This window comes from Niastella populi (assembly GCF_002078015.1).
Taxonomy (GTDB): domain Bacteria; phylum Bacteroidota; class Bacteroidia; order Chitinophagales; family Chitinophagaceae; genus Niastella; species Niastella populi.
In genome coordinates this window covers 1-49,921 of record NZ_LWBP01000216.1, presented here as the reverse complement: position 1 = coordinate 49,921, position 49,921 = coordinate 1, and the positions used below count along the sequence as shown (strand labels likewise).

Here is a 49,921-nt window from a genome sequence, read left to right as displayed (position 1 = left end):
CTGCCACTAAAGAACCACAAACAACAAACCACAAACTTAAAATAGCGAGCCCTGCAAATAATTATGAGTTTCAAATAAAAGAACTACAAGCTAAAGAATACCAATATCAAGAATATTCCTCCGTAGTTCCTCCGCAAAAGAAGCATCCTCCACATCAACGACCGTCAACGCTTTCTCCGTCACCGTCAACGCTTCATGGCTTTTATTGCGGGTATATAAAACATGGGCCAGCACCGACAGGTTATTATACGAAGGGTCTTGCGCCGCCAGCGTGCGCATCAGCGTTTCGGCACGCGACAACACCTCCTCCTCCACATCCGTCTGCATCGTAATATTATATACATACATGGGCGCATGCACCGCTGCCACCGTTCCATGCTCCAGCAATTGCAGCATCTTGGTATGCTGGTGCGAATTCAGGTAGAACGTCTGTAAATGCTTCGCCAGCTCCGGTTCCGCATCCGCCGGTTCAAAATATTGTTTAACGAGACCCATCACATACTGCAGCTCTTTCTCATTGGCGGTTTTGGCGGCGGCCAGGATCTTTTCATTGCAAACGGCCGACAATTTCTTTCTTACCGGCGCCCAGCCATACAGCGCCGCATACTTTTCTATTTTACTTAGAAAATGATCATTGTAAGCCGGCGTAAGCCTGCAAACGGCCATGATAACCCAGTTGGCTTCGCTGAAAAGATCGCGCTGCGTATTGAGATACGCCGCCACTTCTTCCGCGCAATAATGTTTTTTACCGGCATCATACATCTCGCGGTAGAACGGCTGATACGAATCGGGCGAGAGTTGATTTGAATAGCCTTTTATGGCCTGATGGCCGGCCGCTTTGCGGGCTTCAAGTATAAGGGACAGAAAATCCTCTTTCTTTTTAAACCCAAACGCCTGCATCACCAGGTAGCCCCTGCTGTTCAAAACAACATAAGCGGGGAACGACCGGATGGCATACTTTATGGCAAGCTCCCGCCCCAGCGTGGTGCTGTCTACATCGGCAGCGGCGGTTATAAAGTATTGCGAAAGGCGTGCCTGAACATCCGGGTCGGAAAAGGTTGCTGTATCCATCCGGGCGCAAAAGCCGCACCATTGCGCGCTCACATGGATCAGGATGGGTTTATTATTGTCGGCCGCACGTTTCAATAAACTGTTCCAGGAGGTTGCCGGCGGAAGCCCCTTAGCCTCCTGCGCCAGCGAACGGGTAGCACAACAAGTCAACAACCATAACAATACAACAAGGCGGTTCATATCATTCACAGGTAAGCGGTTAAATAAACCCACCCGGCGATTCAGCCGTGGTGGGTCAGTGCATAGGGGTCACATGAAAAACTGTTTATCGCTCGCGATAGGTCAGGCTAACGATCCTGCCCATGCCAGAATAGGATTGTACGAGTACAGGTGTGCCCACCAGTCCGGGTACGGTATACTGCGAAAGCGTTCCGCAGCTTTCAGCAGGCAATCCCGGGTCATAACTGCCAATCAGCAGGCATTTACCCAATGGCAGGTACTTTGCACCGGAATACGCCCTGAACTGGTGAAATTTCAGCAACGAGATCTTTTTACTGCCAAGGTCAACCGCCAGTTTACTTAGCGTCGGGTTATCATAATCCACTTCATACACCTTGCTGCCCACACTGTAAAACAGGTAGCCATATTCGGGGTTCACGGCAAAGAATTCCGCTTTGTCTATATCCGTGCCCGATAACTCCCGCGCAAAATTTTGCGCCAGCGAAGAGGATGTGAGCGTAAAACTATACACCCAGGTTTTCCCCGTTGCCGGGTCTTTCAACACCGCATAGGTAATACTGTTGGCCTGGTTGGTGGTGATATACAACAGGTCCATATTCGGTTTATAACTAAACAAAGGATTGCTGGTTGGCTCGGGCAGTTCCACACAGGTACTGGCGCCATCATTCATTCGCAGGAAACGCTTTTTAACGCGGTCGAATAAAATGCCGGGGTTTGAAGAGTTGATCGCTTTACCAATAAGTGGCGATGCATCAAAGTCGGCCGTTTCCCCAGCAACCCGGTTCACCGGAATACCATAACCTGCAGCCGTTATCTGGTTCTGGTAATAAAAATTGCTGCCATAGTTCAACAGGTAACCGCCACCGCCCGATCCGCTATTGCGTACATAATTGGGCGAAAAATTGGCGCCATAATCGAACAGGCATTCGTATTTCAGGTTGTAGGAAGCCTGCCAGTAAAAAACATCCGCATCCAGTTTGTGCCCGCCATCGGCAGCAGTAACATATACATAATTTCCCTGGTTGGCCTGGGTATAGGCAATATCCCGCGGCCCATGCATGGCCGGTACGCCGTAATTTTTCAGCAGATCGGTAAGGATAAACGTATCGGTGAGCGGCGCCGGCATAAAGGAAACCATATCAAGCCGCGCCGTATTGTTTACATCGGTCCACAACAGCCAGCCCTCATGCGTGGTGGTGGTTACCGTTAGGGTGGATTGCATGTTGTACATATTGCCGGTATAATTATCGGTTACCTTCAGGTAAAGCGTATATTTCTCCGGGCGCATGGTAAGTTTTATGCGCAGCTCTTTGTTCCGGCCCAATGTGATCAGCGGCACATCGCCTTTCGACGCAACGCGGTTCACAATGGCTGCGGTCCACAGGTACGACCAGCGGCCCGTGTCGTCTAATATTTTATTATCAAGATTGGTGTTGAAGGCTGGTTTAACGATCAGCGAATCGAGGTACAGGGCCGCCTTGTTCCCAAATGAATCAATATACAATTGGTGTATGTCGGTATAGTCGTAATTGCCTTTATCCTTAAAGCAGCCGGCTGCGGTTATACAAAACAGCGCGCCCAGGATATAAACGGAGATATATTTTAAACGATGGTGCATGTCAGTAATTTTTTGCGGTGATAACTATTGTGAACCGGGGCCCATTTTCATCGGCGTTCCATCTTCATCGAGGATAATATTTCCATTGGCAGCCTCATCGTTCAGGTAACGCTGGAATACTTTTCCGTACGTGATCATCATTACAGCCGAAATACCGCCGGCGCCGGTTATATTCCAAACGGGCAATTCTATTTCGAAGAATTCACTAAGCGCAATTAGTTTTTTACGCGAGAAGGTGCCAAAAGAACTGCTCAGCCAGGTTTTCGGCTGCGCCAGCACATCATCAAAGCGGATGGTGTACCGCATCAACTGCTTCACCGTACTGTTCTTCAGGTTCACCCATTCCCAGGTATAATTGGTAGTGAAATTATCATTCGGTTCCAGCACCATATTGATGTAATAGGTTGTCGTTATCATTTCGGGCAGCCGGTTCAGTTTGAACGCCAGGTTCACAAAGGGCTGGCCGGCCTTTACTACCAGCTCATTATTCAGCAGCGTGTAGTGTACACCGGCCTGCGCATTGGTAATGCTGTCGATGATGGTGAGTTCGAATGGTCGGTCTACATCGGCCAGCGGCCCGGTTGTATATACCCGCACCAGAACCGTACTGTCTTTTTTATCTTCCTTATCATAAGCGAAGGTTATTTTCGCCGAATCGGATGTATTGCTGAAATAAATATTGTTCTCCCCCGAATAGGTGGCTAACTTTTTTTCGCAGGAAAACAACAGCAGGGCGCCTGCCGCTATAAACAGATGAGATATTAATTTCTTCATTGCAGGTAGTTTTTAGTTTCGGGCAGATGTTTCTATATCGGGCAGCGGCAACACGTATTTATCATTGTTCATGCTAATGTTTCCCGAAGCGCTTCCGTTCTCTATGGCCGTTGTATAGTTGCGTTTGTAATAAAAGAACAATTGTCCCTCCCCGTAAAACTCTTTCTGGTATTCCTTTCTCAGCTCCGTACTGAAATTGGCGGTGAGCGGCAGGGGCGTTGTGAGGTTGCGCGCTGACCGAATAGCATTCAGGTACTGGAATTTATCGGCGGTAAGGGTCGACGCTTCGGCAGCGATAAAATACGCTTCCGATACGCGCATCAAAGGAATATTGAACTGGCGCGCGGCCGTATCGGCCGGGGGTGCGTATTTATAAAAACATTTGAATGATTTGGTGCCGTCATTGGGTATCGCCCATGTGTATGATAAATACCGGTAATCATTGGTGCTGGCTTCATACACTTTATCGAGTTTCGTTTGCACCGGGGCGAGAATACCCGAGTCGGGCAGGTTCGGGATAAAATATCTTCCATAACTATTGGCTATCCCAAAATGCTGTACCGCAAAAACCAGTTCATTCGAAAAGATGCGATCGGGATTCCTGGGATTGGTCACTTCGCCGATGGTCACAAAAGGGAACCAGGCCGCCTGTTTATCAATAACCACCTTCGCCGCAGCCAGCGCATCTTCATGCCTGTTGGCGTGTAACAGCACCCGCGCCTGCAACAGTTTTACCGCATAGTAGTTCATACGCAGGTGGCGGCCGGTTGTAAAGATGGCCGGTCCCGTCCCAGCCTTTCCATTGGTAATAATGGGGTCCGCTTTCTCAAGGTATTTTTCTGCTTCTTCGAGGTCGGTCAGCACTTTTTCAATCACCTCTTTACCGGTAAGCAGTTCTCCGGGCGTACTTGTTCGCACCGTGTAATACGGCACCCGTTTTGAAACAACGGAATCATTTTTATAAACGGCGCCGAACAACCTGAATACATCGTAATGCAGGAAAGCCCGCAATGCCAGCGCCTCCCCTTTCATCAGTTCATAGTTGATGCCGGTGAATACCGCCTTGCGTTCTTCCATTTCAGGAAGCATGGTGTTTATGTTGGCGATAAGCTCGTACATATTGAACCAGGTATTGGCCAGTTGGGGCACCACCCTGGCGTTGGCATAATCGTAAGAAGCCAGTGCATTGTACTTGTTGCCGGGATTTGTGCCGAGGCAATTATACCGTTGGGCCAGGATCTCTACCATCTCCATGGTCATCGATCCGCCGTACAGCGATGGGTCGGTAAGCCCCATGTATACGCCATTCAGGGCGCTCTGAAAACCGGTCTCTTTACTGTACAGATCATCTTCCAGTATACTGTCTTCCGGTTTTACATCGAGGAATTTTTTACAGGAACCCAGTCCCGCAAAAAGCGCTATCAATATGATGTATGATGCTTGTTTCATTTTTTAGGTGCTGTTTTGGTTAGAAGTTCGCTCTCAGGGAAAATGACACGCTGCGTGCAAACGGGTAATCGATGCCGCGTTCATCTTTGATAGATGCAATGCGGAAAATATCGTTCATATACCCGCTTACCGACAGGTTGCTCAACCCTAACTTCGATACCCATTCGTTATTGAACTGGTAGCTTACATTGATCGATTCACCGGTAATGAAATTGTTCTTTTGTACAAAACGCGAAGAAGGTTCCGTTGGGTCGGCGGCGCCCTGGCCAAGCGCTACCCAGCCGTCGTTAAGTTGTATTCTTTTGAAAGAAGAAATATCGCCGGCTTTTCTCCAGCGGTCGTACAGCGCACGTTTATCCTGGTTCTTCAACAAACCCGGCGTGGTGATGTTCTCCACCTTATTGAACAACGCTTCATTGAACTGATCGCCGCCGAGGCTGTACCGCATATTCAGGTTTACGGTAAGGCCTTTGAACTGGATACTGGTTCCCACCACGCCGATCACATCGGGTCTTGAATTGCCCACCACCACCACATCACGCGAATTATAGGTAAAGCTGGGCTCGCCGGTTTTGGTAAGAAATACTTCCCTGCCGGTGGCAGGGTCTATGCCCAGTGAGTGCACCGCCCACAGGTCGTCGGGACTGCGGCCATCGTAATACCGTTGCAGGTTCTTGTTGTTTTGGTTTTGTTTGTTCAGCGATTCCAGGGCGGCGCCAAAATTGTCGAATTTCGCCCTGATGGTAGCGCCCTGTACATTGAAGCGCCAATAGATGCGTTGTTGTGGCTTGCTGATAACGGTTGTGGACGCCTGAAATTCAAACCCCTTCGTTATTTGTGTGCCTACATTGGTAGTATATTGTCTTTCACCGGTTGAAGCGGCATTGTCAACCGTTACCACCAGCGGGTCGGTTTCCTTATTGTAATAACTTACCCGCAGGCTTAAGCGGTTTTTGAACATATTGATATCTGCGCCGATGTTCTTCTCCAGCGTTTGCTGCCATTGCAGATCGGGATTGCCGTAGCGGTCAACCAACGCTCCCTGTCCGTATTGATTTATTACGCCGAGAATGTAATCGTAGGTGGTGTAGGAATTATAAGCGCTGAAATTCTGGTTACCGGGATTGCCGATGCTGGCCCTTAGTTTAAACTGGTTGAACCAGGGATATTGTTTGAAGAAGTTCTCATTGTGCAGGTTCCAGGCCAGGCCTACCGTCCAGGTATCGGTAAAGCGGCGGTTCGAACCAAAGACCGAAGAACCGTCCTTACGGTAATTGAAATCGGCCAGGTATTTCGACCGGTAACCATAATGTGCGTTGAAGAAAGCGCTCATCTCACGGTTGATGGCCCTTGTATAGGAAGGTTTGCCGGTAGAGGGATAAGAAGAGCCGAATGCCGGCGAGGTAACCACGCCCTCGGGAAAACCAACAACGGTATATTCATCGCTGGTGGTTTTTCTGCCGGCGATCTTGAAACCGGGCACAATGTTCAGTTCATGAACCGAATTAAATATTTTACCATAACTGGCCTGCAGGTAACCTTCGTAAAAAAAGTAATCGAGCCGCGCATGTTTGAAGGAACCCCGTTCGTAAATAGACACCGTATCGAAATAAGCGCTTAAAGGCGATCTGAAGATCTCGGTTTCGGTTTGGTCTTTGGTAACCGCACCCCGCGCTTCGAGTTTCAGCGAAGGCGTAGGCATAAAATTGATCACCAGTTGTTCGCGCAGGCTGATCTGTTTTTCTTTATTGGTGTTGCCAAGCGATGCCTCGTACAGGGGGTTAATGGCTATGTTATCGGGGCCGCCCTGGCTGTCGGAGAGCTCCAGGTATTTGAGACTGGTTTTCTCGTAATACGGATTGGCCCTTGAAAAACCGGAGAAGGAACCATAGGGCGACTCATCGGCCGAATAGGTCGACAAAAAGAATTTGCTCGCAATATTCCATTTTGCATTCCGGTAAGCGAGGTCGATATTGGCGTTGCCGATAGAACGGCCCGAACCCTTCATAACCCCGTTCACTTTGCCGTATTTGGCGCCGAGGCCATAGGTGACGTTTTTGTCGCCCCCATCAACATACAACGAGTAGTTGTTGTTCATGCCCACGCGTAAAGGTTCGCTCATCCAGTAGGTATTGACGCCGCGCAGCACATTGTTCAGTTTGGCATTGTATTGCTGATCGAGCTCCACCTGGATCTGGGGGTTGAATAAATTGTTAGGCAGCGAAGTGTATTTGCCCGACAACCGTTCGAACTCGAGCTTCTCAGCAGCGTTCATCAGGTTATAGTCGGTAAGGTCGGGCATGGAGATGGTATTATCATAATTGAAGGCCAGGTTCAGTTTGCCTACTTTGGGACGTTTTGTTTCAATGACCACTACCCCGTTCGAGGCGCGCGAACCGTACAGGGCGGTAGAAGCCGCGTCTTTCAGAATGGTGACACTGGCCACGCGGTTCATATCGAGGTCCATTACCGTGCGCAGGTTGGTTTCGAAACCATCGAGAATGAACAGCGGCTGGTTGGGGTCCTGCGTATTGCCATCGCGAATGCCGATGATACTGGTTTTACCTCTGATCTCGAGGTTGGGCAATGCGTTGGGGTTCGAACCCAGTAAATTGTTATCGATGACGAGGAAGGCCGGGTCGAGCGTTTTCAGGCTCTGGATCACGTTCTGGTTACCGATGGTTTTCAGTTGCGTGCCGGAGAAAACGGTAGCGGCGCCGGTAAAACTTTCCACTTTACGGGTATAGAGCCCCGTAACGATCACATCTTCCATGGCCTTGTTCAACAGGGCCATTTTTATGGTCAAAGCGTTGTTCCTGTCTATGGGCACTTCCGTGTTTTTATAACCAACGTGATCTATCACCAGCGTTTTTGCACTGGCCGGCACCTTCAGGGTGAACATCCCGAATTTATCGGTAGTGGTGCCGAGTTTGGTGCCCTTTATCATTACAGTGGTGGCGGCCAGCGGTTCGCCTTTTTCATCGAGAATGCGGCCCCTGATGATGGTGTCGGCAGCAGGTGAAGCGGTTTGGTAACTGGTATAGGAAGCAGCGGGAGAAACGATGTTGGCTGTGGGTAAAGAGCGCGGCAGATTATCGGCCGGCAAAATGGTAGCGGTTGTTTTACGAAGAGAGATGATACTGAAGTTTTTGTCGTCGAGTTTTACCACATCGAGCTCAAGCGGCGCCAGCAGGGTGCGTAATAATTTTTCGGGGTCTTTTTCTTTCTGCATTTGCCGGGTAAGCTGTGTGTACCTGCCAGTCACCACCTTTTCTTCGTACAAACAATTGATGTTGTACAGCTGATGGATCTTTTTCAGCACGGTGATAAGTGGTTCGGGGTTACGGCTTACAGGCACTTTTGAAGTGGTGCTGCCCGCGCCGGTCTGGGCAACGAGCCCGTTACAGCACAGCCATGCCGCCACAAATAACAGGAGTAATTTTCTCATTTAGATCAGATTAACTGAGTTAGTTGGTTATATGTCGTGAACCGGCAATCGGCAATCGTGAATGGACTCGCGAGTTTTATGTTTATTTCCGACGCTTGCGCCGCGTCCGAATCCCTGATTCCCAATTCCTAATTACTATTCCGTATTGAATAACGAAGCCCACACAAGCTTTACCCCATACCAATGAAACTTTTTTCCCAAAAAAGTCGCTCCCCCCTACCTTTGCCCTCCTTATGGCAACATCACTTATCGAAAGAGATAAACAGGTAGTGTGGCACCCGTATACGCCACAGAAATCGATGCCGGTGCAAATACCGGTGGTGAAGGGAGATGGAACCTATATTATAGCTGCTGATGGCAAGGCCTACATAGATGCCATCAGCAGCTGGTGGGTAACCATCCATGGACATGCCAATGCCTATATCGCCGAAAAGATCTACGAACAGGCGAAAATGTTGGAGCAGGTGATCTTTGCGGGCTTCACGCATGAGCCGGCGGTACGGCTGGCCGAGCGGCTGCTGGAGATACTGCCCGGGAATTTTGCAAAAGCATTTTATTCAGATAATGGTTCCACCGCGGTAGAAGTGGGTATAAAGATGGCGCTGCAATACTGGTGGAACAAAGGCGATAAAAAAAGAAACAAGATCCTTGCGCTTAATCATAGCTACCATGGCGATACGTTTGGCACCATGAGCCTGAGCGAGCGCGGGGTATTTAACCTGGCCTTTCACGACAAACTGTTTGAAGTGATCTTTATCGATCCGCCTGTTGCGGGTACCGCATCATATGCCGGACCGTGGGATGAGATCGCCTGTATAATTTATGAGCCGTTGTTACAGGGTGCGGGCGGCATGAATATGTATGAAGCTGCCGCGTTGAATGAGTTACTAAAGACATGCCATGCACATGGCGTGTTGTGTATAGCCGATGAGGTGATGACGGGTTTTGGCAGAACCGGAAAATTGTTTGCGGGCATGTATGTAGAAGAAAAGGCGGATATTATTTGTTTGTCGAAGGGGTTGACCGGCGGCACCATGGCGCTGGGCGTTACTGCTTGTACTGACAAAATACATAGTGCCTATGTAGATGACGACCGGCAGAAGACATTTTTTCATGGGCATTCCTTTACTGCGAATCCCCTCGGCTGCGCGGCAGCCCTCGCGAGTATGGACCTGTTGCTGCGACCCGAATGCCAGGCGGGCATCGATAGAATAAGTAGACAGCATAAACATTTTATAGAAAAACTGAAAGCTGATACGCGATTTTCAGGAAAGATAAAGCACCTTCGGTCACTCGGCACCATTATGGCCTTTGAAATTGAAACCGGCCGCGATGGCTATTTGAATGCGGTTGGACTGGAGATCACCCGAAAAGCATTGGAGCATGGCGTGTACCTGCGACCGTTGGGTAATACGGTATATATCATGCCGCCGTATTGTATTACGGAGGAGGAGTTACAAAAGGTGTATGATGTTATTGAGGAAGTGCTTTAACGTGAAACGTGAAACGGCAAACCTGAAATGGCTCGCGAACCTTGAGCCTTCAGCTGTATTTGTATTTGCTTGCGGCTTAGCTGGCAAAAGGACTGGAAATAATTAAAAAATTCTTCAACAATACACCATCTCTTAACTCATTTAAGACATTTGCTTCAACCAGCTAACACCCTATTAAAAATTCCAGACAGAAGGGATTACGACGAGTATTTTGGAATTGAAATTAAAAATGTTTTGGAAGATGGCTTAATCACTATGTATCAAAAATCTTACGATCGGGCCAGGGCAACAAAAACGAAATATATTAAGTTAATGAAAGCGAAAAAATAATTTTAAAGAAAGTAAGAGATTGCATACTTGTGTAACAAACACACCAATCAACATGGCGATTTATTTTTCCAACATCCTCCATTTCCACTACCTTTACCTCCTACAATTAATCCTCCCTACCCGGTAAAAGGCCACCCTGATTAGAAATCTGTAAAATCTCTATCAATCATTGTTAAATTAATTATTGTATGAAGGACGACAGATATACAAAATACAAGGAAAAAATGGATTTCGATCTTTCTACCATTGTGATCGTGTGCCTGATAATTCTTTTCCTGTCGTTTTTAATAACGGGCTGACTTATCTCCCTTTTTTCAACTCCCAGGCAATCGATTAATTCTGAACAGTTATTATATCTGTTTTAGGATGAAATCTCATTTTCATTCCTTCTGTGTTACCACCATTCTTATACTTATAAAAGTTAAACAGGATTAACCCACATTAATGTACCTAATGACAATAGCTCCTATCCACATACTCCTTATTCCCATGCGAGTTAATAAAATACAGGCTGTGTCATGGTATGTCGGCTGATATTTTATTTGAATCAGACGAGGCGGCGGATACCACGGAACGTATAACAATTGGACACCTGTGCATGCTCTACTACAACAAGGCGTTAGCGATGGGCGGAGTGAAATGCGATACAATTCTATCCCCACCCAACCTCAATGTAACATTTTCCCCAATAACCGCTACTTACCACAGCCTTTCAAAACGTTCTCTTATGCAAAATGACGGAAAAATATTACCTTATTCCCACCAATTTGCTATTTTTAAAAAAATGCAACCATACATGCCCAACCGTCAATATGAAAATTCCCCGGGAGATTTTTATGTAGAGTGTGGAGTTTGTACTTCTTGTGGCGCCCCAGAGGCAGAAGCACCTGACCTGATAGACCATTCCCAGGCAGACTACGGCCACTGCTACTTTAAAAAACAACCGGAAACGGAGGAGGAAATTGAAAGAGCGATCAACGCCATTGCTGTTTCCTGTATAGGCGGACTAAGATATGGCGGAACCAATGAAAAAATACTGAAACGGCTGTACGAAATGGGCGCAGGCGACCAATGCGACCACAAGCCAATATGCATATAGGTGCCTATTCACCATCTCATTTAAGCTCGTATCTACCGAAACAAGTTCAGTCAACTGTGTAAGCTTACTTCATTGGATATAGCTGGTCCAGGAAATAGCATCTTCACCATTGTCTTTATCAAATCTGGCCCGGGCTGTATATAAGTAGGTCATTGCTTCTAAATAAAAGAGGTTTAGGTAATTGCACAAGCCGTCCAACACGCTACCGCACAAGTAGTAAGATGGCTGAAGAAACTTCTGATTTGTGCCAGGACACTGAAAGGCTAAGTTTCCTGCCCTTTGATGTTCATAATTACCAACCGAAGATCTCTTCATCCGGGCTATCTGTCTAATCCTGCCGAATGCCGTAGGGTACACCGTTGCTGGTATAACCGCAATAAATTCGAATTCTCCGTCGCTTGAATCATCCGGGAAAATAGCTGCGCGAGCCTCCCCTTTTTCTTCTTTTGCAGGAGGCGGTCAGCAATGGAACATTTATTAGCCAACTCGTATTCCTCCGAAATATGATGCCCTAGCATGCGCAGTTCGATTATGGCACAAATAAGATCAACGGAAAAATGACGTGCATAACCGCGAACGAGGCTTTTGCCGTTATAGGTGCTGATCCATTGCGACGCCAGTTCCAGGCGTCTTTTCGTAATATAATTTTCCAACAACACATTTTTACCAAAATAACATGAAAGACATATTGATTTATTGTTTATTACCGGTATGGCTAATTCTGTAACGTCACTAATAATAACGCCTTCTCGGCGTCACCAATCCAATTAAACCTAAGATTACACAAGCAGTTACTCCCACCACTTTCAGGGTACCTATCGAAATGCTACTGATCTTCTCATTCCTTCTTGCATTTTCACAATCCGTATATCTCCGTTCCTGTTCTATGGGATCACTATGTGGATTAAATCCTAGGACCTTATAACATGGGCTATTTACAAATCTGTCTGCATTGCTTTTTTCCCAATCGAAATATACCGGCCCAGGCATATTTTGTCCCTGGCAACAAAAAGAAAATGTAACAGAAAATAACAAAATAGTTAGTAGTTCCTTCATAAGATAACAGTTTTTACAAAATGGGATTTAATACGCTTTATATACTAGTGTTATGTATTGTTTGCAATGGCTTTCGGAAAAGTAAAACCAGCCCTTTACGTGGTTAAACTTGTGATTTTGGTGCCAGCTCTAAGATCATTAATTTTCTTTTCCATTCCGATCTCATCCATGTATTTCCAAAACGTCCAACCATTTTCAGATGGGTTATCAGTTGCCCCATTGTCAATTTTTACCGCTAGTGCAGCGGCGCTTGGACTATCATATAATTTCCCGTTGTAAAATATTTTCGTTGTTGCAGGATTGAATGTTGCTTCAGCTTTATTTCCTTTATATGAGCAATATATGTTAATATTTGCGGTATCCTCATACTTTATCTCTTCGTAAAACTTTTCACGGATTGCCTCTTTAGGTTGTATCAATCTTCTGCTCACAATCTCAAATATTGAATTTACTCTCGAATCAAGAAAGAAGCTAAATTCTCTATCATATTCACCATTCAAAAGTTCCCTTGTAATTAAATGGTTTTCTAAAGATTTTTGTATCTCAGGATTTACTTTTCTGATCTCATTTAGATACTCAGAGGGAGTTTGGTCACTTATTTTAATGTTTTGAATTTTCGGAATTAATGTGCGGTTTGCCACACAATCAATTAAACCTTTTTCGCTTTCTGTTCCCAAAGCCTGGCTTAAATAATTCTTTGGATAGATATGATGATCTTCCAACGTTGAATTCAATGAAAGCCTGGAATCATTATTCCAATTGATCAGTCCGGATTTCTCATAATTTATCAAATTAAGTATCCCTTTATAAACAGCATTGGCCTTTTTATTAAATGAATAAATATCATCTGCTGAAAGAATCTGTATTTTAGATAGTTTATTGAAATAGCTTGCAGAATTTATTTTCTTACCTTTTGCGATCTGAATTAAAATGTTAGAATCTTCTATAATTCTTTCATTAGATGATCCTGAATACCTAAGTGAAAAAACTGAATTCCAATACCAATATTCGATAAATCGCTTCTGGTCAGTATTCATTTGATGAAAATCTCCACCAATTTCCTTTAAGAAGTTGATAAGAGGGATTATCATATTGTCATAAGGCATCCAGTCTTGAGATATTATGAAATTATTTTCATACAAGAAATCAATTGTCACCTTATACAGCTTACAAACTTTATCCCACCAATCTTTAAAATCACCAGCGTTTAATGATGTGAGTATATAATTCCTGTTGATCTCTTTTGGCGAGCTTTTTATAAATGCTATCGATCTTACAATAATTTCGGGAATAAATACAATGTTCGAATTTTGGATTTCAAACTCTTTTATCTTTTCTTTAAGATTGAAGTTACCGGTATAAAGTTTTGCTGCTAAAATGTCAATAAAGTTCAATTGCACTCCTCTTGTATTGCTTCTTTCAAAGAACACTACAAATTTTTCAAGATTCATATCTAATAGATAGTATGAAAGAAGCTTTTCAGACTTGAATAAATCTGCAATTTTTTTTCTTAGGTTGCGAAACTTTTTGAATTCAGCTTTTACGTCAAATCCTTCGTCAGCACAACAGTTTTTATAATAATCTGTGGCATAAAATAACTTTTCTTTGATTTCATCTTCATCGTAATCGTTTTCTTCAACATCCCAGACGTCAGACAGTTTAATAGAAAGCCTTTCAGCGTCCTGTTCACCAGATATTTCATGAAGTAGCGCTTCAAGTTTTGCATTTTCGAAATTACCAGTTTCTATTTCCTCTTCATTTTTTGCTATGAACCAAACTTCATCGGTGCCTTTTAAAGCTCTATATATTGATGTAGTTCTCTGCTGCCCATCCAAAATTAATCTGAAATTTCCTCCTACCTTATTAATTTGTTCTATCTCTCTTTTTGTTATGGTTCTAACTCCAAGCGATGGTCTTTTTTTGCCTTTGACAATTTTTTTTCTATTATCGATTTCACGTATTGCAATATCAAAAGAAGGAACGCCAAATATTATAGCGCCAATAAATATATCCTTTATTAATGAATCAAATAAATCGTATGTTTTAGATATTTCCCAAACAAAATCCCTTTGAAATTCAGGGAGGTATACCTTTTTTTCATCGATATCAATTATAAGATCCTTTATTGATTGTGTTTGCTCCATAATTCAATAAGTTTAAATATTTAAAGTACAACAAATAGTCAAACGTTAATTTGTGCTAAAACTCAACCCTCTCCATAAAAGGTGTAATGTATTCACTATGCATCTTTTCACAGGATGCAAACAGGCCGCCACAAGCCTCAATCATCTGGCATTTTTCACATTTAGATAAGTAAATATTCTTCCAGTCGGAAATTGATTTCTTATTATACTTCCAAAGATGCCTTGGCATAACGCATAGTTGAGAATTATAAATTGAAACGTTCATACCCATTTGCGATAAATACTCTACAGCTTCTCCCAACTCATTCATATACATGGCGGGGTCTATCCATAAATTGTTAATGTTGTGCGGAGTATACCCCTGAAACTCCAGCCCCATAAACGCTATATGCTCAACAAATGGAAGATTCTTATAGATAAATTTTGATAGTTTTACCAGGCGGGGAAGAGATTGCTTATGCAGCACTATTCTTACTTCTATGCGTTGATTACTTAATGCCAGATTGTATATTCCCTCGACAGTTTGATAAAAAGCTCCTTGCGCCTGCACGATATAATCATGTATTTGGTAATAATCAGAATACAATGGTATTCCAAGCATCAGCCGTTGCAAATCTAATTTTTCCAATTGTTCTGAGAAATGGCGAGAGGCGAAAGACCGTCCATTAGTGAGACAATGAATTTCCGTATCGGGAAGATGGCATTTGATTTGTTCCAGCAACGAAAAATACCGGGCGCCTAAAAGCGTTGGCTCCCCGCCGGTAATTCCAAGTTCAATGCAATCCTTCGGAATTAAAGGAATTAATTGATTGTATATATCAAACAGATAACCGGTATCATCTCTATCTTTAGGAGGTTGTGAGCACATCAAACAATTACTATTACATCTCTCAGTAAAAAGAAGAAAGTTTTGATATGAATTGATACGATATAAAGTGTTTATTGTTCCATCGGTGTTTATCACAACGATATCGCCTTCCACCAAATGATCAAAAGTTCCAACTGAATAAACTGAAGGTTTATCAACCTGGTGCGTATTTATTGGAAGTGCCGTCAATATAGCGCGAAAGTCAGCAATACTAACCGATGGCAATGTGTATTCAGCTATTAAAATACGGCCAGAACCGGCATCGTAAGGATTTCGGGTAACAGAAGACACTATTGGCTTTTCAATAAGAAATGGGGTACCTCTTGTTTTTAATAGCATATCAGTTATTTCCTGTTATCCAGGTTCTAAAAATGGTTTTTATTCTCGCATCTTTTTCCATTAAGAGGAATAAATGTTTAATTATTGCCATATTTCGTTCGCAAAAGGAACTGGTGGGCCTATGGCCAATAAAAGTGCCCTGTGTCGCATAATTGAAAACAGGATCTGCACCACAATATGATTGCAAAGCGCATTCTGAGCACCCGGGCAAGCTTTCATTTGTCCAGGCATCGGAAAAGAATCTTGCCTTATCCCCATAAAACAATTCTTCATAACTATGTGTGTCTAATGAACCAAGTTCAAACGTATAATCTTTCGTTTCAGCTAACATTCGTGCTTCATCGGTGGCGTAAACTTTCCCATCATAATTAAATACGATAACACTATTTATCATGCCTGCAGGAGATTGTAAATCAACATAACCAACCGGAAAAGGCGTAAGTATTTTTCTAAGAATTATAGCAGCGTAATCTTCACGGAAAAATTCCCCCCTTAAATTGAGTTCAATTATTTTGTCTAATGCTTTCTTATAGAAGTCCAAAAATTCACTCGTTTTGTAGTGGTTCTTTCTTTCGTTATAATTTGCAAAACCATAGGGACTAATTGGCCGAAGAAAGATGTTTCGAAATCCGAGCTTGTAATATTCGTCTACGATCTCATGTGGGTATAGTAAGGACAAGTTGGTGGTAGTCAATAATGCAGATACGCGGTCAAAACCCAATACTTGTCGCGACTCTTCTATACCTTTTACGGCTAACTCATAGCTATTGTTTCCATTCCGATGACGGTTTTTGTTATGAATAAATGAAGGTCCATCCAGAGAACTGGAGATGAGGATCTCATGTTCCTTACAAAACTTGAGCATTTCATCTGTTATAACAGCTAAATTTGTACAAATAACAAATGAAATCTTTTTATTCAATAACATGGCCTTTTCTTTAGCCTGTATTACCGCATACGTTATGTTTTCAAAAGCAAGCAACGCCTCACCACCCTGAAACTCCATAGTTATGTGCGGATTGGGAGACTTCATCATTAAGTCAATGCCTTTGTCAATATGGTGCCGTTGCATATCAAAGGCTTTTTTATTCTCACTAACCCTGGATACCTGGCAATAATGGCATGTATGCTCACAACGCAAAGAAATAACGAAAATGTGCAGCGCTGTAAAATGGTCCAGAAACGACTTTTTAGTTCTATACCTGGTAGATATAACGTCTAAAAGTGCTGGTATCGGAGTTTCGCTAATAAAAAAAGCTGCAATTAAATCTGCGTACAGCTCTTCGTCTGATATTTTATCTAACTTTTTGTTAACGATCCTTTCAACCGTCCCCGAAGAAACTATTAAAAAGTCTCCCACTTCATTAACTAATAGTTCATTTTGCTCATCCAACCGAATGAACCGGAATGGAAGTAAATAATAATTATTTGACTGGAGGTTGTAGGAATTGTATTCCTTAAATTTTCTTGTTTTTTTGTCTAAGGCTGGTTTCAACGGATTATTCATACATTGTCTGGATTAAACCCTACCGGATCAGAAATATCGAAATCATACTGAGGATCAATCTGAAAATTTGCAAATGCTTTTGCCACAATTAACTCACGCACTGTTTGAGTTTCCTTGGTTATGATATCCCGAAGTTTAAAATCAATCAGATCGCGTAATATCTGCTCATTTAATTGCTTTGCAGTTTCTTCGTTAACACTTAAATCATTGGCTAATTTAATTGATACAGAATAGTAGTGATCATCCTTAGTTTCAATGAAAACAGTGTATTTGTTGGTATACCAGTATAAGCACTTATACAACACATCCTCAGAATAAATATTTTTGTCAACCTTTATTATAAGCGATCCGTTATTTAAATCGTAGTTCATTGTATTTTTTTTGAATTAACTCAAACGTTCTGACGTCTACCTTTCCATCCTGCGTAAGTTGATTGTCTTTTTGAAACTGAACTACAGCCTGTTTTGTCATTTCAGTGAAGTAACCCGTAGGGTAAACATCATACTTGAGCTTCCTTAATAAAACCTGGACAGAATCGACATCCTTTCCTTCACAGCCTACTTCTAAAACTCTGTTCGGAAATGTAGAGGCTGAGACCTTTCTCTGAATCATCTTATACGTACTGATATATACCTTTCCATCTGCTGTAAGTTTGTTGTCTTTTTGATACTGAAGTACTGCCAGCCTTGTCTTTTGAGTGTAATAACCAGAAGGAAAAACATCATACTTTAACTTCCCCAATAACACCTGGAGGGCTTCTACATCCTTTCCTTCACAACCTACATCAAGTGTTCTGTATGGAACTGCGGATGTCGATTGTTTGCTGGAAACCACAGTATTCCTGTCATAAGATCCTGAACTTGTAGTTGATGGAGCTGTGTATGGCACAGAATTGCTGGGAGAATAAGACGGAACAGATGAATAGTGCGAAGCATGGGATGAATGCGAAGCATGCGAATAATGGCGCGAAGAAGATGATGAAACGTGAGAACTGTGGGACCTGTGGGAACTATGTGATCGATGAGACGTATGCATTGACAGAAAAGGCTCCGATAAATTATTCGGATTTTGCTTTAAGACCAATTGCGGTTTTAAGACTTTAAGCCGAAATTTCTCTATGTCCTCTTCTTTAACCGAGCTAAAATTAGCATCACTTATTATTGGACTACCGTTAGCTGTAAGTAATGAGCTTACAGACGCTGTTATCACCGCCAAAGCCTTCTTTGCAAGACTTAGCAGACCTTTTTCAATTTTAGGGGGCATGGGTTTAGGTTAGTTGACAGTAAAAGATTAGTCGGACAGGTTAATGCTTTAAAATATAAATTTTTTATATTAAAGTGAAAGATTTTAAGGATTCTTAAAATAAATTGATTCTGATTAATTCTTGTATACTGGTTTTAGCCCTAAAGACACACCGGTATACAGGCATTTTTGTACCGCTCCCTCACAGTTACTTAGTATCCCCCAAAACTGTAACATTCCCCCGAAAGCCGGCTATTTCCTGGTCTTTTATACTCACGCTGGCAGCTATCTTTTCGCGCGTTTCAACCCACCACCCAACGCAACAAAAGGCCTCCCGAAATTTCCAGAGGCCTTCTTCTATACTTTGATGATCACCTCGTCAATTAAGCAGTTTGAGCTAATTTATCAACCACCTGCCCCACATTATAGTCTTCTACAGGAGTCTCAAACGCGATATTAAGGCGATTGGCAACATTAATAAATCCGACGGCCATCGTCAGGTCTATCAGTTCCTTTTCCGTAAAATGCCTGGCCGCTTCTTCATAGGTATCGTCGGGCACACTCCTCTCATCCAATACGGTCACGCGGCAGCAGCCATACAGGCAGCACCTCCAAAAAATTATTGCACAAATACGTCGATGTCATTAAAAGCGGGGATGTGAAGAAGCTTGAAAAAATGTTGTCAGACAATATTATAACCCACGCCGGCGGCGGCGGAAAAGCCGGTAAGGCGGTGGAAATTACGGTGGGTAGTAACGCCGTCGCGCAGCTGCTTGTTCGTTCTTATGAACGCTACCTGAATAAATTGGATATAGCATTTAAAGACGTGAACAATTCGCCGGCAGCCCTTTTCTATAAGGGCGGCAAACTGGTAGGTTGCCAGGTCTTTGATATTAACCCGCACACTGATGCAATCACGAACATTTATTTCATTGCCGGCCGGAAAAAACTGCAGGGATTACAAAACGATGGTTTCCGGGGCACATAGTCTGGCGTTCTGTAAAACCCCGTTTCGTAGTAATTATCAACGATGTTCCTAGTGTATCTTACCCATTTCAATCGCCCTTTTAATCAATAAAACACCCATCAACAGGATCGACAAAACAAAATATACCGGTAACACTATCTTTGCCCGGTTGATGCTTTTTTCACTCACCTCTATAGCATCGATCTTTTTCCTGTTGAATACTAAATGGCCCATAATAAATAAGATCCCAAAATATACACCTCCATTCAACCATTGAATAGTTTTTGTACTTTCTGAACTCCACGGAAACACCCAATAGGAAGGAATATCGAATATCAATCCAATATGGGTTAAGTGTAACATCAAAAGGAATATCACGGTCGCTATCATTCTAAAATGGGGTATCCCTGTTCTCTGTTTTTCATAGAGCCGGTAAATTGTTGCCGCTGCATAAAGGAGCCTTTTCATAATAAATCACACAATTTTTCGAAGTTACCATTTTAAATATCGCATCTATATTATGATTATTGCCTTTCTCGTGTACCTTTGTACCACCTTATGAAATATTGCACACTATATTTATCACTGCTGATGGGATTCAGCAGCTTTGCGCAGGTAAAATCTCTCAAAGTACAGGTAACTACCGCCCCCAAACAAAGGTTAGATAGTATCATCCAAACCGAAACCCTGTTTTATAAAGAACTGGGACAGGAATCTGTTGTCAATCATATTGATAAAACATTTTATTTGTACGATTCCTTAAATGCCCCGATAGAGAGTATACTCTATGACAATGGCTATGAAAAAGTAGAAGAATGGCGGGGTACTAAGTACTTAAAAGAGCACGATGCCTTAGGCCGCGATACCGTTATATACGAATATGAATTCAGAAATAAAATGTTCGACTGGCGCCTTAAAGGTAAGACCGTATATTCCTATCTGAAAAACACGGGAAAATATGCTGCCTATACTAGTTATAGCAGAAATAATAGTTGGGAAGAAGAGAAAACTAATGAGTGGAATGAAAGAAGTATGGTCGAATTCAAATATGATCAACATGATAGTTTGATCGAAAAAACATCCTACAGCTGGTCATACGGTTCACAGGAAAAGAGGCCAAATAACAGGGATGTATATCAATACGATCATAAAAACAAGGTCTTGCATAGCGTTTTTTATTTCTGGGACCGGGTAGCCAAAGACTGGCAACCCAATTTTAAAAAAGATATATATTTCAATCAGAAATGGCACGAGATCAACGGTATTCAGCATACCTGGGATGCGAAAAGCAAGACCTGGGAGAAAAATCAAAAGCATGAATATCTTTATAATACTTCCGGCAAAAGAACAGAAGAAAAATACTACTTCTTCGATTCCAAAACGGCTGCATATTTCACAACCGGTAACAATTCGTATGTATATGATAAGGCAGGCAATGTGACCGCGGAAATAAGTACAAACTATAGCTGGACAACGAAAGAGCTGACCAGTAAATCAAAACATGAATGTGTATACGACAGCCTGCATAATATGATCACGAGTAATTATTACAACTGGAACCTGTCGAAAAACGTGTGGGAACTCAGCTCTGAATCCCATTCAGCATATGATCCCACTATGCGCGGGAACCTTGTTATAATGCCATTTCACTCAAACTACAAATTGTTATCAAGTCATAGTGTAAGCTATAGCAATGGCGTAAAAAAATCAGCGTCTGAATATAAGTACTACTATTCCAATCTCTGAAAACAGCAACATCCTACTGGATCCGCTCAGCCTCCTCGCTCCTGCTGTTCCTGGTGGCCGTTCGGATACTGCTTTTACCGAAACTTCGGGTATAAGTTAGCTTAATTACACGGTAAAAGGCGGTTTCATCCCGCCACGTAGCGTGCGTATCGATGTTAAATGCAATAGCGGTCATGCCGCCAATATGTGTGTGCACCCGGAAAGAGCGAAACAGATCGGGCAGCGACAGCTGAAAGCTGCCTTTGTCGTTCTTCAGTTTTTTAGCCAGCGCAAAATTAACTACCCCAAATCCATTGATGATATTGGTGCCTTCATAGAAACGAAAATTATACCAGCCGTTCAACTCCGCCTCCATCCCCCACGGCAATTGAAATTGCTGATTACCATTCAGGCGCTGGAACACAAATGTTTTTTCCGCAGGTTGTAAACTGTAACTCACCCTGTAATGGCGCAGCGCGGTAGTACTGCCCGCTGCTATTTTCCACCAACGGACCGGCTGCAGGGAATAATTAACGGCCAGGTTGACATTCTTTTGATAGTCGAGGTTTTGGGGAGAAGAGATCCCTATTTCCTTCGTGTCATTGCTCGTGATCTGGTAACGTAACACCGGGTGCCGGTCATCCTGGTACGACAGGGAAACGTTCAGCCGCTGCCGGTTGAATTCGGCTTTAACAATGTTTGAGATGGTGGGTTTCAGTAAGGGATTCCCGGAAAACACAAACGTAGGGTCATTGTAAAAAAGATTCGACACCAGGTCGGTATACGCCGGCCGGCTCACCCGGCGGTTATAGCCTACCGACAGGGTACTGCCATTGGTGAATGTCTGCTTATATAAAACATTAGGAAAGAGTTTTCCAATAACAAATGGCTCCTTGTACTGGTCTATCTCCCGGCGCCAGTATTCATATCGCAAACCGATTTGTACGCTTGCTTTCGCATTCAATAAATACCGGAACTGGCTATATAATGCGCCTATAATTTCATTGCTGTTCACTACCGACTGCGACCGCGGATCTATCACCCATTGACCGTTCACCAGCCGCTCTACCCTGCTGTCGTTGCTGTTTTCCGCCATACTGCCTTTGCCGCCAAATTCAGCTTCCACTTTTTTCCCCCATTTGTTGGTTAGGTCCACTGTAAAGGTCAACGCTTCTATACCGGAAAAACTCTCACCCCGGTTGCCGCTGGTAAAATTTGGATTGCCCGGCACAGTAAGATTTCCGTCCCGGTCAAAATATTGTCCGTTTATTATTGCCGGGTTATCGTTATCATAGTAGAGATAGCTGGCATCGAAATTCAATTGCGAATTAGCCGAAAGCTTATGCTTCGTATAAACGGAAGCGTTAAGATTGTGCCGCCGGTTATTCCCTTCCGAAAGCGCCGCATACCGCAGGTAATCACCGCTATCATATTCCCAGGTATCACCGGTATTCGTGAGGTTATCGCTTTTGTTCGCCGAGAATGCCAGGTCTGCGCCAACCGTGGTTTTGGCACCAGCCCGTACATCCCCGGCCAACCTCACATTATGCGTATGCTGGAACCGGCGCGAGATGCCGGAAAAGATGGCAAAAGCACTTCCATCATAGAGCAGGTCTTCATTGGTTCCACTTCCCATAAATCCCGACCGAACGCCATCGTGCAGCCAGGAATAAGAACCATACAAACTGGCATTTTTAAAGCCATGCGATACCGCAACCGACGTAACTGCTTTGCCGCGATACCCATACCCTGCAGTAGCCGAAGTATTCACCCTGGTGCCTTCCTGTTCGCTTTTCTTAAATATGATATTGATGATGCCGCCGCTTCCGTCCGCATCGTATTTGGCATCCGGCGCGGTGATAAGTTCAATTCTATCGATATTATCCGCCACCGTGCTCTCCAGTAAATTCATTAATTCTTCCATCGAAAGGTTTACTCTTCTTCCGTTGAATAACACCGTAACACCCGCCTGCCCGTTCAGGCTGAATTGATTATTTCTTCTGTCGGTCATTATACCCGGTAACCGCTCCAGCACCTGCAGGGCATTGCTTCCTTTTGTTAAAAGGCTGGCCTGTACATTGAAGACCTTACCGCCGGGCGTATGCTTTATCAACTCCTGTTTAGCCGTCACCACTACTTCGCCCATTACTGCTACCCGCTTGCCTTTACTGGTGTCTGCTTTGCCGCTCAACTGCGCCGCGGCGGATGTTACGTCAAAAACGAATATGATCATCAGGAAATGCTTCATGGTTGGTATTTCCCAAATAAAACCCTCTTTTTCTGCTCTACACCGGGTAATTGACCACCTGTACCGGCAGCATGACGATCTGTAATAACGGGCGCCCCTCCCATTCGTCACCCCATTTTTACAGAACATCAATTTCAGGTGCACTTTGATCCATTTTCCGGTTATTTTCAGGGAGCAAAGGACAGATTCAATTTTATGCGCAACTGGATAATCAAATACCGACTGTACCACATTCCTTTCTGGATCGCCTATCATCTACTGTGGATGTTCCTGAATGTAGGTAGTTTTAAAGACATGTTCTTTTACCTGTTCCAGAATGAGACGCCGGTAAAATTCATCGGGTATATTATTTTCCAGGCGGCCGGCGCTTATTTCAATCTCTATTACCTCATTCCGAAGTTTCTCTATCCCGGCCGGTACAAAACCTATATCTTTCTTGTAATAATCACCGTACTGGTTTGCGCCGCACTCATTACGCTGGGTTATTATTTAAACGCATATACCTCACACAAAACATTCACCGAATTATTCGGGAAACGCCCCGATCAGTTTCTGACCATATTTTCAATCATGTGTTTGCCATCGACCGCCGCAGCCATGACACTGGCCATGAGCGTAAAACTGGGCAAGAACTGGCTGAACACAGAAAAGAAAAGACTGGTGCTGGAAAAAGAAAACCTGGAAACGGAATTGAAATACCTGAAATCACAGATCAATCCGCACTTCCTGTTCAATACCATCAATTCGATCTTTGTGCTCATTCACAAAAACCCCGACCTGGCATCGGAATCACTGGCCTCGTTTTCTGAAATGCTTCGTTACCAGTTGTATGAGTGTAACGAAAAGGAAATTCCATTGAACAAAGAGCTCACGTTCCTCGAAAATTTTATTGAACTGGAATCGCTCCGGCTGCATGAAAACCAAACGGATCTTTCTTTCGAGATCAATCATTCAACGGTGCATAATAGTTATATTGCCCCTTTTATGCTGCTTCCCTTTGTAGAGAATGCATTCAAACATTTGTCGAAAGGCAGAACAAGACAACACTTTATCAAAATGCATCTGTCTGTAACAGACCAACGGATGCTGGTAATGAATATAGAGAACAGCATAAATGGAGGCGTAGACGATCTGCCGGCTGTATCGGGGATCGGCCTTGCGAATGTGCGGCGCCGGTTGAACCTGGTATACCCGGGTAAACATGAGCTCTGTATCGGACAGGAACCTTCCAGTTTTAAAGTAGCATTGAAAATTGATTTGGCATGAAACTGAAATGTATCATAACGGATGACGAACCCCTCTCTGCGGAAGGGTTGGCAAAGTATGTGGGGGTGATCGATTACCTCGAGCTGGTGGCTGTTGCCCAAAACCCGCTTGAACTGAACAACCTGCTGGAAAGCCAACCCGTTGACCTTATTTTCCTCGACATCCAGATGCCGTTCATGACGGGCCTCGATTTTTTGAAAATAAGGACCAGTCTGCCCATGGTCATTCTCACCACCGCTTATTCCGATTATGCCATTGAAGGTTTTCAGTTAGACGTAATAGATTACCTGTTAAAACCGATCACCTTTACCCGGTTTGTAAAAGCTACCAACAAAGCAAAAGACTACTATATATTAAAGAATCAAAAGATCGAAAGCGCGGTAACGCCCGCACCGGATTATGTATTTATCAAATGTGAAAACAAGTATGAGAAGATCCAGATCGGGGAAATTTTGTTTGTGCAGGCATTGCAGAATTATGTAATGATCTATACCGGCCATACTAAATTCATGACGCTGCTGCCACTGAAAACCGTGGAAACCTACCTCGACAATGGACAATTTTTAAGGGTGCACAAATCTTACCTGGTGGCTATTGCAAAGATCGACAGCATCGATGGCAACGATATCCGCATTCAACAGCATAACATTCCCATTAGCCGGAACCTGCGCGATGAAGTGATAGAGGTGGTTGTGAAGAGTAAGTTGATGGGGAGGTGAATGGATAGAAAAATTCCGCCCGCCTGAAAAAACGATCCTGCTAAACAGTTAACTTCCATGAACATAAAATAGTTGGCAAAAGCCAACGATAAACCTTATACTATGTTCAAAACAAATACCTTATCCAATGTAAAGGCAGCGATGCTATTGCCGCTGCTGACCCTGTTCTTTACCATCGCCAATGCCCGGGACAATATTATCAAAATCTGCAGAACAATGTGAAATCGCACTTCAATGCCTACTTCTGGAACAGCGCTGCCAGCGCTTACGTTTTTCACAACAACAATGGCGTACAGTCGTCGGTGACAGACGACAGAAGCAATGCCTGGGCGGTATTGGCCGGCTTTCTGGCAACGATGCGGATTCCGGCAATTTAAAGATCACGACGATGTTTTTATTTGCAATGTAGAGCAGGCCGTAAAGGAAAACCTGAAAGTTAAGCAGCCTGCCATTTAATTTACCGCACGAAAAAAGGCGCCCGATCCAGCGCCTTACATATTATTGATAATTTCTGTTTACTTTTTAACTGGGCAAGGTAATGATTCCAGGACAAAAAAATAGCCTCTCCCCCTGATGGTGAGAGGCTGCACTAACTAATACCATTAACCATTAAACCTTATCCTATGCCTCAATTTAGTGCTATTTTCTATATATAAAACACTTAATACATTTTCTTGACATAGATCAATTTTATTGTAATCTATTCGCTGCCGTTATATCTGATACTTAATCAATTGTATATGCGTAGCTATCATTGTTTCCTACGGTTCAAAAATTGCAAATACGATAAATAAAGCGGCTTAAATTGCATTAAACCAGCGCACTCACAAAAGCCTTGTCAAAATGAAAAATGTATTGGCCCAGAAAGGGATCAGATCGGTTTATTACATAGATGACAATAAAGTAAAACACCTGTTTGCCTACACGCAAAACATGTTGGAAAACCGCATCATTATGGAGCTTTATGAACAGGACAATATAGAGGAACCGGAAAGTGATGAAGGCTACAAGACCGGTTTAAGTATATATCTTGTCCATGACAGTAAGAGCTATGAATTTACCATGCTGTTCGATACCCGGCCGGTAGTTCCGCGCATCTATTTATACAGATCCATCTTAGATACAGTAGAAATAATAGAAACCAGCAATCCGCAATCATTAACCGCCAACCTCGAAGAAGCGGCCATGGCCAGCGTAAGCACCGACGTGTATCCCGACAAGCAATCGCAGGACGACTTCAACAATAAGATAAAACTGAAAATCAAGGACGCGGTGGCGATGATTAAGAAATTGCAATAATGGGGGAATGCAGGAACCGCGGGAGGATGATTACTACGTAAGTTTTCATTTCAACCCCAAGCTCCGATGCCGGTCGTCCAGAATTTGCAGATATTTCTGTTTGGCCTCATTACTTAAAAAGCTGCGTTTGACCAACTCCATAGCACTTAAAGTACCTTTCATTACTTCGTCTACCACCTTGCCCGCCAACAGCGATTTTATCCCGATCATTTCTGCAAATACTATAAAAGAAGTGCGGGTATACCGTTACTGAAGGCCCAATTAGGTTCAAAATAATTTGGCCGTTGCCGACGGCCAAATTATAACAGGTAGATAAAGTATTGAGAGAATTGCCTTGTTGGCGACTGCCAATTGCAAAGTATCGCAAAGGCACAATCCTAATTTATTAGACTATATTTATAAAAACAGATCATCCTTGAGTATTAAGCTGGCCCCGTTCGAAGTTTATAAGGCATATAATGATGAGATCCTGAAATTTATTAGCATTACAGGTAGGTTAAGTGTTGATTCGGTTATTGAACTTTCGCATAAGTTATATACTTCAATTCAAGTAAAAGATGTCGATTATTCTGAGGTTGAAAATGACATGCTGCTGTTCCAGTATGGTACTTATAATTGGGGCGACGACAAGGGAGAACATGCGACATTTGATATAACAAGGCAGATTGAAGATCTAAGCCCACACATATTTAACCATCACCACGTTTTCAGACCGGCAAAGCGGTATAACACCTTTGCACAGGTGTCAACCAGATAGTCATGCCAGAGTAGTACCGGCAATGTTACTGGTGACGACAAATCCGCAGGTCGCATGCAAAAAACTGATGACCGTCAGGCAATAAGCAATACACCCATTGCAGCTCCGCGAATAATAGCAAAACCCGAAATTCGGCCAATTGCCAATTGCATATTGGGCATTGCATATTGCCCATTGCGTATTGCCCATTGCTCATTGGCCTTCCCTGCCAATTTTTTTTCGTGATGAAAAAAAGCCTTAATTTCAACTGTATCAATGTGTCCTATGCCAACCCGCCTTGTTCCAGGCGCCCTTTCATCCTCTGATTTACTATCGTTAAATGTGTTGTAATGACCAGTTCACCGGCATTAAGCCGTGATGTTGTTGACCATATCACACTGAAATTGAAATCTGATCTGAACGTTTAATAAATGATATCGACACCCTTTCAATATGACCTGAGCCGTAACGGTGGCGGCGCAGCGCCTTTGCGGAAATACTATCTACTGGCCATTGCGATCGATAATTACGGCAATGGATTTGACCGGCTGGCCAATCCGGTAACGGATGCCAACCGCATCGTAAAGCTCCTGGTTGAAGATTATAATTTTAATAAGACCGCGAACACCGACCTCAGAACAACAAACCCTTCTTATGACAGGCATGAAGAAGTGATCCCCGTTTACACCGATACGCAGGATTACCTTACCAACTGCCTGTATAACGAAGCTGCTACCAAAACGGCTATCATTGAAACAGTAGAGCATATCTATGAAAAGATAGGCCCTGACGATGCCTTACTGATCTATTTTGCAGGGCATGGGGTAAAGGGAAGCAACGATCAATATTACCTGGTTTGTGCAGATAGTCAGAATAAAAGAGGTACATGGTTGAACATACATGAAATCTACAGCCAGTTCGATAAGTATCCCGACAAACGCAAGTGCCGCGATCTTCTGCTGGTGCTGGATGCATGCTATTCAGGCTTGTCGGCCCTGGGAACAGCAACCAGTGTAAGCGGTGATTTTTCGCGTTTTTTACTGACCTCCACTTCAGATCAGCAGGTAGCAGATGATGGCATCAGCGGCCGGGGCAGCGGTTTTGCCAACGCGTTCCACCAGTACCTGGAAGAGAACACGAACCCTTATTTAGCGTTTGCCGAAGGCCCCATAAGGGCGAAGTTTGAGTTATCGATGAACAAGGGCGACGAAACACAAAAGATCAGGTACGTGCAGATCCCGGGCGTATATGGCCAGCGGGCTTTTATATTTGAAAGAAAAGAAAAAGATAAACCAAAGATCGAAGACCTGAAGGAATCATTTATAGAGCACCTCGATTTTGAAGATTACCGGTCGATCATGGGAAAGGATTACAAAAACGCGCTGAACAGTTTAAATATCATCATTACCCAGGGCTATTCACTGAACGTTCAAAAAGTTGGCTGGAAAGTGCTTTTCCGCTGGCTGTCGCGGCCCGGCCGGGGTTTGAATTTTGACCGGCCCGAACTTCACCTGATGCTCGACCCCATTAAGATCGAAACAACGGAAGGCGATATCTGGAAAACATTGTACAACCAGATCAAACGCGATACCGACGGTCCGCCCATCGACAAATCGATTATCCACGACTGGTACTTCGAAAAACTGATGAGCGGCGATGAACGGTATGCCGGTAAACGGCATGTGATCCTCTGGATCTATTTTACCGTGGGCGGAAAAGAAAAGTTCGACCGCATTCAGGAATTCTGCGAAGAGTTCAGCGCGCTGTTCCTTCATAAGGTGAAACAGTTAAGTGAAGAAGAAAAAAAAGCGCTCGGAAAAATGTTCATCTTCTTTTCAGACGAAAGAGACAACAGCGAAGCCTATTTGCGCGACCGCTTTACCAAGGTCACCAATAAAGATAAATTCAACCTTATTGCCACGCCGATAGTTGATCCCATCTCCAGCAACCATATCAGCGACTGGGTTGACCAGGTTACGCGGTTGAACCAGACAAAACTCATCCAGGCGTTGAAAGACCCCAGGGTGGTAAAGACGATGGTAGAAAGACCCGAATGCGAGGACTTCGACTGCCACTACGAGGATTTTATCAGGTATGTATGTGCGCATTGCAGGTATTCAGAAACTGAAAGAACACAGCTTAACCAATATTTATTTGATTTTACAAAATCGATCATCTAATGACTATCATTCCAAAGCCATATCCACAGCCCAACCCCAATGTGCCGGGTTCTACATCGAGGTTCTCGGCCGGCTTTATTTCCATTACCGATGAAAAGGGCAACGACGTTCAGAAAGAGCTGTTGCGTACCGTAGAGCCCGAACTGCCCGAGTCGGAATTTAAGTATGATGCGGATACGCGGTCGGGGAAATTTGTTAAGAGCGGCCGCACCAGGAAAGGCAGGCCTGTACCACCGTATATCCCTTCCGAAGATATAAAAGAACTGGTTCGGCTTGCCCAGATCCTGCAACGGCCCGTTCTCATAAAAGGCGAACCGGGAAGCGGCAAAACGCAGCTGGCGCGGTCGGTAGCCTATGAATGGTATGGGAATGATTATAAAGATCATTTTTTTGAATGGCAGGTAAAGTCCACCTCCAAAGCGGTTGACGGGTTGTATTCGTTCGACCATGTTGGGCGGCTGCGCGATTCGCAGCTGGGAAATGCAAAAGAAAAAAGCAGCTACCGCACTTTTGGGCCCATGGGGCTTGCCTTTCTTACTTCTACGCAGGAAGCGCCGTCGATCTTACTGATCGATGAAATAGATAAAGCCGATATAGATTTCCCGAACGACCTGCTGCTGGAGCTGGACGAACGAAGATTCACCATTCCCGATTCGGAAACCGGTGAGGTCATTGAAACGCGTTATCCGCCGCTTATCTTTATTACCAGCAACGATGAAAGAGAATTACCGGAAGCGTTTTTACGGCGTTGCCTTTTTATGTACATCAAATTCCCCGACGATAAACAGCTAAAGGAGATCATCAATGCTCACCTGCCGGGTTTACTCACCACGCAAAGAGCCATTGTAAGATCAACGGATGCGCTGAAGCCCGACGAAACGTTTGTCGACAAACTGATTGAACGGTTCACCCGGCTGAAGAGGGATATCGACACCAATCCAGCCGATAACAAACGCATCTCCACTAGCGAACTGCTCGACTGGCTGCGGGGTTTCCTGTATGACCTGGAGAACCCCGGCAACACAAGATCAAAAGAATTGCAGAACTGGGTGAATGGATTCAAAGCAAACAAAGACCGGGGCCTCGACGAAGCCTTTGTAAAGGAAGGACTGGAAAAACTACCTTTTTATTACCAGGCGCTGTTAAAAACATATGCATCGGTTACCCAGCGTGAAGAATCATTAAAGACTTCGATATAAAGTAACACCTATGGAGTTCGAACGGCTTCCATTATGGCATTTTTTCCATGATATCGAAAAGTTCCTCAGTTATGAGCGCTGGATCGATAAATACCGCCTGTTCATGCAGGCCCTGCTTGATAGCTCCACTGCATCGGCGCATAAGGATTATCAACCGGTGATCATCTATGATGAGGAATGGACACACCTGAAAAAATTTATAAAGTACCTGTACCTGCAGGACCTCCGCGATGAACCCCGTTTCGATGAACTGCTCGATTCGGCCATTGTCAGGGAGAAGGAATTGCTGCGATCATATTTCCAGGTAAAGCAGCCGTTAGCAGACAGACCGGAAAGTAACAGGGACGACAGCAACAAGGCGAAAAAAGAAACGGGCGCTGAAGAAACAAAAAGGCCGGAAAACAATAATGACAGCGATGATCTTTCAGGCAGTGAAAAACTAATGGAGGAGCCCCCGGAATCAACTTCGGGCGGAACGAAATATTATCAGCCGCCGGCGGCCCCGGCGCAGTTAACGGAACCTTATTCATTAGTAAGCTCGAATTATTTGCATACCGATGAGTATTTTCCGGTAACGCGCAGGCAGATGATCAAAGGATGGCAGTTCCTGCGGCTTAAGGAAAAAAGCAACCGGCCTGAAAATATCGATATCGAGGCCACCATAGAGCAGATCGCCAGGGATGGCGGTCTTTTCCTGGAAGCAAAATATTTACAGGGTTTTCAGAACCGGTTGGATACGCTGATCATTTTTGCCGATTACCGCGGATCGATGACGCCCTTTCATGAGCTCACGAACCGGCTGATACAAACCGCGCGTTCAGAAGGCGGGCATCCGCGCGCGCCGGTGTTTTATTTTCAAAACTATCCTATCGGGTATGTGTACCGCCAGCCCAACCTTACAAAACAGGTGAAGTTGAAGGAGGCGCTGGTGACGGCCAACCGCAATTTTACAATGGCCATTGTGATCAGCGATGCCGGGGCGGCCCGCGGTAATACCGACACGAAGCGGGTGGATACAAGGGTAGCTATTACCAATGATTTCCTCGAAGACCTTAGCACGTATTGCGCCCACACCATCTGGTTGAACCCGATGCCGGCCCACCGGTGGAATAACACGGCTGCCATGCAGATCAAAGACAAGGTGATGCTGATGGCGCCCATCCTCGATCATGACACATACCATTTCCAGGATACCATGAGAACGATCTTAAAGCACACACATAAATTTCAAAAAAACGATTCGTGAATCCTTTTCCATTTCCATTCCCGGCTGCAGCCCTTTCGGAAGTGAACGGGTCAAAACTACACTGGTTCTATAAACGCTTTGTAGAAAATTTCTACAATGAGTACCGGCTTGGGCATTTCCTGCTGGCAGCTTATGCCGCGGTGCCGGCGTTTATTACCCCCGACCTGTTGTATAAGCTGTGGCAGAATTTCAACCGGTACAAATGGAATGGCGCACCTGTATCCATACACCGGGTGGCGGTCAGCGACCTGCTGCTTTCGCCTTTGTGCCGGGAGGTTGGGTATGAATTATATGAAATGGATCATGATATCAGGATGGCTTTCCTGGAATGGCTGAAAAAAGAAGGCACAACGGAATTATGGAAAAAAAGACAGGTGCGCGATCTTAATGAGATCGCCAAGTTTGTAGAAGACTACCACCTGTTGCCGAACCCGGCCGGCAAACGCTGGGGCGCTGAGTATATAGAAACGCAGACGATGGAAGCGGTATCGTATTACAATCCTACCGCGGTTACGGAACGATTGTTCAATAAACTCAGAACGGCATCCACGCCGCCATTCAGGGAAACGGAGTTGCTGCACACCATCGATCTGTTCATCAAAACCAGGAACCGGCTAACGCGGCTCGATAGTGCTTTCCACCTGACCGACAGTGAGCAGAAACAGCTTGACTGGATGCATGCCTGGAAAGCATTGATAGAACAAAACAATAAGGGATTTATTGAAAGACTGAATGCGCGGCAGGATTTGTATGAATTGTTCAACGATACCAAAACCGGGATAGAAATAGAGATCTCGAAAGGTATGATAACGCAGTTGAATGCCTTTAGTGACAGGAAATTGAGAGCGTTGGTGGTGGGGGTGAATGAAAAGTTGGACGGCAGAAATAACGATGAATATGTAAACAGTGCTTTGCTGTTTGCGGACCTGTTGCGGGAGTTGACGCCATCAACTGCGCTGGATTTAACCGTTCTTACCGGAGAGAATGCAACACATAAAGCAATTTTAGAAAACTGGCAAAGGATGGCCACTACAGCCACGCCCAATGATGACCTTTTATTTTATATTGCTTCTGATGCCATACGGGCCGATGTTCACTGTCATGTAGCCTGTTACGATTCGGATATGGAGGGAGGGCAATATGACTGGCTGCATGACAGCGAAATAGGAAATGCCGCTAATGCCGCCAGAGGCAGTTCCGTGACTATCTTTGCACAGGTTGATCATGCAGCTACCCCCTATTGGATTGATAATTCAAAACCGGGCAATATTCTTTTTGCTGCGTGTGACTTTGAACAGGAGGCGATTTATTTACCTTATCAGGTAGACGATAGACAATATTGCGCATTTACATTTGCGCTTGTACTTTCATTACAAAAAAATAAAACCTGGTTTTCAAACAGGTCGGTATTTATAAACGCGTTTCGTCAATACGAACTTTGTTTTATTCGTGAAAGAGAAGATTTCTGGATTAAAAAAACACCGCGTTTACTGTGCAATTCCGAAACTTATAACCGTTTTTTCTTACACGGCAAACACCCTACCGCAGAATTACAGGACCTTTTACGATTTCATAGCTACCTGGATGAGCGGTCTACCGGCAGTTGGAATAAGAAGACGGCGATGGCCCTTGCTGAATACACTAAGGACCGCGGACTTTCAAAGGATATGACCAAACAGGAATATATCCTCGAATTAGAGGGCGATAAAGTGCAATTATTGATCGATCAGGTCATGAGCGATGAGCGAAACGAGCAGCCTGTTTTCCTGCTGATCTTTTCTGACCCAACCAATGAACTGGAGAATCTGCAACGTGAAAGGGAGGTCATAATAAAACATCTCGAGGGAAGTGGGTTAATGGCGAAATGGGAAATATTAATTGATTGCGACCGGCAGACATTGATATCCACACTTAAAAATAAAGACTATCGCAACAGGATCCAGTTTGTGTATTATGCCGGCAGGGATTCAGCTGGTAATTTTCATTTACAAGATGGTGAATTCACCTTGCCTGAATTTGCAGAGCTGTTCGATTACCAGGAAAACATAAAACTGTTTATTGCCAATACCTGCAGGTCGCATCTGTTCGCTGAATATGCGGCTCAATTAGGTGTTGCACTCTCCATTGGTATTGAAGGTATAGTTGATGATCATAACGCCGCCGAGTTTGGAATAAAGATGTTTAGCCTTATCGGCGAGGGGTATGATCTTATGAAGAACATAGATGCGTTTAAACAGATTCTATCCACCTATAATTATTCCACCAATACCTATAACCTATTCACGGCGCCGTGGGTAAATGAGGAGACAAAGGTAAGCTGGCAACGGAATGGTTCCAATGCTAACCAGCCTACAACCGAGTCACCGGAGATCTATGCGTTGATCGTGGGAATTGATCACTATGAATATTCAGACCCTGCCGTGTCAGAAGGAGCTGTAAACGATGCAATGAATTTCCGGGAATGGGTGCTGCAGGAAAATGGAAAACCGGAGAATATTCATGTATTGATCTCTTCCATTGGAGAAAACATGAACCAGGAAAGCATTGACAACGCTTTGATAAGACTGACATCGGGTGTGGATAGGCAGAGCAGCAGGCAAAGATTGTTACTGTTGTATTTTGCAGGATTGGGGTTAGAAGCTCCTGACGGCCCGCTATTATTGCTACCGGGCTGGACACCGCAGCTCCGTAATTCTTGTATAAATATCAACAGTTATATAACAGCTCTTAGAGATAACGCCTATTTTCACGGCCTTTGTTGCTTTTACGACCTACAGAAGATCTACAATATTGAAGCGCGAGGCCTTATACCACTTTTTAAACTTCCTTTGGCCGGGGTTGGCCAAACATCTGCCTTTTCAATGGGGCACATTGCCCGGGAACAGGGCGTCTATGAAGAGTTAAATAAAGCACCGGAGATATCAAGAGGTATGCTCACAAAGGAATTAATACACGGATTAGCCGGCAGCGCAGTAAATGGAGAGGGAAACATCACATTCAGATCTATTCGTAATTACCTGACCGGAAAGCTTCGAACGCTTCCACTTCATTCAACAATTGACGGGAATGAAAATTTTTCAATAGCTACAGGAAAACAGCAGCCGCTTCAAACTGTTGAATTCAGGTTTGCCAAAAATCATTTAGGTAAAACCATAAGAATATTAGGCCGGAATGCAGAAGTAGTATTCAATACTATACTAAATAGTGTTTCATTGTCATTAGAACTGGAACATGAGCTATATGTATTGCAAATACCGGGCTTAAATATCTCCAGACTTTTTGAAGTTACCACGCAAGACAGAACCCAGCTCATCGATCTAAGCTGGCAATTCCTCAACAAATGGATCTGGGTGGCAGGAACCGGTTTTGATCTTACCGAAGAAGAAGTGCGTACAGCCAAAGCTGTTGGACAATTTCTTGCCGAACAGGGTTATGGTCTTATAACCGGTGGCTGGCCGGGAGTAGATTACCTGGCCGCAGAAGCATATTATAATACGCTGGAATCAATCACCGATGTTGATAATAAAGATTATTTAATTCAATTTGTTGAAACCGGCCATAAAGCGGATTTCAAAAAAGGAATGATACAAACAGTTTCACCCGAAGATTCGAAAGATGTTAGCAGGGAAAAGGCGTTCGTGGTAATTTCAATAGGCGGCAAAGGGGGAACGTTCGAGATCTTTGAATATGCCCGCGAATATAACCTTCCTTTCATCCCCCTGTTTCATACCGGGGGCGATTCAGCAAAGGCATATAATATCTTAACAAATGACCCCGACCCATATGTAGATATCGATCTATCACCCCTCCGCCTGGTGCAGCCGGGCCATGATGCTGACAACTATCTTAAGCCGCTTCAAAATATTCTGGAGCAGCTTAATGATGATTCAACAAAAAATAAAAATTAATCGGATCTTCCGGCTTAAATAGGGCTACTACACGCCCCAGTCATCAGCCGTTAATTCAAACTTCAATTCGCCATTGGGCATTTTATCCGTTTCTTTAAAACCAAAACTGCGGTAAAAGTTGGCCGCGCGGGTATCGGGAGCTGTGCTTAACCAGATAGTTTCGTGGGTTTCGTTATAATACCAGTCGAGCAGGGCGATCAATAATTCCCGGCCTATTCCCTGCCCTTCATATTCGGGCAATATGAACAATGCCCACACATTATGTTTAACGAGGTCGGCAATGGCAAAACCTACCAGCTTACCGTCAACTTCACATACCCAGCCTTTGCCGCGCTGGGATAAATAATCAGCATAATCCTGCTCTGTTACCAATTGAGGGTTCGATAACGCATTTTCTTTTACGGCCATTCGTACGGCCGACATTTGTGGTATATCGGTTATAAGGGCTTCTCTGAATTGCATGGTATTTGATTTTTCTACGCCGTCGTTTGCCGGGAAACTTATCCATAAAAATTTCATTCCCGGTAATGCGGCTATTTTTACCGGCCAACATTAATGGCGCGTCGTGAATATACATCCCATAACTGAACCAAAATAGGGGATCAACAAAAAGCCTTAAAAATTACAGGCCGATTGAGATGGTTCTTCTAAATAATTGCAAATATAACCCATTGAGGACTAACGAACAGGTAATCGGGCATTACTTATCATTAAACATTCATTAGATTTTCGGGAGGTACGATATCACCTTCGCCGTCTTTTACCGGTAGCGTTGATCTTAAGAAAAAATATTATACCAGATAATGTAGCCGTTATTCCATTGGCCAACATCAACGGTGTATCGCGAATATACATTCCATAAATGAACCACAGAATGGTTCCCACAAAAAGCATGGTAAAGGTAACTATCGACAGGTCGCGGGTTTGCCTGGTTTTTATGGTTTTATACGCCTGCGGAATATAGGCGCCTGTGGTTAAAATAGCGGCGAGCATGCCAATGGTGGAGATTGTCATAAGACAAAACTACGGAATCATTGTAAGCGCAGGAGGTCGAAATACATTATTCTTCCCCCCAAAAAAACAAAACCCTCCCGGCAAACCGGGAGGGCTGATGGTAAACCAAACTATTGATTGTAACCAGCGATTAAAAAGCTGGATCTGTTGGTGTGTTGGTATTGTTATTCCGCTCCTGGTTGGGATAGGGTAAATAATTGCGTTTACGCTCACTTACAGGGCGGTTGAAACGGCGACTGTCCATTAACCGTAAACCCGACATAAATAATTCTATTGCCCGGTGCCTGTAGATCTGTTCGAGCAGTTCAGGCTGCGTAAGCGGCCCGGAAGGCGGCAATCCGGCCCCAACGCCAAACGGATCGTCGGCCGGCTGTTTGGTGATTACCTTATTCAACTCGATCAATCCATTTACCAGGTCGGGTGGCGTCATACGCGCATACGCTTCGGCTTTTATAAGGGTAATTTCACCGGGCAGGTATAAAGGCCAGCCGATGGTGGATGTGGCGCCAAAACCGCCGATGCGGTAACGCGGGTTGGCACCGATTGCTATATAGAACGGTACCCGTTTGTCGGCCAGGTTTGGTTCAAGCGCCGGCGGCAGGCCCATCGTGGAATCGAGCGGCTGAAAAACGTTGTTGGTAGAGGTAGCCGTTTCGAAAATGGGGTTAAGCGATTGCAGGTCGAAATTTAGCGTGGATCTTTTGCTGAGATCTACCGCATTGGCCGCAGCTAAAGCCTGTGCATAGTTGCCGGTATAAAGCGATAAACGCGCTCTTAACGCATGCAGCGTATTCACGATATCGATACCCGCGGGAATGTTGGACAGGAATGCGGCGCTGATGGCATTGGCGTTTACGGTTGCCAGCGCATTATTCACCACACCCAAAGCTTTATTCAATGCCTCTGAATTGGTAATGAAACCTACGTTTGTACCGGTTGTATCGGGCACCTGTTCCCAGAACATGGCCATGTTGGTAAGCGCCAGCGCTTTGAAAATGCTGACATAGGCTATCAATCCGCTGGCATAATTTTTATCGGCCAGTTCCGGCGCATACTTCAACACGTTATTGGCATCGTAGATTACCTTGTTGCTGTTTGTCCAGAAAGATAAAACGATGCTGTTGTTTGTAGGATTAACCTGGTCGCCGCCCAGAAACAACTGGTATTCGGCCGTATTACCCTGGTTAAGAATGGTCAATTGTTTTGTGAGAAAGCCGTCTGTTGTTACCAGGTTGTACAACGAGCTGCCCCGGCCCAGCGCATAGGCTCGTTGTACACCCACTGCTACCCCGGTTAAACCGGCAGCCGATCTGATTACCCTTTCCTGGATTGCGCGCGAAGGATCGGTATAATCTTTTTTACAGCCTGTGGCCATCAATAACGCCCCGGCCATTACAAAACAGGTAATATATTTAATAGTACTTAGCTTCATAAAATCAAATTTGCGTGTTAGAATTTAGCGGCCACATTAAAACTGAAAGTGCGGGGAATGGGAACAGCACCGAAATCGATTGCCCTTAAAATGGTGCTTTGTCCGCCGGCGTTCACCTCGGGATCGTATCCCTTATAGTTATCCCATGAAATGAGGTTACGGCCACTGGCGCTGATGGTGAGGTCATTGAAGAACTTCACTTTTCCCAACCGGTAGCTGAGGCTGATCTCACGGAGTTTTACAAATGAACCGTCATCCACCCGCCATTCTTCTATCTGGTACACGCTGTTGACGTAACCGCGCGGCAATAAACCGAGGTGCTCCTGTTCGGCCACGGTACCATTACCCACGCCCTGCCTTGTTCTGAAATCGGCATTCCATACGTCAACACCCTGTACGGCATCGAACTGTACCCGTAAGCCCAGTTTTTTATAATTCACTTCGTTCACTAACGAAGCCGTATAGTCGGGGTTCGGGTCGCCGATCACTTTCAACAGGTTGGCGCCCGATGGCAAACCATTCACATCGCGCTGTGTGGTGTACTTATTGAAACCGTTCTGTACGCCTTTTTCGCTCAGCGGGTAACCCGAGGCGTTCTTTATATCGTTGCCATTGTTGTCTTTTGCAAAGAAGGTTCCGTAAAAAACACCTACAGGATAATCTTCGGCCAGCCAGATGGGCGCCCCGGCATTGGTGCTTAACGATACGGCCTGTCCTATTCTCACGGCCTTGTTACGATTGCGGTTGAAGATCCCTGTAACATCCCAACTCCAGTCCTTATCTCTGTAAGGCGTTCCGGATAATACCACCTCGAACCCTTTGTTCTCGAGCGCGCCGTAATTATCGAGCAAACTGGAGAAGCCTTCGGTTGGTGCAATATCGCGGCGTAGCAATAACTGGTTTACTTTTTTGATATAATAGTTGAACTGCAGGCTTAGCCGGTTGGTGAAGAAGGAAAGGTCGGTACCGAACTCCAGTTCTTTTTGTCTTTCGGGCCCTACCTTCGTATTAGATAACGTGGTGTTCGAAAACAAAGCGGTTCTCCCGAGGTAAGAAAGGGAACTATATGCATTGAACCGGTCATAGGCGCCGATACCGGTCATATTGCCCGATTCGCCATAAGCCATACGTACCTTCGCTACGTTCCACCATTTAGAGAGGGGAAGGCCGGCCCACCAGTCGGTTTCGGATAACAGGTAGCTGCCGCTTCCCTTTACATACACCTGGTTGCGCTCATCTTCACCGAACACAGAAGAGCCATCAAACCGCACTGCCCCCGTAAGGAACAACTGGTTGCGGAATTTGAAATTTTGTTGCACATATCCGCCCGAAACCGATAGTTCGCTGCGGCTGTCGGCGCCGGGAAGAATGGTACTGGCGCCATTTACGGTTTCTACAAAGGGCGCCAACCCGCGGCCCTGGCTCAGGTTATATCCGTTCTTTTCGTATTGCACGGCATAACCCACCTGGGTAGTTGAAGCCCACTGGTCGCTGATATTTGTCTGGTAGGTACCGTTCAGTTCATGGTTGATCTGGAAGAAATTATTTACAGCAGCGCTGGCATAACCGTTCAGCGAGGGATCTAAAGTAGCACCTCCGCCCCAGAAAGCCGGGCTCACGGCATAAGCATATGGAGGCATAAACGTAGTACCGCGCTGACCGTAATTGTCGATACCCATGGTGTAATCGAACGTGAGCCCTTTTGCCGGTTTAAGTTTCAGCGAGGCGCTGGCTATAAGGCGGTTGGTTTCCTGGCGTTGTTTGAAGTCTTCAATTACCGATACGGGGTTTACCCTTAACCGCTCGCCTACTGCCTTCAGGTTTCCGAGGGCATCGCGTTCCCAGATGTTATGGAAATTACCTATAATGGTTACCGAGTTCATGGGCGAGAAAAAGGAATTACCATCGGGTTTTTCATTGGATGCGCTGTTGACATAATTCAACCCTACGCTGAAATTAGCCCAGTTGGTCAGTTCCTGGTCGAGGTTTACCCGGAAGCTGAATCGTCTAAAATCGGTATTCTCAATGATGCCCTGGTTGTAGAAATAAGAAGCCGAAGTATAGTATTTCGTTTTGTCTTTTCCACCGCTTACCGATACGTTGTTATCGGTTCCCAAACCGGTGCGGAAAATATAATCCTGGTAATCGTACCGCGTTACCGGTGTGGTATTGGTTGGCAGTACACCGCTGATAGCAGATATAATGTCCTGCGTAAACACGTCGGGCGAACCGCCGAACTTGACCGGGGCCTGGTTTACATCGAGTTTCTTACGCAACTGGTTTACCATTATGCCGGTTGAGAAATTGATAACGGGCGCACCGGTGCTTCCGCGTTTCGTGAATATCTGTATTACGCCGGTATTGGCCCTTGAACCATAAATAGCAGAAGCGGCGGCGCCGTTCAGCACTTCGATCCGCTCTATATCGGCGGGGTTGATGTCAACCATCCGGTTCTGGCCAACGGATCCCACAAAATTACCACCATCGTACCCGCTTTGCGTGTTGGTAACCCTGTTAGTGGCATTATTGATGATAACGCCATCTACTATATATAGCGGCTCCGATGAACTGTTGACGGAACTTATACCGCGCAACCGTACGGAAATACCACCTGCGGGGTCACCCGAGTTTTGAACGATCTGTGCACCGGCTGTTTTTCCCTGCAGTGCGGCAAGTACATTACCTGTAGCGCCTTTATTGAGCTGGTCGGCTTTTACGGTGCTGATGTAACTTCCCAGTTGTTTTCGCGTGGTTCCCTGCGAAGTACCGGTTACCACCACTTCATCGAGCCCCAGTGCGTCTTCCGCCAGTGAAACGCTTACGGTATATTTATCGGCACTGCCTACCTGCAGATTCTGGCTGGTGCTTTTATACCCCACCCCTGAAAACTCGAGGGTATAAGTGCCGGGCTTTATAGGTGCAGTGATGTTGTAGTTGCCTGATGCGTCAGTGGCCGACCCATAGTTGGTATTCTTAATAGTAACGGAAATACCCAGCAATGGAATATTACCTGCATTCGTGATCTTACCACTAATTTGAACCTGTGCCAATGTCAGGCTCACTAATAGCTGGCTGAACAGTAATAAGCCTACTGCTTTTACCGGCCTGCTATTCGATGATAAAAGTTTCGTCATAATCCTTTTGTTTCGAATTAATAATTAAGTACCATAAATTGGTTTGAAGGACAGGTTTATGTATTGAACATTCTTCGGGTAGCTGTTGTAGTAGGGAACGGAACAGAAAAAGGGATCACCGTTTGGTTGACTTAATAAAATGGTGTGCGGAGGCTGGATTAACCGGCAAGTTTATATTTCCGGTGGAAATAACAGGATGGTTGAAATAACCTGACCGATGATCAAATCCTATCAAATGCAAGGTTCGTCTGTTGTTATAAATCATGGCGCAAACAGTTAGTTACCACCAAATTCAGCATAAAAGCGCAAATTACCAAAACAAATAGCAGCATGCTGCGGCTTTATGCAGGATTAAAATTATAGTAATTAGTAATACTTCCCTTTCCGGCTAAAGCGTGCAGAAATGATGTGATAATGGGAGGCAACGAGGCATCAAGGCACAAAGGCAACGAGGAAAATACAGAATACAGCTGCAAGCCGCAAGCAATTACAAATACAGCTGTAAGCTGCAAGCTATAAGCCGCAAGCAAATACAGCTCCAAGCCGCAAGCAAATACAAACACAGCTGCAAGCTGCAAGCTATAAGCCGCAAGCAAATACAGCTCCAAGCTGCAAGCAAATACAAATACAGCTGTAAGCTGCAAGCTATAAGCCGCAAGCAAATACAGAATACAAGCTGAAGGTTAAAGCCTAAAGCTGAAAGCGGAATACAGCTGCAAGCAGGGAAAAGCGCGCAAATACTTATTAGTCCCGAATAAAAGAACCATAAACAATAAACCAAAAACCATAAACTATTCCGCGCAAGTCCCGGATAAAAGGAACCACAAACTACAAACCACAAACTATAAACTATAAACTGTCTATAAAGCAAAAAGCCACCCGCTACGCGGACGGCCTCCTGCTTACTTTACTCTTATATACGTGACCTATTGAACAGTGAAATCAATTTTCTCGTTACCCCAAAGCAATGACACTTTACCGCTTTTATCAACGTTGAACGTCATACGCTCGGTGAACTGAGGCGCCTTTGTTGGTTTTACTTTAATTCGCAATGCATCATCGCTTTCGGCATATTTGTATGCGCCCCATTGTTGAGGGGTTTTGTTAAAGATAACCACCCATTCTTCTTTATTGGGAATAGTGAACAAACCGTATTTACCGGCAGGCAGGGCCTGGCCTTCCACTTTTACATCTTTGCTTACTTCAAACGTGGTGGCTTCATTGGCGCCGGTACGCCATACTTTGCCATAAGGAGCAATTTCCTTTCCGATCTCACGGCCTTTTACGGCGGGTTGGCTATAATCGATGGTGATCACTGCACCACTGCCGGTGGTTTCAGTTACTTTGGCAGGCGGACTGGGTCTTTTTGATTTATCGTCCTGTGCTTTTACACCTAATGTGATCAGTGCTATGGCTGACAAAAGCAATACTTTCTTCATACGTTATCTTTTTAGAAATGAAAAATAAGCCTTTATGGATTCTCCTCCAGCAACTTTTTCAGGTTACCCAGCGATTTCTCCATAGGCGGCCCCAATTGCTTATCAAAAACTATGCTACCAAATTTTTCCCAGGGGTACCAGCGCAATTTTATATCGAAATACCATTGCAGTACCAGTTGGCCATCGTTGCCATACCAGGTAAATCCACTGTTAAGCACCCGCGCGTTTTTCTGTTGCCAGTCGGTAAGCAGGGTATCGCCCGCCTGCGCGGTTTTGGTAATGGTGAGTTCTCCGGTGGTGATCGAACTTTCTGCGAATTGCTGATTGTCCGACTCGCGGTTGTTGGCCATTTCATTCCATTGTTTCCATTGCCGCAGATCGGCCAGTTGGGCCACCAGGCTGTCTTTAGGGGCAGCAATATTCACCGCCCGCGATACCCTTACGGTTGAAGGAATGATCAGCGAGAAAAGGTAAATGACAATAAACAATATGACCGCACTGATAAGCCCCAGTTTTATGAAACGCATGTTTGTTGTTTGTTGTTTGTGGTTTGTTGTTTGTGGTTCTTTTATTCGAGACCAATAAGTATTTGCGCGCTTTTCCCTGCTTGCAGCTGTATTCCGCTTTCAGCTTTTGGCTTTAACCTTCAGCTTGCAGCTGTGTTTGTATTTGCTTGCGGCTTATAGCTTGCAGCTTACAGCTGTATTTGTATTTGCTTGCGGCTTATAGCTTGCAGCTTACAGCTGTATTTGTATTTGCTTGCGGCTTGAAGCTGTATTCCGCTACTCCCACTTGAAGATCCTGATCAACAAACTATACGCTACCAGGCACCAGACGATAAGAATAGTGATCTCTTTGCCTACGCCCAGCAAATGCATTCCTTCGAACGATACTTTACGCATGGCGTCGTTCAGGGCCGTTAACGGCAGATAGTTGATGATGGCCTGTAAACTCTCCGGTAACAATCCTTTCGGGAAGAAGGTGCCCGATAAAAAGTATTGCGGAAACATGAACAGGTTGGCATAAATAGGTATCACATGCTGGTTTTTGGCCAGACTGCTGATAATAAACCCAAAACCCATGAATACGGCAATACCAAGGAAACTCAGCACCAGCAGTTCAATGAATGTTACAAACCCGTGAGCCAGTGTAAAATGATAAAAGATGGTGCCGAATAAGATAAGAACGATGGAAGTTGTGAGTTGAAACACCACCCGCGCCAGGCTTTCACCCAGCACGATAAAGGTTTTTTTCACCGGGGTGGCGAACATGCGCTTCAACACCAGCGTTTCGCGCAGGGTGTAAAAAACGAAAGCAACGCCAAAAACGGCAGAACCGATCAGCGAGAAACCCAGCATACCGGGCAGGTAAAAATCGATCATGCGGTATCGGCGCCCGGGAATCACTTCCTCAGAAATGTATGCCACTTTATTTTGAGCGGCCACAGTGGCTTCATTTATAATGCCGTTCAATATTTCCCTGAGGGCCGACAGCTCCCGCTGGCTGGCAGAAGTGGTCTTCAAATGAATTTCATATGCGGCCGGGCTGCCTGCTTTCATGGTTCCTGCCCTGACTTCGATCATGGCGGTAATGCGGCCTTTTTTCAGGCGGTCTGTCAATTCTTCCTCACTGCCTTCATTAATATCCAACAGGCGGCTGCTTCTTATGCGAAAATACAGTTCGCTCAGGGTATCTGATTTGGCGTCAAATGCCACATCGATCGACCTTCCGCCACCACCGGCCAATGCACCAAAGACCATGATCAGCACTATGGGGAAGAACAGGCTAAAGAAAATGGCCTGAGGGCTTTTAAAGATCGCCCGCAGGGTAGCTTTGCTGATAGCCCACATGGCCGTCCATTGGTTGTATTGACCCGACATATATTGTTTTCCGAAATTTGGCGGCAAAGCTATATAAAAACTGTTTGTAGTTTATAGTTTGTGGGGTGTGGTTGCTTAATTTCCAGCAGTGTTTACAGAATTTAGCTTCCTGAACGGCTGAAATTTTATTCTTTTACGCGTCAATAGTGACTGCCCGAATTGAATAACAACAAACTACAAACCATAAACTGTCCCTATTCTATACTCATCTCAAACGGTATTCTCGCCTGGCTAACGCCTACCATTTGTTTCACCCGTTTGATGTGCTGATAGGTTTTCATGCCATCTTCGCCCAGTTCTTTTTGCATGGCCGAACGGGTGGCATCCTTTTCGTAACCGCCAAAGATCGCTTCCAGCACATTGTGTGGTTCGGGATATTCCCTTAAACGATAATCGCTTGTTTTGGCCATTCTGGCCGCAGTGGCAATGGCATCTTCCAGTCCGCCCAAACGGTCAACCAGCCCAAGCTGCAGCGCACGGCTGCCGCTCCAAACACGGCCCTGCCCTATGCTGTCGATATAATCGAGCTCCTTATTACGGCCCTGTGCCACTCTTTCCTTAAAGGTGAGATAAATGGAATCAACGCTGTTTTGCAGGAACATCTTTTGCGCGGGCGTCAATGGTTTGGTGGCCGAAAACATATCGGCCTGCGACGCCGTTTTTACGCCATCGAAGGTTATGCCCAGTTTATTGTTGAAGAATTTTTGCATGTTCGGCAACAGAGTGAACACCCCTATTGAACCGGTTATGGTATTGGTTTGTGCGAAAATGCTGTCGGCATTGCAAGACAAATAATAAGCCCCGGAAGCGGCCACATCGCCAAAACTTACCACAACGGGTTTGTCTTTACGCGCCAGGGTAAGTTCACGCCAGATGTTCTCACTGGCCAGCGCACTGCCGCCGCCTGAATTGATGCGCATCACAATCGCTTTGGTATTTTTATCGAGGCGCGCTTTGCGAATAAGATCGCGATAGGTAATGCTGCCGATCATATCGCGGTCGCCCTTGCCATCGATGATATCGCCCTGCGCATAAATAACGGCGATCTTGTCCTTACCATCGCGACGGAAGTCCACCGCATTGGCATATTTCTGCAAACCGATAAAATTAAGTTTGTCGAGCTTTACGCCGCCGAGCTTTTTCGCAATTTCCTCCCGCACTTCGTCATCATACTTAAGCCCGTCGACCAATCCATACTTCACGGCATCGGATGCATGCTGAATTAAGTATTCGTTGGCGTATCGATGTAAGGTGGCGGTATCGAGTTTACGCGCTTCGGCGGTTTGCTGTAGAAAGCGGCCATAAAAATCACCGATCATAACCGATAACTGCAACCGGTTGGCATCGGTCATTGATGTTTCACGAAAAGGCTCGGTGGCGCTTTTGAATTTGCCGGCATAAAAGATCTGGGGCTCTATATCGAGCTTTTGCAGTAAACCTTTTACAAATGCGAGCTGTATGGCATAACCGCGCCAGTCGACCCCGCCTTTGGGATTACAATAGACCCGGTCGGCGATATTTCCTACAGAATACCCACCCTGGGAAATTACGTCGCCATAGGCATAAACAAATTTGCCCGAACCCTTGAAATCGATGATGGCATTCCGTATTTCCTGGCTGGCGCCCATGGCATTGCCATTGCTTCCACACTTTATATAAATGCCTTTTACGGCCGTGTCGGTCTTCGCGTAGCGGATCATTCGCACCACATCGTACAGGGAAGGCAGATCGGCATCATCATTGCCAGATAGTTTAGCTATAGGGTTTTCCACGCCAATTTCGGGGTAGGTACGGCCAAGATCGACCACCAGTACGGCTTTTGCACCGGTCTTTCCCTTCTCAGATGAGGTCAGGCTGCTCACAAAACCTATAAAAATGAAGAAGATAATTACACATAAAACCACCAATGCCAGAAACGATGCCAGAAATATTTTAAAAAAGCTCTTCATTAACAAATTTATTTTAAACGAAATTCAAAGATATTTGATCCTTCGAGGGAGTGCAATATATGAATAAAGTCTTTTTACTGATAGGCGGCAATATGGGCGACCGGTTGCAGAACCTGCACCGGGCAATTGGCCTTTTGGCGACAACCGTTGGCCCCGTAATACAACAATCGGCGGTGTACGAAACCGCCGCCTGGGGCAAAACCGATCAACCCGCATTTTTGAACCAGGCGCTTTTACTGGACACTTCGTTAAGCGCCCTGGAGCTGATAACCGCCGTGTTACTGGTTGAAGAACGCATGGGCCGGCACCGGACCGAAAAGTTCGGACCGCGGGTGATCGATATCGATATCATGTTTTACAATGATGCGGTGATCGATGAGCCGAATTTGACCATCCCCCACCCGCAAATGCAAAACCGCCGTTTTGCATTGGTGCCACTGAATGAATTAGCGCCTGCAATGGTTCACCCTGTATTCAACAAAACCATTGAAGAATTGTTGCTGGAGTGCCAGGATCAACTGCCGGTGATCAATTATGATGTAACCGGACTGGGATAAAACGGTTTGTTGTTTGTTGTTTGTGGTTTGTTGTTTGTGGTTTCTCTGTTCGGGACTCAGGAACATTTACGGGCCTCGCCATTGACAGTTTATGGTTTATTGTTTTTAGTTTATAGTTCTTTAATTCCAAACGAAGGCACATTTGCAAGGCTCACTTATGGCGTGCAGCTGTATTCACCATTGACCATTGACCATTCACCATTGACGAATGAAGTACCACTTTATAACTATCGAAGGAAATATCGGAGCGGGAAAAACAACCCTGGCGCATATGCTGGCGAAACATTACGATGCCCGGCTGATACTGGAAGAATTCGCCGACAACCCTTTTCTGCCCAAATTCTATGAAAACCCGCAACAGTATGCATTTCCGTTGGAATTGTTCTTTATGGCCGAACGCTATAAACAATTGAAAGAACTGATCCATACAAACGACCTGTTTCAAACCACCACCATTACCGATTACCTGTTCACCAAATGTTTGCTGTTTGCCAAAATAAATTTACCCGAAGAAGAATACCGGCTATATCAAAAACTGTTTGAGATCATTCATCAGCAGTTGGTGCAACCCGAACTGCTCATTTACCTGCACGCGCCGGTTGACCGCCTGCAGAAGAATATCAAAAAGCGCAACCGCTCCTACGAGCAGGGCATCCCCGATGAATACCTGCTGAATATTCAGCAAACCTATACGCACTATATAAAACAGCACAACATAAAAACGTTGTTCATAGACGCCGCCAATGCCGATTTCCTCGGCAATCCGAAACATTTACAGGTGATAATCGATGCGCTTGACCAGGAGTATGAGCAGGGGCAGCACTACTTTACGCTGCCGTAAACGCTAAACGCCGAACGCGCAACGCTTAACGCAATACAAAGCCACTTAAGTGGTGCATTGGCGTTTGGCGTTAAGCCTTAAGCGTTCAGCAGAAACAGCGAGGCCTGCAAATGATTTTTAATACTCGAATTTACGGAGTGATGGCGCCTTGAACCACATTACCGCTACTACCAGCAAGGTCATGGCTCCGCCAAACACAACGGAAGGCACCACGCCCATTAACTTGGCGGCAACACCACTTTCAAAATAGCCGATCTCATTGGAAGAATTGATAAACATGCTGTTTACCGAAGACACGCGCCCGCGCATATTATCGGGCGTTTTCAGTTGCAGAATAGTGCCCCGCACCACCACGCTGATACCATCCATTACACCGCTCAACAGCAGGGCGATAAAAGAAAGAAAATAGAGCTGTGATAATCCGAAGGTGATAATGCTGACGCCAAAACCCGCAACGACAAACAACAAGATCAGCCCCTGCTTTTTCCTTAGCGGATAAAATGTAAGCGTGAGTATAACAGCGAAAGAACCGATATCGGCCGCTGCATTCAGCCAGCCAAAACCTATTGGCCCTACATGTAAAATATCACCCGCAAAGAATGGCAGCATGGCCACCGCACCGCCAAACAACACCGCAAACATATCGAGCGTTATGGCGCCCAGTAATTCTTTGGTTGAAAACACATAACGCAACCCGTCTTTCACACTTTCCCAGGTAGCCTGCCCCCTGTTGCTATGCACAATGGGTTTGCGTTCTATCTGGAATACCGAAAAGGCAGCAATGGCTATATAACTTAGAATGAAAACAAAAGTTCCGGTATACCCCACATAGGCAACCAGGAAACCGGCAGATGCATGTCCGAGTACAGAGGCTGACAACCAGGTACTTGAGCTCCAGGTAACGGCATTGGGCAGCATTATTTTAGGCACCAGTTGCGCCAGTATGGAGCTGGTGGCCGGACCGGAAAATGCCCTGATGATGCCTGTACAAAAAATAACGATATAGAGGGCATACTGAACAAAATTCTTACCCAGTGAAATTTCCGTATTGTGCAGGGTAATGAACATAAGCGCTGCGGAGCTCGTAAAATACAGGAGAATGGTGCGGAAGAGCAGCGTGCGTTTGTCGCTTTTGTCGACCACGTGGCCCGAATACAGGGCGAGGGAAATGGCCGGAATGGCTTCCGATAACCCGATGAATGCAATGGCCAGCGGGTTCCTGGTGATCTCGTACATTTTCCAGCCTACAACGGTGCCAATCATACGCATTGCCATAACAAAAAAGAACCGTTGAATAATGTACAGGCGAAACTCTTTTATGCGAACCGAAACAAATGGACTGGAAAGATCATTGGAACCAGGATCAGTTGACATTCTATAACAATTTGATGATCAGCAAAGGGTAATTTGCACGCAAAAGTAACTATAAAACGCTGAAAGCTGAACGCTTAAAGCCGAACGCCTGCTCACTAATATTTTACAGCGCCTCCTGCTGCATCCTCGCGTGATCGCATCTGGCCTTATGCCTTTAGCCTTAAGTGATAAATAGCATGACATAGGATAC

39 protein-coding genes are annotated in these 49,921 nt (G+C 44.9%); 16 read left to right on the top strand and 23 right to left on the bottom strand.

The genetic code is table 11. The features are described from left to right. Positions 1-90 precede the first annotated feature (90 nt). The 5 genes from A4R26_RS28185 to A4R26_RS28165 all read right to left on the bottom strand — a co-directional run bounded on the left by A4R26_RS28185 (position 91) and on the right by A4R26_RS28165 (position 8,540). Positions 91-1,251: a thioredoxin family protein gene (locus A4R26_RS28185; protein ID WP_081169880.1), complete on the bottom strand. Its 1,161-nt coding sequence runs from the start codon at positions 1,249-1,251 to the stop codon at positions 91-93. An 85-nt stretch (positions 1,252-1,336) separates the two neighbouring features. Beyond that, positions 1,337-2,869: a PKD-like family lipoprotein gene (locus A4R26_RS28180; protein WP_081169879.1), complete on the bottom strand. Its 1,533-nt coding sequence runs from the start codon at positions 2,867-2,869 to the stop codon at positions 1,337-1,339. A gap of 24 nt (positions 2,870-2,893) precedes the next feature. Continuing rightward, complete coding sequence (locus tag A4R26_RS28175; protein WP_081169878.1) at positions 2,894-3,643, bottom strand: DUF4843 domain-containing protein; 750 nt, start codon at positions 3,641-3,643, stop codon at positions 2,894-2,896. Between the two features lie 12 nt (positions 3,644-3,655). Then, the gene (locus A4R26_RS28170) at positions 3,656-5,092 is read right to left on the bottom strand and encodes a RagB/SusD family nutrient uptake outer membrane protein (RefSeq protein ID WP_081169877.1); all 1,437 of its coding nucleotides are present in this window, start codon (positions 5,090-5,092) and stop codon (positions 3,656-3,658) included. A gap of 19 nt (positions 5,093-5,111) precedes the next feature. Further along, positions 5,112-8,540 carry a SusC/RagA family TonB-linked outer membrane protein gene (locus A4R26_RS28165; protein ID WP_081169876.1) on the bottom strand — a complete coding sequence of 1,143 codons (3,429 nt, stop codon included), beginning with the start codon at positions 8,538-8,540 and terminating at the stop codon, positions 5,112-5,114. Between the two features lie 233 nt (positions 8,541-8,773). On the opposite strand from A4R26_RS28165, the gene A4R26_RS28160 reads away from it, so the two are divergent. After that, positions 8,774-10,033: an adenosylmethionine--8-amino-7-oxononanoate transaminase gene (locus tag A4R26_RS28160; RefSeq protein ID WP_081169875.1), complete on the top strand. Its 1,260-nt coding sequence runs from the start codon at positions 8,774-8,776 to the stop codon at positions 10,031-10,033. Between the two features lie 853 nt (positions 10,034-10,886). Further along, a complete protein-coding gene (locus A4R26_RS28150) occupies positions 10,887-11,462 on the top strand; it encodes a ferredoxin (RefSeq protein ID WP_081169873.1) in 576 nt (191 codons plus the stop codon). A gap of 1,151 nt (positions 11,463-12,613) precedes the next feature. On the opposite strand, the gene A4R26_RS28135 is transcribed toward A4R26_RS28150, so the two are convergent. The 6 genes from A4R26_RS28135 to A4R26_RS28110 all read right to left on the bottom strand — a co-directional run bounded on the left by A4R26_RS28135 (position 12,614) and on the right by A4R26_RS28110 (position 19,193). Next, positions 12,614-14,662 (bottom strand): GmrSD restriction endonuclease domain-containing protein, encoded by a 2,049-nt coding sequence (locus A4R26_RS28135; protein WP_081169870.1) that lies wholly within the window; start codon positions 14,660-14,662, stop codon positions 12,614-12,616. A 55-nt stretch (positions 14,663-14,717) separates the two neighbouring features. Continuing rightward, the gene (gene hxsC / locus A4R26_RS28130; RefSeq protein WP_081169869.1) at positions 14,718-15,869 is read right to left on the bottom strand and encodes a His-Xaa-Ser system radical SAM maturase HxsC; all 1,152 of its coding nucleotides are present in this window, start codon (positions 15,867-15,869) and stop codon (positions 14,718-14,720) included. A gap of 1 nt (position 15,870) precedes the next feature. Then, entirely contained in the window at positions 15,871-17,376 is a 1,506-nt protein-coding gene (hxsB, locus tag A4R26_RS28125) for a His-Xaa-Ser system radical SAM maturase HxsB (protein WP_081169868.1), read from the bottom strand. Beyond that, positions 17,373-17,747, bottom strand: a complete 375-nt coding sequence (gene hxsD, locus A4R26_RS28120) for a His-Xaa-Ser system protein HxsD (RefSeq protein ID WP_081169867.1) — start codon at positions 17,745-17,747, stop codon at positions 17,373-17,375. The genes hxsB and hxsD overlap by 4 nt, the downstream gene beginning before the upstream one ends. Beyond that, complete coding sequence (locus A4R26_RS35220; RefSeq protein WP_165760443.1) at positions 17,728-18,264, bottom strand: peptidoglycan-binding domain-containing protein; 537 nt, start codon at positions 18,262-18,264, stop codon at positions 17,728-17,730. Before A4R26_RS35220 ends, hxsD begins: the two co-directional genes overlap by 20 nt. Before the next feature lie 737 nt (positions 18,265-19,001). Next, entirely contained in the window at positions 19,002-19,193 is a 192-nt protein-coding gene (locus tag A4R26_RS28110; RefSeq protein ID WP_133054807.1) for a carboxymuconolactone decarboxylase family protein, read from the bottom strand. Between the two features lie 83 nt (positions 19,194-19,276). Between A4R26_RS28110 and A4R26_RS28105 the strand changes: the two genes are divergently transcribed. Next, positions 19,277-19,606: a hypothetical protein gene (locus tag A4R26_RS28105; protein WP_133054806.1), complete on the top strand. Its 330-nt coding sequence runs from the start codon at positions 19,277-19,279 to the stop codon at positions 19,604-19,606. A gap of 48 nt (positions 19,607-19,654) precedes the next feature. Here A4R26_RS28105 and A4R26_RS28100 read toward each other — a convergent pair whose 3' ends face one another. Continuing rightward, a complete protein-coding gene (locus tag A4R26_RS28100; protein ID WP_133054805.1) occupies positions 19,655-19,948 on the bottom strand; it encodes a hypothetical protein in 294 nt (97 codons plus the stop codon). A 228-nt stretch (positions 19,949-20,176) separates the two neighbouring features. Here A4R26_RS28100 and A4R26_RS28095 point away from each other — a divergent pair, with 228 nt between their 5' ends. After that, positions 20,177-21,331 carry a hypothetical protein gene (locus A4R26_RS28095; RefSeq protein ID WP_081169862.1) on the top strand — a complete coding sequence of 385 codons (1,155 nt, stop codon included), beginning with the start codon at positions 20,177-20,179 and terminating at the stop codon, positions 21,329-21,331. A 13-nt stretch (positions 21,332-21,344) separates the two neighbouring features. Here A4R26_RS28095 and A4R26_RS28090 read toward each other — a convergent pair whose 3' ends face one another. Further along, the gene (locus tag A4R26_RS28090) at positions 21,345-23,558 is read right to left on the bottom strand and encodes an outer membrane beta-barrel protein (RefSeq protein ID WP_165760442.1); all 2,214 of its coding nucleotides are present in this window, start codon (positions 23,556-23,558) and stop codon (positions 21,345-21,347) included. 195 nt (positions 23,559-23,753) lie between these two features. Here A4R26_RS28090 and A4R26_RS28085 point away from each other — a divergent pair, with 195 nt between their 5' ends. The 10 genes from A4R26_RS28085 (at position 23,754) to A4R26_RS28050 (ending at position 36,111) form a co-directional block, all read left to right on the top strand. Continuing rightward, positions 23,754-24,824, top strand: coding sequence for a sensor histidine kinase (locus tag A4R26_RS28085; RefSeq protein ID WP_081169860.1), 1,071 nt, complete (start codon positions 23,754-23,756; stop codon positions 24,822-24,824). Further along, a complete protein-coding gene (locus tag A4R26_RS28080; RefSeq protein ID WP_081169859.1) occupies positions 24,821-25,543 on the top strand; it encodes a LytR/AlgR family response regulator transcription factor in 723 nt (240 codons plus the stop codon). The genes A4R26_RS28085 and A4R26_RS28080 overlap by 4 nt, the downstream gene beginning before the upstream one ends. A 218-nt stretch (positions 25,544-25,761) precedes the next feature. After that, entirely contained in the window at positions 25,762-25,920 is a 159-nt protein-coding gene (locus tag A4R26_RS35215) for a hypothetical protein (protein ID WP_165760441.1), read from the top strand. Positions 25,921-26,386: 466 nt separating this feature from the next. Further along, positions 26,387-26,842, top strand: a complete 456-nt coding sequence (locus tag A4R26_RS28075; RefSeq protein WP_081169858.1) for a hypothetical protein — start codon at positions 26,387-26,389, stop codon at positions 26,840-26,842. Between the two features lie 127 nt (positions 26,843-26,969). Continuing rightward, positions 26,970-27,095, top strand: a complete 126-nt coding sequence (locus tag A4R26_RS35925; protein ID WP_278248452.1) for a hypothetical protein — start codon at positions 26,970-26,972, stop codon at positions 27,093-27,095. A gap of 162 nt (positions 27,096-27,257) precedes the next feature. Continuing rightward, entirely contained in the window at positions 27,258-27,599 is a 342-nt protein-coding gene (locus A4R26_RS28070; RefSeq protein WP_081169857.1) for a hypothetical protein, read from the top strand. 410 nt (positions 27,600-28,009) lie between these two features. Continuing rightward, complete coding sequence (locus tag A4R26_RS28065) at positions 28,010-29,758, top strand: caspase family protein (RefSeq protein WP_081169856.1); 1,749 nt, start codon at positions 28,010-28,012, stop codon at positions 29,756-29,758. After that, the gene (locus A4R26_RS28060; RefSeq protein ID WP_081169855.1) at positions 29,758-30,957 is read left to right on the top strand and encodes an AAA family ATPase; all 1,200 of its coding nucleotides are present in this window, start codon (positions 29,758-29,760) and stop codon (positions 30,955-30,957) included. The genes A4R26_RS28065 and A4R26_RS28060 overlap by 1 nt, the downstream gene beginning before the upstream one ends. A gap of 10 nt (positions 30,958-30,967) precedes the next feature. Next, positions 30,968-32,203, top strand: a complete 1,236-nt coding sequence (locus A4R26_RS28055; RefSeq protein ID WP_081169854.1) for a vWA domain-containing protein — start codon at positions 30,968-30,970, stop codon at positions 32,201-32,203. Next, positions 32,200-36,111: an SLOG cluster 4 domain-containing protein gene (locus A4R26_RS28050; protein WP_081169853.1), complete on the top strand. Its 3,912-nt coding sequence runs from the start codon at positions 32,200-32,202 to the stop codon at positions 36,109-36,111. Before A4R26_RS28055 ends, A4R26_RS28050 begins: the two co-directional genes overlap by 4 nt. A 27-nt stretch (positions 36,112-36,138) precedes the next feature. Here A4R26_RS28050 and A4R26_RS28045 read toward each other — a convergent pair whose 3' ends face one another. The 9 genes from A4R26_RS28045 to sppA form a co-directional block, all read right to left on the bottom strand. Beyond that, the gene (locus A4R26_RS28045) at positions 36,139-36,630 is read right to left on the bottom strand and encodes a GNAT family N-acetyltransferase (protein ID WP_242675041.1); all 492 of its coding nucleotides are present in this window, start codon (positions 36,628-36,630) and stop codon (positions 36,139-36,141) included. Between the two features lie 225 nt (positions 36,631-36,855). Further along, the gene (locus A4R26_RS28040; RefSeq protein WP_081169852.1) at positions 36,856-37,125 is read right to left on the bottom strand and encodes a SemiSWEET family sugar transporter; all 270 of its coding nucleotides are present in this window, start codon (positions 37,123-37,125) and stop codon (positions 36,856-36,858) included. Between the two features lie 130 nt (positions 37,126-37,255). After that, entirely contained in the window at positions 37,256-38,557 is a 1,302-nt protein-coding gene (locus A4R26_RS28035) for a RagB/SusD family nutrient uptake outer membrane protein (RefSeq protein ID WP_081169851.1), read from the bottom strand. 17 nt (positions 38,558-38,574) lie between these two features. Beyond that, positions 38,575-41,691, bottom strand: coding sequence for a SusC/RagA family TonB-linked outer membrane protein (locus A4R26_RS28030; protein WP_081169850.1), 3,117 nt, complete (start codon positions 41,689-41,691; stop codon positions 38,575-38,577). 341 nt (positions 41,692-42,032) lie between these two features. Beyond that, positions 42,033-42,353: a hypothetical protein gene (locus A4R26_RS28025; protein ID WP_081169849.1), complete on the bottom strand. Its 321-nt coding sequence runs from the start codon at positions 42,351-42,353 to the stop codon at positions 42,033-42,035. Between the two features lie 264 nt (positions 42,354-42,617). After that, on the bottom strand, positions 42,618-43,130 hold the full coding sequence (locus tag A4R26_RS28020) for a DUF2911 domain-containing protein (RefSeq protein WP_081169848.1): 513 nt from the start codon (positions 43,128-43,130) through the stop codon (positions 42,618-42,620). A 32-nt stretch (positions 43,131-43,162) separates the two neighbouring features. Further along, positions 43,163-43,657, bottom strand: coding sequence for an SRPBCC family protein (locus A4R26_RS28015; RefSeq protein ID WP_081169847.1), 495 nt, complete (start codon positions 43,655-43,657; stop codon positions 43,163-43,165). Positions 43,658-43,912: 255 nt separating this feature from the next. Continuing rightward, complete coding sequence (locus A4R26_RS28010; protein ID WP_081169846.1) at positions 43,913-45,010, bottom strand: ABC transporter permease; 1,098 nt, start codon at positions 45,008-45,010, stop codon at positions 43,913-43,915. 194 nt (positions 45,011-45,204) lie between these two features. Next, positions 45,205-46,959, bottom strand: coding sequence for a signal peptide peptidase SppA (sppA, locus tag A4R26_RS28005; protein ID WP_081169845.1), 1,755 nt, complete (start codon positions 46,957-46,959; stop codon positions 45,205-45,207). A 59-nt stretch (positions 46,960-47,018) separates the two neighbouring features. Here sppA and folK point away from each other — a divergent pair, with 59 nt between their 5' ends. Continuing rightward, positions 47,019-47,516 carry a 2-amino-4-hydroxy-6-hydroxymethyldihydropteridine diphosphokinase gene (gene folK, locus A4R26_RS28000; RefSeq protein ID WP_165760440.1) on the top strand — a complete coding sequence of 166 codons (498 nt, stop codon included), beginning with the start codon at positions 47,019-47,021 and terminating at the stop codon, positions 47,514-47,516. A 208-nt stretch (positions 47,517-47,724) separates the two neighbouring features. Further along, entirely contained in the window at positions 47,725-48,357 is a 633-nt protein-coding gene (locus A4R26_RS27995; RefSeq protein ID WP_081169843.1) for a deoxynucleoside kinase, read from the top strand. 117 nt (positions 48,358-48,474) lie between these two features. Here the strand turns inward: A4R26_RS27995 and A4R26_RS27990 are convergent, their stop codons facing one another. Beyond that, positions 48,475-49,731: an MFS transporter gene (locus tag A4R26_RS27990; protein ID WP_081169842.1), complete on the bottom strand. Its 1,257-nt coding sequence runs from the start codon at positions 49,729-49,731 to the stop codon at positions 48,475-48,477. Positions 49,732-49,921: the final 190 nt, after the last annotated feature.

Bases quoted from the DNA above. Each gene is read 5' to 3' on its own strand.
- A4R26_RS28080 (WP_081169859.1), top strand. From the start codon at position 24,821: ATGAAACTGAAATGTATCATAACGGATGACGAACCCCTCTCTGCGGAA.
- A4R26_RS28185 (WP_081169880.1), bottom strand. From the start codon at position 1,251: ATGAACCGCCTTGTTGTATTGTTATGGTTGTTGACTTGTTGTGCTACC.
- A4R26_RS28090 (WP_165760442.1), bottom strand. From the start codon at position 23,558: ATGAAGCATTTCCTGATGATCATATTCGTTTTTGACGTAACATCCGCC.
- folK (WP_165760440.1), top strand. From the start codon at position 47,019: ATGAATAAAGTCTTTTTACTGATAGGCGGCAATATGGGCGACCGGTTG.
- A4R26_RS28100 (WP_133054805.1), bottom strand. From the start codon at position 19,948: ATGTTACACTTAACCCATATTGGATTGATATTCGATATTCCTTCCTAT.
- A4R26_RS28075 (WP_081169858.1), top strand. From the start codon at position 26,387: ATGAAAAATGTATTGGCCCAGAAAGGGATCAGATCGGTTTATTACATA.
- hxsD (WP_081169867.1), bottom strand. From the start codon at position 17,747: ATGAACTACGATTTAAATAACGGATCGCTTATAATAAAGGTTGACAAA.
- A4R26_RS28170 (WP_081169877.1), bottom strand. From the start codon at position 5,092: ATGAAACAAGCATCATACATCATATTGATAGCGCTTTTTGCGGGACTG.
- A4R26_RS28055 (WP_081169854.1), top strand. From the start codon at position 30,968: ATGGAGTTCGAACGGCTTCCATTATGGCATTTTTTCCATGATATCGAA.
- A4R26_RS28035 (WP_081169851.1), bottom strand. From the start codon at position 38,557: ATGAAGCTAAGTACTATTAAATATATTACCTGTTTTGTAATGGCCGGG.
- A4R26_RS28015 (WP_081169847.1), bottom strand. From the start codon at position 43,657: ATGCGTTTCATAAAACTGGGGCTTATCAGTGCGGTCATATTGTTTATT.
- A4R26_RS28165 (WP_081169876.1), bottom strand. From the start codon at position 8,540: ATGAGAAAATTACTCCTGTTATTTGTGGCGGCATGGCTGTGCTGTAAC.
- A4R26_RS27995 (WP_081169843.1), top strand. From the start codon at position 47,725: ATGAAGTACCACTTTATAACTATCGAAGGAAATATCGGAGCGGGAAAA.
- A4R26_RS28135 (WP_081169870.1), bottom strand. From the start codon at position 14,662: ATGGAGCAAACACAATCAATAAAGGATCTTATAATTGATATCGATGAA.
- A4R26_RS28175 (WP_081169878.1), bottom strand. From the start codon at position 3,643: ATGAAGAAATTAATATCTCATCTGTTTATAGCGGCAGGCGCCCTGCTG.
- A4R26_RS28065 (WP_081169856.1), top strand. From the start codon at position 28,010: ATGATATCGACACCCTTTCAATATGACCTGAGCCGTAACGGTGGCGGC.
- A4R26_RS28045 (WP_242675041.1), bottom strand. From the start codon at position 36,630: ATGAAATTTTTATGGATAAGTTTCCCGGCAAACGACGGCGTAGAAAAA.
- A4R26_RS28030 (WP_081169850.1), bottom strand. From the start codon at position 41,691: ATGACGAAACTTTTATCATCGAATAGCAGGCCGGTAAAAGCAGTAGGC.
- A4R26_RS28150 (WP_081169873.1), top strand. From the start codon at position 10,887: ATGTCGGCTGATATTTTATTTGAATCAGACGAGGCGGCGGATACCACG.
- hxsC (WP_081169869.1), bottom strand. From the start codon at position 15,869: ATGCTATTAAAAACAAGAGGTACCCCATTTCTTATTGAAAAGCCAATA.
- A4R26_RS28095 (WP_081169862.1), top strand. From the start codon at position 20,177: ATGGGATTCAGCAGCTTTGCGCAGGTAAAATCTCTCAAAGTACAGGTA.
- A4R26_RS28180 (WP_081169879.1), bottom strand. From the start codon at position 2,869: ATGCACCATCGTTTAAAATATATCTCCGTTTATATCCTGGGCGCGCTG.
- A4R26_RS28040 (WP_081169852.1), bottom strand. From the start codon at position 37,125: ATGACAATCTCCACCATTGGCATGCTCGCCGCTATTTTAACCACAGGC.
- hxsB (WP_081169868.1), bottom strand. From the start codon at position 17,376: ATGAATAATCCGTTGAAACCAGCCTTAGACAAAAAAACAAGAAAATTT.
- A4R26_RS27990 (WP_081169842.1), bottom strand. From the start codon at position 49,731: ATGTCAACTGATCCTGGTTCCAATGATCTTTCCAGTCCATTTGTTTCG.
- A4R26_RS28020 (WP_081169848.1), bottom strand. From the start codon at position 43,130: ATGAAGAAAGTATTGCTTTTGTCAGCCATAGCACTGATCACATTAGGT.
- A4R26_RS28160 (WP_081169875.1), top strand. From the start codon at position 8,774: ATGGCAACATCACTTATCGAAAGAGATAAACAGGTAGTGTGGCACCCG.
- sppA (WP_081169845.1), bottom strand. From the start codon at position 46,959: ATGAAGAGCTTTTTTAAAATATTTCTGGCATCGTTTCTGGCATTGGTG.
- A4R26_RS28060 (WP_081169855.1), top strand. From the start codon at position 29,758: ATGACTATCATTCCAAAGCCATATCCACAGCCCAACCCCAATGTGCCG.
- A4R26_RS28085 (WP_081169860.1), top strand. From the start codon at position 23,754: ATGCGCAACTGGATAATCAAATACCGACTGTACCACATTCCTTTCTGG.
- A4R26_RS28010 (WP_081169846.1), bottom strand. From the start codon at position 45,010: ATGTCGGGTCAATACAACCAATGGACGGCCATGTGGGCTATCAGCAAA.